This window comes from Pseudomonas sp. GW823-FHT06E10 (genome assembly GCF_058794995.1).
The window spans coordinates 168,210-225,180 of the sequence record NZ_JBXAHJ010000007.1 but is presented as its reverse complement, the minus strand read 5'-3'; the positions used below and the strand labels follow the sequence as shown (position 1 = coordinate 225,180).

52 protein-coding genes (2 of these 52 only partly in view) are annotated in these 56,971 nt (G+C 60.3%); 24 read left to right on the top strand and 28 right to left on the bottom strand.

What is annotated here, in order from left to right; all coding sequences use genetic code 11:
- Positions 1-245: the 3' end of a GreA/GreB family elongation factor gene (locus tag AC1Q6Y_RS14145; RefSeq protein ID WP_057713229.1), read on the top strand. It extends 250 nt beyond the left edge of the window; 245 of the gene's 495 nt are visible here — the last part of the coding sequence; its start codon lies off the left edge, out of view; the stop codon is at positions 243-245.
- On the opposite strand, the gene gdhA is transcribed toward AC1Q6Y_RS14145, so the two are convergent.
- The gene (gene gdhA, locus AC1Q6Y_RS14140; RefSeq protein ID WP_102672636.1) at positions 242-1,579 is read right to left on the bottom strand and encodes an NADP-specific glutamate dehydrogenase; all 1,338 of its coding nucleotides are present in this window, start codon (positions 1,577-1,579) and stop codon (positions 242-244) included. The genes AC1Q6Y_RS14145 and gdhA overlap by 4 nt on opposite strands.
- A gap of 348 nt (positions 1,580-1,927) precedes the next feature.
- The gene (ettA, locus tag AC1Q6Y_RS14135; protein ID WP_090451500.1) at positions 1,928-3,592 is read right to left on the bottom strand and encodes an energy-dependent translational throttle protein EttA; all 1,665 of its coding nucleotides are present in this window, start codon (positions 3,590-3,592) and stop codon (positions 1,928-1,930) included.
- 289 nt (positions 3,593-3,881) lie between these two features.
- Between ettA and AC1Q6Y_RS14130 the strand changes: the two genes are divergently transcribed.
- The 5 genes from AC1Q6Y_RS14130 to AC1Q6Y_RS14110 all read left to right on the top strand — a co-directional run bounded on the left by AC1Q6Y_RS14130 (position 3,882) and on the right by AC1Q6Y_RS14110 (position 12,265).
- The gene (locus AC1Q6Y_RS14130; RefSeq protein ID WP_492624710.1) at positions 3,882-7,730 is read left to right on the top strand and encodes a bifunctional diguanylate cyclase/phosphodiesterase; all 3,849 of its coding nucleotides are present in this window, start codon (positions 3,882-3,884) and stop codon (positions 7,728-7,730) included.
- A 224-nt stretch (positions 7,731-7,954) separates the two neighbouring features.
- Positions 7,955-9,208 carry a serine hydroxymethyltransferase gene (gene glyA / locus AC1Q6Y_RS14125; RefSeq protein WP_057713225.1) on the top strand — a complete coding sequence of 418 codons (1,254 nt, stop codon included), beginning with the start codon at positions 7,955-7,957 and terminating at the stop codon, positions 9,206-9,208.
- A gap of 275 nt (positions 9,209-9,483) precedes the next feature.
- A complete protein-coding gene (locus AC1Q6Y_RS14120) occupies positions 9,484-10,797 on the top strand; it encodes a C4-dicarboxylate transporter DctA (protein WP_057713223.1) in 1,314 nt (437 codons plus the stop codon).
- A 57-nt stretch (positions 10,798-10,854) separates the two neighbouring features.
- A complete protein-coding gene (locus tag AC1Q6Y_RS14115) occupies positions 10,855-11,559 on the top strand; it encodes a FadR/GntR family transcriptional regulator (RefSeq protein WP_492624709.1) in 705 nt (234 codons plus the stop codon).
- Positions 11,560-11,584: 25 nt separating this feature from the next.
- Positions 11,585-12,265 carry a GntR family transcriptional regulator gene (locus AC1Q6Y_RS14110; protein WP_492624708.1) on the top strand — a complete coding sequence of 227 codons (681 nt, stop codon included), beginning with the start codon at positions 11,585-11,587 and terminating at the stop codon, positions 12,263-12,265.
- Between the two features lie 122 nt (positions 12,266-12,387).
- Here the strand turns inward: AC1Q6Y_RS14110 and yjiA are convergent, their stop codons facing one another.
- The 3 genes from yjiA to AC1Q6Y_RS14095 all read right to left on the bottom strand — a co-directional run bounded on the left by yjiA (position 12,388) and on the right by AC1Q6Y_RS14095 (position 15,801).
- Entirely contained in the window at positions 12,388-13,359 is a 972-nt protein-coding gene (gene yjiA, locus AC1Q6Y_RS14105; protein WP_492624707.1) for a GTPase, read from the bottom strand.
- 162 nt (positions 13,360-13,521) lie between these two features.
- Complete coding sequence (locus AC1Q6Y_RS14100) at positions 13,522-13,719, bottom strand: YbdD/YjiX family protein (RefSeq protein ID WP_007895266.1); 198 nt, start codon at positions 13,717-13,719, stop codon at positions 13,522-13,524.
- A 15-nt stretch (positions 13,720-13,734) separates the two neighbouring features.
- Positions 13,735-15,801, bottom strand: coding sequence for a carbon starvation CstA family protein (locus tag AC1Q6Y_RS14095; protein WP_057713219.1), 2,067 nt, complete (start codon positions 15,799-15,801; stop codon positions 13,735-13,737).
- A gap of 160 nt (positions 15,802-15,961) precedes the next feature.
- Here AC1Q6Y_RS14095 and AC1Q6Y_RS14090 point away from each other — a divergent pair, with 160 nt between their 5' ends.
- Complete coding sequence (locus tag AC1Q6Y_RS14090; RefSeq protein ID WP_057713218.1) at positions 15,962-16,330, top strand: PilZ domain-containing protein; 369 nt, start codon at positions 15,962-15,964, stop codon at positions 16,328-16,330.
- 129 nt (positions 16,331-16,459) lie between these two features.
- Here the strand turns inward: AC1Q6Y_RS14090 and radA are convergent, their stop codons facing one another.
- On the bottom strand, positions 16,460-17,827 hold the full coding sequence (radA, locus tag AC1Q6Y_RS14085) for a DNA repair protein RadA (protein ID WP_008004292.1): 1,368 nt from the start codon (positions 17,825-17,827) through the stop codon (positions 16,460-16,462).
- Between the two features lie 644 nt (positions 17,828-18,471).
- On the opposite strand from radA, the gene mscL reads away from it, so the two are divergent.
- Positions 18,472-18,885, top strand: a complete 414-nt coding sequence (gene mscL / locus AC1Q6Y_RS14080; RefSeq protein ID WP_090451512.1) for a large-conductance mechanosensitive channel protein MscL — start codon at positions 18,472-18,474, stop codon at positions 18,883-18,885.
- Between the two features lie 41 nt (positions 18,886-18,926).
- On the opposite strand, the gene AC1Q6Y_RS14075 is transcribed toward mscL, so the two are convergent.
- Positions 18,927-19,703 (bottom strand): ferredoxin--NADP reductase, encoded by a 777-nt coding sequence (locus AC1Q6Y_RS14075; RefSeq protein ID WP_090451514.1) that lies wholly within the window; start codon positions 19,701-19,703, stop codon positions 18,927-18,929.
- A 306-nt stretch (positions 19,704-20,009) separates the two neighbouring features.
- Here AC1Q6Y_RS14075 and AC1Q6Y_RS14070 point away from each other — a divergent pair, with 306 nt between their 5' ends.
- Together AC1Q6Y_RS14070 and AC1Q6Y_RS14065 are read left to right on the top strand one after the other, a co-directional pair.
- Entirely contained in the window at positions 20,010-20,723 is a 714-nt protein-coding gene (locus AC1Q6Y_RS14070) for an autoinducer binding domain-containing protein (RefSeq protein ID WP_057713215.1), read from the top strand.
- A gap of 175 nt (positions 20,724-20,898) precedes the next feature.
- On the top strand, positions 20,899-22,023 hold the full coding sequence (locus tag AC1Q6Y_RS14065; RefSeq protein WP_057713214.1) for a methyltransferase: 1,125 nt from the start codon (positions 20,899-20,901) through the stop codon (positions 22,021-22,023).
- Between the two features lie 65 nt (positions 22,024-22,088).
- Here the strand turns inward: AC1Q6Y_RS14065 and AC1Q6Y_RS14060 are convergent, their stop codons facing one another.
- The 3 genes from AC1Q6Y_RS14060 to AC1Q6Y_RS14050 all read right to left on the bottom strand — a co-directional run bounded on the left by AC1Q6Y_RS14060 (position 22,089) and on the right by AC1Q6Y_RS14050 (position 24,790).
- Positions 22,089-22,256: a DUF2474 domain-containing protein gene (locus tag AC1Q6Y_RS14060; RefSeq protein ID WP_015096916.1), complete on the bottom strand. Its 168-nt coding sequence runs from the start codon at positions 22,254-22,256 to the stop codon at positions 22,089-22,091.
- A gap of 86 nt (positions 22,257-22,342) precedes the next feature.
- Positions 22,343-23,350, bottom strand: a complete 1,008-nt coding sequence (cydB, locus tag AC1Q6Y_RS14055) for a cytochrome d ubiquinol oxidase subunit II (RefSeq protein WP_056728750.1) — start codon at positions 23,348-23,350, stop codon at positions 22,343-22,345.
- Between the two features lie 3 nt (positions 23,351-23,353).
- Positions 23,354-24,790 carry a cytochrome ubiquinol oxidase subunit I gene (locus AC1Q6Y_RS14050; RefSeq protein ID WP_150813506.1) on the bottom strand — a complete coding sequence of 479 codons (1,437 nt, stop codon included), beginning with the start codon at positions 24,788-24,790 and terminating at the stop codon, positions 23,354-23,356.
- Between the two features lie 485 nt (positions 24,791-25,275).
- Between AC1Q6Y_RS14050 and AC1Q6Y_RS14045 the strand changes: the two genes are divergently transcribed.
- Positions 25,276-26,526 carry an MFS transporter gene (locus AC1Q6Y_RS14045; RefSeq protein ID WP_492624706.1) on the top strand — a complete coding sequence of 417 codons (1,251 nt, stop codon included), beginning with the start codon at positions 25,276-25,278 and terminating at the stop codon, positions 26,524-26,526.
- 6 nt (positions 26,527-26,532) lie between these two features.
- Here the strand turns inward: AC1Q6Y_RS14045 and AC1Q6Y_RS14040 are convergent, their stop codons facing one another.
- Positions 26,533-27,084 (bottom strand): DJ-1 family glyoxalase III, encoded by a 552-nt coding sequence (locus AC1Q6Y_RS14040; RefSeq protein WP_057713211.1) that lies wholly within the window; start codon positions 27,082-27,084, stop codon positions 26,533-26,535.
- Between the two features lie 67 nt (positions 27,085-27,151).
- Positions 27,152-27,598 (bottom strand): DUF4879 domain-containing protein, encoded by a 447-nt coding sequence (locus AC1Q6Y_RS14035; RefSeq protein WP_407516336.1) that lies wholly within the window; start codon positions 27,596-27,598, stop codon positions 27,152-27,154.
- Between the two features lie 222 nt (positions 27,599-27,820).
- Between AC1Q6Y_RS14035 and AC1Q6Y_RS14030 the strand changes: the two genes are divergently transcribed.
- Positions 27,821-29,116: an NCS2 family permease gene (locus tag AC1Q6Y_RS14030; RefSeq protein ID WP_008050771.1), complete on the top strand. Its 1,296-nt coding sequence runs from the start codon at positions 27,821-27,823 to the stop codon at positions 29,114-29,116.
- Positions 29,113-30,192, top strand: a complete 1,080-nt coding sequence (trmA, locus tag AC1Q6Y_RS14025) for a tRNA (uridine(54)-C5)-methyltransferase TrmA (protein ID WP_057713209.1) — start codon at positions 29,113-29,115, stop codon at positions 30,190-30,192. The genes AC1Q6Y_RS14030 and trmA overlap by 4 nt, the downstream gene beginning before the upstream one ends.
- Before the next feature lie 30 nt (positions 30,193-30,222).
- Here trmA and AC1Q6Y_RS14020 read toward each other — a convergent pair whose 3' ends face one another.
- Together AC1Q6Y_RS14020 and AC1Q6Y_RS14015 are read right to left on the bottom strand one after the other, a co-directional pair.
- Complete coding sequence (locus AC1Q6Y_RS14020) at positions 30,223-30,693, bottom strand: DUF2442 domain-containing protein (RefSeq protein ID WP_090451526.1); 471 nt, start codon at positions 30,691-30,693, stop codon at positions 30,223-30,225.
- Positions 30,690-31,118, bottom strand: a complete 429-nt coding sequence (locus AC1Q6Y_RS14015) for a DUF4160 domain-containing protein (protein WP_150813511.1) — start codon at positions 31,116-31,118, stop codon at positions 30,690-30,692. The genes AC1Q6Y_RS14020 and AC1Q6Y_RS14015 overlap by 4 nt, the downstream gene beginning before the upstream one ends.
- 226 nt (positions 31,119-31,344) lie before the next feature.
- On the opposite strand from AC1Q6Y_RS14015, the gene AC1Q6Y_RS14010 reads away from it, so the two are divergent.
- From AC1Q6Y_RS14010 to AC1Q6Y_RS14000, 3 genes are all read left to right on the top strand, one after another.
- Entirely contained in the window at positions 31,345-32,256 is a 912-nt protein-coding gene (locus AC1Q6Y_RS14010; RefSeq protein WP_090451530.1) for a LysR family transcriptional regulator, read from the top strand.
- A gap of 140 nt (positions 32,257-32,396) precedes the next feature.
- Positions 32,397-32,837 carry a type II 3-dehydroquinate dehydratase gene (aroQ, locus tag AC1Q6Y_RS14005; protein ID WP_492624705.1) on the top strand — a complete coding sequence of 147 codons (441 nt, stop codon included), beginning with the start codon at positions 32,397-32,399 and terminating at the stop codon, positions 32,835-32,837.
- Positions 32,838-32,842: 5 nt separating this feature from the next.
- Positions 32,843-33,697: a shikimate dehydrogenase gene (locus AC1Q6Y_RS14000; RefSeq protein ID WP_154910659.1), complete on the top strand. Its 855-nt coding sequence runs from the start codon at positions 32,843-32,845 to the stop codon at positions 33,695-33,697.
- A 36-nt stretch (positions 33,698-33,733) separates the two neighbouring features.
- Here the strand turns inward: AC1Q6Y_RS14000 and AC1Q6Y_RS13995 are convergent, their stop codons facing one another.
- A complete protein-coding gene (locus AC1Q6Y_RS13995; RefSeq protein ID WP_057713206.1) occupies positions 33,734-34,411 on the bottom strand; it encodes a TetR/AcrR family transcriptional regulator in 678 nt (225 codons plus the stop codon).
- A 102-nt stretch (positions 34,412-34,513) separates the two neighbouring features.
- Positions 34,514-36,415, bottom strand: coding sequence for a 3-dehydroshikimate dehydratase QuiC (quiC, locus tag AC1Q6Y_RS13990; RefSeq protein ID WP_057713205.1), 1,902 nt, complete (start codon positions 36,413-36,415; stop codon positions 34,514-34,516).
- A 505-nt stretch (positions 36,416-36,920) separates the two neighbouring features.
- Between quiC and AC1Q6Y_RS13985 the strand changes: the two genes are divergently transcribed.
- Positions 36,921-38,258 (top strand): MFS transporter, encoded by a 1,338-nt coding sequence (locus AC1Q6Y_RS13985; RefSeq protein ID WP_057713204.1) that lies wholly within the window; start codon positions 36,921-36,923, stop codon positions 38,256-38,258.
- A 127-nt stretch (positions 38,259-38,385) separates the two neighbouring features.
- Here AC1Q6Y_RS13985 and AC1Q6Y_RS13980 read toward each other — a convergent pair whose 3' ends face one another.
- The 4 genes from AC1Q6Y_RS13980 to AC1Q6Y_RS13965 form a co-directional block, all read right to left on the bottom strand.
- Complete coding sequence (locus tag AC1Q6Y_RS13980) at positions 38,386-39,264, bottom strand: DMT family transporter (protein ID WP_057713203.1); 879 nt, start codon at positions 39,262-39,264, stop codon at positions 38,386-38,388.
- A 149-nt stretch (positions 39,265-39,413) separates the two neighbouring features.
- On the bottom strand, positions 39,414-40,229 hold the full coding sequence (locus AC1Q6Y_RS13975; RefSeq protein ID WP_492624704.1) for a sugar phosphate isomerase/epimerase family protein: 816 nt from the start codon (positions 40,227-40,229) through the stop codon (positions 39,414-39,416).
- A gap of 2 nt (positions 40,230-40,231) precedes the next feature.
- Positions 40,232-41,287: a Gfo/Idh/MocA family protein gene (locus AC1Q6Y_RS13970; protein ID WP_154862145.1), complete on the bottom strand. Its 1,056-nt coding sequence runs from the start codon at positions 41,285-41,287 to the stop codon at positions 40,232-40,234.
- A 179-nt stretch (positions 41,288-41,466) separates the two neighbouring features.
- Positions 41,467-42,243 (bottom strand): IclR family transcriptional regulator, encoded by a 777-nt coding sequence (locus tag AC1Q6Y_RS13965; RefSeq protein ID WP_218497978.1) that lies wholly within the window; start codon positions 42,241-42,243, stop codon positions 41,467-41,469.
- Between the two features lie 175 nt (positions 42,244-42,418).
- Between AC1Q6Y_RS13965 and AC1Q6Y_RS13960 the strand changes: the two genes are divergently transcribed.
- From AC1Q6Y_RS13960 to AC1Q6Y_RS13945, 4 genes are all read left to right on the top strand, one after another.
- Positions 42,419-44,167: an FAD-dependent oxidoreductase gene (locus AC1Q6Y_RS13960; protein ID WP_492624703.1), complete on the top strand. Its 1,749-nt coding sequence runs from the start codon at positions 42,419-42,421 to the stop codon at positions 44,165-44,167.
- Entirely contained in the window at positions 44,151-44,984 is an 834-nt protein-coding gene (locus tag AC1Q6Y_RS13955; protein WP_492624702.1) for an aldo/keto reductase, read from the top strand. Before AC1Q6Y_RS13960 ends, AC1Q6Y_RS13955 begins: the two co-directional genes overlap by 17 nt.
- A 226-nt stretch (positions 44,985-45,210) precedes the next feature.
- Positions 45,211-46,104 (top strand): KPN_02809 family neutral zinc metallopeptidase, encoded by an 894-nt coding sequence (ypfJ, locus tag AC1Q6Y_RS13950; protein ID WP_057713197.1) that lies wholly within the window; start codon positions 45,211-45,213, stop codon positions 46,102-46,104.
- Entirely contained in the window at positions 46,105-47,064 is a 960-nt protein-coding gene (locus AC1Q6Y_RS13945) for an alpha/beta hydrolase (RefSeq protein ID WP_492624701.1), read from the top strand. It abuts the gene before it with no gap.
- A gap of 143 nt (positions 47,065-47,207) precedes the next feature.
- Here AC1Q6Y_RS13945 and AC1Q6Y_RS13940 read toward each other — a convergent pair whose 3' ends face one another.
- The 3 genes from AC1Q6Y_RS13940 to AC1Q6Y_RS13930 form a co-directional block, all read right to left on the bottom strand.
- Positions 47,208-47,801, bottom strand: coding sequence for an HAD family hydrolase (locus AC1Q6Y_RS13940; RefSeq protein WP_095942027.1), 594 nt, complete (start codon positions 47,799-47,801; stop codon positions 47,208-47,210).
- The gene (tesB, locus tag AC1Q6Y_RS13935) at positions 47,798-48,667 is read right to left on the bottom strand and encodes an acyl-CoA thioesterase II (protein ID WP_090451550.1); all 870 of its coding nucleotides are present in this window, start codon (positions 48,665-48,667) and stop codon (positions 47,798-47,800) included. The genes AC1Q6Y_RS13940 and tesB overlap by 4 nt, the downstream gene beginning before the upstream one ends.
- 106 nt (positions 48,668-48,773) lie before the next feature.
- Positions 48,774-49,343: a GNAT family N-acetyltransferase gene (locus AC1Q6Y_RS13930; protein ID WP_150813523.1), complete on the bottom strand. Its 570-nt coding sequence runs from the start codon at positions 49,341-49,343 to the stop codon at positions 48,774-48,776.
- A 79-nt stretch (positions 49,344-49,422) separates the two neighbouring features.
- Here AC1Q6Y_RS13930 and AC1Q6Y_RS13925 point away from each other — a divergent pair, with 79 nt between their 5' ends.
- Positions 49,423-50,343 (top strand): histone deacetylase family protein, encoded by a 921-nt coding sequence (locus AC1Q6Y_RS13925; protein ID WP_090451553.1) that lies wholly within the window; start codon positions 49,423-49,425, stop codon positions 50,341-50,343.
- Between the two features lie 292 nt (positions 50,344-50,635).
- Positions 50,636-51,877 (top strand): TIGR03862 family flavoprotein, encoded by a 1,242-nt coding sequence (locus tag AC1Q6Y_RS13920; RefSeq protein WP_489339266.1) that lies wholly within the window; start codon positions 50,636-50,638, stop codon positions 51,875-51,877.
- Positions 51,878-51,994: 117 nt separating this feature from the next.
- On the opposite strand, the gene rhlE1 is transcribed toward AC1Q6Y_RS13920, so the two are convergent.
- Both rhlE1 and yedA read right to left on the bottom strand, forming a co-directional pair.
- A complete protein-coding gene (gene rhlE1 / locus AC1Q6Y_RS13915; RefSeq protein ID WP_492624700.1) occupies positions 51,995-53,335 on the bottom strand; it encodes an RNA helicase RhlE1 in 1,341 nt (446 codons plus the stop codon).
- 65 nt (positions 53,336-53,400) lie between these two features.
- Positions 53,401-54,342 (bottom strand): drug/metabolite exporter YedA, encoded by a 942-nt coding sequence (gene yedA, locus AC1Q6Y_RS13910; RefSeq protein ID WP_057713189.1) that lies wholly within the window; start codon positions 54,340-54,342, stop codon positions 53,401-53,403.
- A 163-nt stretch (positions 54,343-54,505) separates the two neighbouring features.
- On the opposite strand from yedA, the gene AC1Q6Y_RS13905 reads away from it, so the two are divergent.
- On the top strand, positions 54,506-54,958 hold the full coding sequence (locus AC1Q6Y_RS13905) for an Lrp/AsnC family transcriptional regulator (RefSeq protein ID WP_102670812.1): 453 nt from the start codon (positions 54,506-54,508) through the stop codon (positions 54,956-54,958).
- A gap of 129 nt (positions 54,959-55,087) precedes the next feature.
- Here AC1Q6Y_RS13905 and AC1Q6Y_RS13900 read toward each other — a convergent pair whose 3' ends face one another.
- The 3 genes from AC1Q6Y_RS13900 to AC1Q6Y_RS13890 form a co-directional block, all read right to left on the bottom strand.
- Positions 55,088-55,693: a 3'-5' exonuclease gene (locus AC1Q6Y_RS13900; protein WP_046041719.1), complete on the bottom strand. Its 606-nt coding sequence runs from the start codon at positions 55,691-55,693 to the stop codon at positions 55,088-55,090.
- Between the two features lie 22 nt (positions 55,694-55,715).
- Positions 55,716-56,195, bottom strand: coding sequence for a LabA-like NYN domain-containing protein (locus tag AC1Q6Y_RS13895; protein WP_007990686.1), 480 nt, complete (start codon positions 56,193-56,195; stop codon positions 55,716-55,718).
- A 120-nt stretch (positions 56,196-56,315) separates the two neighbouring features.
- Positions 56,316-56,971: the 3' portion of a DUF2076 domain-containing protein gene (locus AC1Q6Y_RS13890; RefSeq protein ID WP_492624699.1), read on the bottom strand. 121 nt of this gene lie beyond the right edge of the window; the window shows 656 of its 777 coding nt (coding positions 122-777); its start codon lies beyond the right edge, outside the window; the stop codon is at positions 56,316-56,318.

Here is a 56,971-nt window from a genome sequence, read left to right as displayed (position 1 = left end):
TTCCCGCCGCGACTTCGACCGAGAAAGTGCAGATCGGCAGTTGGGTGACCTACGCCGATGAACACGCCACCGAACGCCGGGTACAACTGGTGGGCGAAGATCAGGCCGATGCCGCCCACGGCCTGATCAATTGGAGTTCACCGCTGGGTCGTGCGCTGCTCGGCGCACGACTCAACGACGAAGTGCTGTGGCAGCGCCCCGCCGGGGATCAACTGATTGAAGTGATCCGTATCGAACCGACTTAGACGACGCCTTGGGCCAGCATGGCATCGGCGACTTTGACGAAGCCGGCGATGTTCGCGCCCTTGACGTAGTTGACCCGGCCATTCTCTTCGCCGTAATGCACGCAAGCGTGGTGAATCGACTGCATGATCGCGTGCAGTTTGCTGTCCACTTCGCCACCGGTCCACGCCAGGCGCATGGCGTTCTGCGACATTTCCAGCCCGCTCACCGCCACGCCGCCGGCGTTGGATGCCTTGCCCGGCGCAAACAGAATGTTCGCCTCGATGAACAGGTCCACCGCCTCAAGGGTGGTCGGCATGTTCGCGCCTTCGGCCACGCAGATGCAGCCGTTGCGCAGCAAGGTCCGAGCGGCTTCGGCATCCAGTTCGTTTTGCGTCGCGCACGGCAGCGCGATGTCGCAGCTCAGGCTCCACGGAAGCTCACCTGCGCGGAACTCCAGGCCAAAACGGCCGGCCAGTTCACGGATACGCCCGCGCTGTACGTTCTTCAGTTCCAGCACCGCCAGCCATTGCTCCTCGGTCAAACCGCTTTCGCAATACAGCGTGCCTTCGGAGTCGGACAACGAAATCACTTTGCCGCCCAGGTCCATGACCTTGCGCGCCGCGTATTGCGCGACGTTGCCGGAGCCGGAGATCGCTACGCGTTTACCTTCCACGGCCAGGCCGCGACGCTTGAGCATTTCTTCGGCGAAGTACACGCAACCGAAACCGGTGGCTTCCGGGCGAATCAGGCTGCCGCCGTAACTTGGGCCTTTGCCGGTCAGCACGCTGGTGAACTGGTTGCTCAGGCGCTTGTACTGGCCGAACAGGAAACCGATTTCCCGCGCGCCGACACCGATATCACCGGCCGGTACGTCAACGTCGGCGCCGATGTGGCGGTACAGCTCGCTCATGAAGGCCTGGCAGAAGCGCATGACTTCCGCATCACTTTTACCTTTCGGATCAAAGTCCGACCCGCCCTTGCCGCCGCCCATGGGCAGCGAGGTCAGGGAGTTTTTGAAGGTTTGCTCGAACGCGAGGAATTTCAGGACGCCCATGTTCACCGACGGGTGGAAACGCAGGCCACCCTTGTACGGGCCGATCGCGCTGTTCATCTGGATGCGGAAACCACGATTGACCTGGACCTTGCCCTGATCGTCGACCCACGACACGCGAAACACCACCGCCCGCTCCGGCTCGCAGATGCGCTCCAGGATGCCGGAGGTCAGGTAATGCGGATTGGCTTCAAGAAACGGCCACAGGGTACGCAGGACTTCTTCGACAGCCTGGTGAAATTCGGGTTGGTCCGGGTCGCGTTTTTTCAGGCGCGCAAGGAAGGATTCGACGGATTCGATCATGGAAAAGTCTCGGCAAATTTATTGTCGTTGGAGGAGATTGAGCCGGACTGTAACAAACGATTCACGCACAGGAACAGAGCAGAATGTCGCATTCATGAAATTAAATGGTGCGCAGGATATAAATTATTCCGGCTTTCTGGCCTTTTTTGCACCCGAACAGGGATTCAAGATCTGGCTTTTGCACCACAAGGGAGATCGCTATCGCGAGCAAGCTCGCTCCCACAGTTTGAAATGCATTCCCCTGTGGGAGCGAGCTTGCTCGCGATGAATGCGCCGCGGTATCACTGAAAAAACGCGCAAAAAAAAACGGAGCCCGAAGGCTCCGCTCTTTATGCAACCAACCTGAAATCAGGCCAGCTTCTTGTGGCGTACACGATGCGGCTGGGCAGCTGCTTCGCCGAGACGCTTTTTGCGATCAGCTTCGTATTCGCTGTAGTTACCTTCGAAGAACACCGCTTGCGAGTCGTCTTCGTACGCCAGGATGTGCGTCGCGACGCGGTCAAGGAACCACCGATCGTGAGAGATCACAATGGCGGCGCCCGGGAAGTCCAGCAAGGCCTCTTCCAGGGAACGCAGGGTTTCGACGTCGAGGTCGTTGGACGGTTCGTCGAGCAGCAGGACGTTGCCGCCCTCTTTCAGGGTCAGGGCCAGGTGCAAGCGACCGCGCTCACCACCGGACAGATCCTTGACGAACTTCTGCTGATCGCCGCCCTTGAAGTTGAAGCGACCGACATAGGTACGCGACGGGATCTCGTAGTTGCCGATGCGGATCTGGTCGGAACCGTCGGAGATCTGCTGGAACACGGTCTTGCTGCCGTCCAGGTCCTCACGGCTCTGGTCCACGCAAGCGAGCTGCACGGTTTCACCGACTTCGATGCTGCCCGAATCCGGTGTTTCCTTGCCCATCAGCATGCGGAACAGGGTCGACTTACCGGCACCGTTACCGCCGATAACGCCGACGATGGCGCCTTTAGGCATGGAGAACGACAGGTTGTCGATCAATACGCGATCGCCATAACCCTTGGTGACGTTCTTGAATTCGATGACCTTGTCGCCCAGGCGTGGACCGGCCGGGATGTAGATCTCGTTGGTTTCGCTGCGCTTCTGGAATTCCTGCGACTGCATTTCTTCGAAGCGTTGCAGACGAGCCTTGGATTTCGACTGGCGGGCCTTGGCGCCTTTGCGCACCCACTCCAATTCTTCCTTCATGGCTTTTTCGTGAGCCGACTGCTGCTTGGATTCGGCAGCCAGACGATCGGACTTGGCTTCCAGCCAACCCGAATAGTTACCCTCGTAAGGAATGCCCGCACCGCGGTCGAGTTCCAGAATCCAGCCGGCAACGTTGTCCAGGAAGTAACGGTCGTGCGTGATCGCGACCACGGTGCCCGGGAAGTCGTGCAGGAAGTGCTCCAGCCAGGCGACGGAATCGGCGTCCAGGTGGTTGGTCGGTTCGTCGAGCAGCAGCATGTCCGGAGCGGACAGCAGCAGGCGGCACAGGGCCACACGGCGTTTTTCACCACCGGAGAGGACTTCAACCTTGGCATCCCACGCCGGCAGACGCAGTGCATCGGCGGCGACTTCCAGCTGACGCTCCAGGTTATGGCCGTCGCTGGCCTGCAGGATCGCTTCGAGCTTGGCCTGTTCGGCGGCCAGCTTGTCGAAGTCGGCATCCGGATCGGCGTAGGCGGCGTAGACCTCGTCCAGGCGTGCCTGGGCGTCCTTGATCACGCTGACCGCTTCCTCGACCACTTCACGCACGGTCTTGGTCGGATCCAGTTGTGGTTCCTGGGGCAGGTAGCCGATGTTCAGCTCCGGCATCGGACGGGCTTCGCCCTCGAACTCGGTGTCGACGCCAGCCATGATTTTCAGCAGCGTGGATTTACCCGAACCGTTGAGGCCGAGCACGCCGATCTTGGCGCCGGGGAAGAACGACAGAGAAATGTTTTTCAGGATTTCCCGCTTCGGCGGAACAACTTTGCCCAGCCGATGCATGGTGAATACGTATTGAGCCATGGAGAACCTAGGGTCAGTGACTGATGAATGATTGGAGCGCAGGCAATGCCCGGCCAGACTGTGCGCGTCGCCCGCTTGAGGAGATCAAGACGTGCGCGCTGAAAAAAGTCTGAGTCTAGGAGCTGGAACGCTCCCGCGTAACCCGCAAAGCTACCTTAATGACCGGTGGCAGTCCAGCCGACGGACAGGGGCTGGCACTTCGCCACAACTCAAGGCATGCTAGCCGCCCTTCGGGCGTCCGGCTTATAGTGCACGTCGCGCCAGTCCAGCCAAACCGCAGGATTACAGCTTGTCCATTGTCCCTCCGCCTCCGACTTCCAGTGCGCCGGCCACAGCGCCCGGCTCCCCCCTGCGCGGAACTTTGAAGGGCACCTTGGCGACACTCGTATTATTGCTGCTGGCCCTGCTGTTCTGGCAGTTGCTCGACCAGTTGCGCGAAACCCAGAAGAACCAGCGTCAGTACACCATCGACTACACCGCCGATCTGGCCGCGCAGGTCAGCCTGAACATGACGCTCAACGCGCAGATCGCCCTCAACCTGTTGCCGATCGTCGAGCAACCGCAAGGCGCCGATGAACTGCAGGCCCTGTTGCGCAAACTGCAACAGTCGCTGCCTGATCTGCGCAGCCTGGCGTTGCTCAGCCCCTCGGGAAGAGTCATCAGTGACAGCGCTCCCGACAGCGATGACAACAACTACCTGGGTGAACTGGTACGGCGCAGCCACGCCCAGGCGCACTACTTCAGCAACGCCACCGACGGTTCCGTGGTGCATTTACTGTTGCATCAGGCCAGCGGCAGTTCCCGAGGCTATTGGGTCCTGCGCCTGACGCCCACCTTCTTTTCGTCCCTGACCAAGCAACGCGAGGCCGGTGGCCGCCCGTTGTGGCTGGTGGAGAACCGCATCAATCATCAGATCATCAGTCGCGACGAAGCGCTGCCCTCGGTCAATCCGGGCACGCTGACCGAGGACGATGTCGCCAACAGCGTGCTGACGGTTCCGCTGAGCAGCAGCGATTGGCAATTGCGCGGCCTGTTCGACCGTCAGCGCGTGCTGGAAGAGCTGCTGCCGGCGTTCATCGGCAAATGTCTGCTGGGCCTGGCGTTTTCCATGCTGCCGTTCCTCGCCTTGCTGAACACGCGCCGGCGCCAGCGCCAGTTGAATGAAGGCCGCCGGCGTTACCAGGACATTTTCGAAGGCACCGGCGTGGCCTTGTGCGTCCTCGATATGTCCGGGCTCAAGGTCTTTTTCGACAAGGCACAACTGCAGGGCAGTGAGCAACTGCAAGCGTGGCTGGCGATCCCGGAGCAACGCCGGCCACTGCTCAAGGAACTGCGGATCACCGAGGTCAACCAGGTGGCGTTGCAACTGCTTAATGTCGATAGCGCCGACGAAGCCTGGAAATTGCTGATCGATGGTAATCCGCAGGACGGCACCGCCATCGGCAACCAGGTGCTCGACGCGATGCTCAACCAGCAGCAACAGCTTGAGCTGGAAATCAAGTTGCAGGACGCCAGCGGCCGCGTCCAGCACCTGTGGCTGGTGCTGTGTCTGCCGCAAACCCCGGACGACTACACTGCGGTGATCCTGAGCATCACTGACATCACCAGTCGCAAGCTCATCGAGCTGTCGCTGCAGGAGCGCGAAGGCTTCTGGTCGGACGTGGTGCGCACCGTGCCGGATCATCTGTATGTGCAGGATGTGATCAGCCAGCGCATGATCTACAGCAACCACCATCTGGGCCAGACCCTGGGTTACAACCGCACCGAACTGCACCAGATGGGCGAATACTTCTGGGAAATCCTCCTGCATCCCGAAGACGCCGACTATTACCACCGCTCTCGCCAGATCCAGCGCCAGGCCGGTTATCGCCAGTTGATGCAGTGCCAGTTGCGTTTCCGCCATCGGGACGGCCAGTGGCGACGCTTCGAGATTCGCGAGCAGGCACTGGCGCGGGACAAGGACGACCAGGTCACGCGGATCATCGGCGTGGCCAAGGACATCACCGACCAGATCGAAGCCAGCGAATCGCTGCGCGACAGCGAGCAGCGCTACCGCATGCTTGCCGAAAGCATCAGCGACGTGATCTTCTCCACCGACAGCCGCCTTAACCTCAATTACGTCAGCCCTTCGGTGCTAGCAGTGCTGGGCTACGACGCCGAGTGGATTTTCCAGAACGGCTGGCAATCGACCATTGCCAACCCGCAACAACTGACCGGCATCTACCACCTGATGGACCGGGTCAGCAAAGCGCTTGATCAACCGGACCAACTGGCGCTGTTGCGCAGCCAGGTGCAAACCCAACTGTTCCTGTTCGATTGCCTGCGGGCCGACGGGCGCAAGATCCCGATCGAACTGCGCCTGGTATTGGTCTGGGACGAATACGGTACGTTCGAAGGCGTGCTCGGCGTCGGCCGCGACATCAGCCAGCAACGCCGGGCCGAAAAAGACCTGCGCATGGCCGCCACGGTATTCGAACACTCGACCTCGGCGATCCTGATCACCGACCCGGCCGGCTACATCGTCCAGGCCAACGAAGCCTTCAGTCGTGTCAGCGGCTACGCCGTGGAGCAGGTCCTCGACCAACTGCCGAACATGCTGACCGTCGACGACCAGCAAGAAGCCCATCTGCGTTACGTGCTCAAGCAATTGGGCCAGCACAGCACCTGGGAAGGCGAAGTCTGGCTCAAGCGTCGCAACGGCGAGCACTACCCGGCCTGGGTCGGGATCACCGCCGTACTCGACGACGAAGGCGACCTGGCCAGTTATGTGTGTTTCTTCAGCGACATCAGCGAGCGCAAGGCCAGCGAGCAACGGATTCACCGCCTCGCCTACTACGACGCCCTGACCCACCTGCCCAACCGCTCACTGTTCCAGGATCGCCTGCACACGGCACTGCAATCGGCCGAACGGCAGAAGTCGTGGGTGGTGCTGATGTTCCTCGACCTCGACCGTTTCAAACCGATCAACGACTCCCTGGGCCACGCCGCCGGCGACCGCATGCTCAAGGAAATGGCCACGCGCCTGCTCGGTTGCGTCGACGATGACGACACCGTGGCGCGCATGGGCGGTGACGAATTCACCTTGCTCCTGCAACCGCGAGCCAACCGTGAAATCGCCCTGAACCGGGCGATCCATGTGGCCGAACAGATTCTCGCCAGCCTGGTGAAACCATTCGTGCTCGAAGGCCGCGAGTTCTTCGTCACGGCCAGTATCGGCATCGCCCTGAGTCCGCAGGACGGCAACGAACTCAGCCAGTTGATGAAAAATGCCGACACTGCGATGTACCACGCCAAGGAGCGTGGCAAGAACAACTTCCAGTTCTATCAGGCGGACATGAACGCCAGTGCGCTGGAACGTCTGGAGCTGGAAAGCGACTTGCGCCATGCCCTGGAACAGAACGAATTCGTGCTGTATTACCAGCCGCAGTTCAGCGGTGACGGCAAGCGCCTGACCGGTGCCGAGGCACTGTTGCGCTGGCGTCATCCACGCCGCGGGCTGGTGCCGCCGGGGGATTTCATTCCGGTGCTCGAAGAGCTCGGGCTGGTGGTGGATGTCGGCGACTGGGTGATCAGCGAAGCCTGCCGTCAACTCAAGGCCTGGCATCAGGCCAGGGTACGGGTGCCGAAGGTGTCGGTGAACATCTCGGCGCGGCAGTTCTCCGACGGCCAGCTCGGTACGCGCATCGCCACCATCCTCAAGGAAACCGGCCTGCCACCGGCGTGCCTGGAACTGGAACTGACCGAAAGTATCCTGATGCGCGAAGTCAGCGAGGCGATGCAGATCCTCGACGGCCTGAAAAACCTCGGCCTGAGCATTGCGGTCGACGATTTCGGTACCGGTTACTCATCGCTCAACTACCTCAAGCAGTTCCCGATCGACGTTCTGAAGATCGACCGCACCTTTGTCGATGGCCTGCCCAGCGGCGAGCAGGATGCACAAATCGCCCGGGCAATCATTGCCATGGCCCACAGCCTCAACCTGGCGGTGATCGCCGAAGGCGTGGAAACCCACGAGCAGCTGGATTTCCTGAGGGAGCACGGTTGCGACGAGGTACAGGGTTATCTGTTCGGTCGGCCGATGCCGGCGGGCCGGTTCGAAGGGCAGTTCAGCAATGACGCGCTGTTCATGTTTGACTGAGGTCTTGCAGCGCCGCAGATGACGCCTTCGCGAGCAAGCCCGCTCCCACATTTTGGAATGCATTCCCCTTTGGGAGCGGGCTTGCTCGCGAAGAGGCCGGTACGATCCCCGCTAATCCCCGCATGAACACCACTTGTCTGCGACATGATGCCGTTTCATATGCCATCTAAAACCCATTAGGTTAGAATGCCCCCCTTTTCCGCCCCCGATCCTTGAGGACCGCCATGTTCAGCCGTGATTTGACTATTGCCAAGTACGACGCCGATCTCTTTGCCGCCATGGAGCAAGAAGCTCAGCGCCAGGAAGAGCACATTGAGCTGATCGCTTCGGAAAACTACACCAGCCCTGCGGTGATGGAAGCTCAAGGCTCGGTACTGACCAACAAGTACGCCGAAGGTTACCCGGGCAAGCGCTACTACGGTGGTTGCGAGTACGTAGACATCGTCGAGCAGCTGGCTATCGACCGCGCCAAAGAGCTGTTCGGCGCCGACTACGCCAACGTTCAGCCGCACGCAGGCTCGCAAGCCAACAGCGCCGTTTACCTGGCCCTGCTGTCGGCCGGCGACACCATCCTGGGCATGAGCCTGGCCCACGGTGGTCACCTGACTCACGGTGCCAGCGTTTCGTCCTCCGGCAAGCTGTACAACGCCATCCAGTACGGCATCGACGCCAACGGTCTGATCGACTACGACGAAGTCGAACGCCTGGCCGTTGAGCACAAGCCAAAAATGATCGTGGCCGGTTTCTCTGCCTACTCGCAGATCCTCGACTTCCCGCGCTTCCGTGCAATCGCCGACAAGGTAGGTGCCTACCTGTTCGTCGACATGGCCCACGTGGCCGGCCTGGTTGCCGCTGGTGTCTACCCGAACCCGGTTCCATTCGCTGACGTGGTGACCACCACCACCCACAAGACCCTGCGTGGTCCACGTGGCGGCCTGATCCTGGCTCGCGCCAACGCCGACATCGAAAAGAAGCTGAACTCCGCGGTATTCCCGGGCGCCCAGGGCGGCCCGCTGGAGCACGTGATCGCGGCCAAGGCGATCTGCTTCAAGGAAGCGCTGCAGCCTGAGTTCAAGGCTTACCAGCAACAAGTGGTGAAGAACGCCCAGGCCATGGCTGGCGTGTTCATCGAGCGCGGCTTCGACGTAGTGTCGGGCGGTACTCAGAACCACCTGTTCCTGCTGTCGCTGATCAAGCAGGAAATCTCCGGTAAAGACGCCGATGCCGCTCTGGGCAAAGCGTTCATCACCGTGAACAAGAACTCCGTGCCAAACGACCCACGCTCCCCGTTCGTCACCTCCGGCCTGCGCTTCGGCACCCCGGCTGTGACCACTCGTGGCTTCAAGGAAGCAGAGTGCAAGGAACTGGCTGGCTGGATCTGCGACATCCTGGCTGACCTGAACAACGAAGCGGTGATCGATGCGGTTCGTGAGAAGGTCAAGGCTATCTGCAAGAAGCTGCCGGTATACGGCGCTTAATCAGCCCCGCTAAACCGCAGTCATAAGAAACCGGCCAGAGATGGCCGGTTTTTTTTGCCCGGTTTTTTATTCAGCCGTGTGAAAGGCTCTAAACCGGACTCGCCTAGCAACTGGTAAGACCGGTCATGCCAATTTTCTAATTTTTACTTGCGAACACCTAAAAATAGCGCCTAGACTGAGCCTGCACTGGACATACCGGTAAGACCACAATAATTAAGTCCTGAATCTGATGTGCTCCGCACACGGCAGCCAGGACGCCGACCAGGATTCCTCCCATGCTCAGATGGTGCTCGCGTTCAATCTTCCTCCAAGTGGTTCTCGGACTGGTGCTCGGCATCGTCTGTGGGCTGACCCTTCCCGAATACTCCGCTCAGCTCAAACCGCTCGGTGACGGTTTTATCAAGCTGATCAAAATGCTCATTGGCTTGATTGTGTTTTGCGTAGTGGTCAGCGGCATCAGCGGTGCCGGCGACCTGAAGAAGGTCGGCCGTATCGGCCTCAAATCGGTGATCTACTTTGAAGTGCTGACCACCATCGCCCTGGTGATCGGCCTGGTGTTCGCCTTCAGCACCGGCATCGGCAGCGGTGCGAACATTCACCTGGAGCAGCTTTCCGCAGCCGACATGGGCGACATTGCCCAGCGCGGACAGCACATGCACACCACCACACAGTTCCTGATGGACCTGATTCCGACGTCGGTGATCGGTGCCTTTGCCGATAACAACATCCTGCAGGTCCTGCTGTTCTCCGTGCTGTTCGGCAGTGCACTGAATCTGGTGGGCGAGGCGGCATCGGGTATTTCGCGGCTGATCAATGAACTCAGCCACGTGATTTTCCGCATCATGGGCATGATCGTGCGACTGGCACCGATCGGTGTATTCGGCGCGATCGCCTTCACCACCAGTAAATATGGCCTGGACTCGCTGCAACACCTGGGCAGCCTGGTCGGCCTCTTCTACCTGACCTGTGTGGCCTTCGTGGCCCTGATTCTCGGCCTGGTGATGCGCCTCTCCGGCTTGAAGATGTGGCCATTGCTCAAGTACCTGCGCGAAGAGTTGCTGATCGTCATGGGCACCGCTTCGTCCGACGCTGTGCTGCCACAAATCATGCGCAAGCTTGAACATCTGGGCATTGGCAGTTCGACGGTAGGGCTGGTGATTCCAACGGGTTACTCGTTCAACCTCGACGGTTTCTCGATCTACCTGACCCTGGCCATCGTGTTCATCGCCAACGCCACCGGCACGCCGTTGGCCATGACTGACCTGCTGACCATTTTGCTGGTGTCGCTGATCACCTCCAAAGGTGCCCACGGGATTCCCGGCTCGGCACTGGTGATTCTGGCGGCAACCTTGACGGCGATCCCGGCGATTCCGGTGGTCGGCCTGGTGTTGGTGCTCGCGGTGGACTGGTTCATGGGCATCGGCCGCGCGCTGACCAACCTGATCGGCAATTGTGTCGCCACCGTGGCCATCGCCCGCTGGGAGAAGGACATCGATATCCAGCGTGCGAACAAGGTGCTTTCCGGCCAGATGGGTTATACCTTCCAGCCGAAAAAACCGGTCGCGCCGGCGCATCAGCAGGAGTTTTGAATCATGTGGGAGCCCGCCAGATGGCGGGTTCCCCTGCCTTTATCCATGGAGCACACAGTGATTACCACCTCAACGGTCGTCAATTCAGTCGTAGAAAAACTTCGGGCCGCACTGGCCCGTGGTCAGTGGCGCTCCGGCGAAATGCTGCCGGGGCAACGCGAGCTGGCCGAACAACTGGGTATCAGTCGCCCAAGCCTGCGTGAAGCGGTCATCGTCCTGGAAACCCTTGGCCTGGTTCGTTCGATGCCGGGCAAAGGCGTCGTCGTACTCGAGGCCAGTCTCAGCGATGACCAGCCCTACGACAGCGCGGTGGCCGCCGCGAGCCTGGAAGACGTGCTGCAACTGCGCTACACCCTGGAGCCATTCATCGTCGGCCTCGTGGCGCAGTCGATCAGCAGCAAGGAAGTCGGGCAACTGCGCCTGACCCTGATGGACATGCGTGAAGCCCTGGAGGCCAATGACAGTGAAGCCGGCGTAAGCGCCTACATCGCGTTCCACGAAGAGCTGTTCACGCTGACGTCAAACCCGATCTTCCAGAGCGTGGTCCAGCAAACCAGCAATGCCCTCAAGCAAAGCGCCGAAGTGTTGCGCAACTCGCCGGAGCACCTGGCTGAACGCCTTGAAGAAAACGAAGCCGTGGTGCGGGCGATCCGCAGCAAGAACAGCGCCCAGGCCAGCGCCGAGATGCGTCGGCACATTTTGCGCGAAGGCCAGCGCATGGGCATCGAACTTTACATCCCGGAAGACAACCTCGGCAGTTGAAACCTCTTCGATCTGGAGATTGGCCATGAACAGCTTCGCTTCGCCACAAACGCTCGCTACCCTGCCCGTCCGCCCTTCGGTGGATGATCTGTATTCGCGGGTCCTCGATGCCATTTTCGAGCAGCGCATCCATTCAGCCAGTCGCTTTACCGAAGAAAGCCTGGCGCAGATGTTCGGTGCAAGGCGCAGCGACATGCGTGATGTGCTGACGCGACTGTCCCACCAGCAAATCATCATCCTTCGAGTCAACCATCGCCCCCGCGTCGCCGAACTTGATGCTGAGCAGACCCGGCAGACCCTGCATGCCCGGCGTTTGGCCGAGATCATGCTGGTACGGCTGGCGTGTCAGCGGCCATGCGCGCAAGACTTGAAGCGCCTGCGGACACTGGTCGATAACGAGCGTCAATGCGCCGAGCGTGGCCAGGCGATTCGTTTGTCGGGAGAGTTTCATTTGCAGTTGGCCGAAATGGCTGGAAATGCACCGCTGGCGCATTTTCTTGGCAGTCTGGTGCCGCTGACGTTATTGGCGATTGCGCAGCGTGAGGAGCAGACGCACAGTTTTTGCGCGTGGCAGGAGCATTTGGCGATTGTTGATGCTGTTGAACGTGGAAATGCTGCGACAGCGGCCATGCTGATAAACCGGCATCTGGATCATCTGGAGCAGACACTGCTCAATACACCCCGTGAACATTGTGTTGCCGGCTAGATCGCATCGCGGGCAAGCCCGCTCCCACAGTGTTCGAGGCCAAGCACAGACTTTGTGTTCAACCAGAAACCTGTGGGAGCCGGGCTTGCCCGCGATGGCGTCCTCACAGACGCCATAAAACTTCAGACCGCCGCCACCCGCGCAAATCCCTCGCGAATCTTTTCCTCCGGCAAGTCATCGGCAATGAACACGATCACGCTCTCGCGCACTTCGTCTTCAGCCCACTCGGTATCCCAGTCGAAACCATAAAGTTTCAGCACCCCCTGAAACACCATGCGACGCGATTCGCCGAGGATGTTCAACACGCCTTTGTAGCGCAGCAACTGCTTGCCATGCTCCTCCAGCAACTCGTTCATGAACTCGCTGAGCTTGTCGATATCCAGCGCTTTTTCAGTGCGCAGCACCAGGCTGGAAATGCGGTCGATGGACGGGGCCTGGCTGACCGGGCGCAAACTCACGCCGCCACCGAGGTCGGCATTGAGGTTGAAGCCGCGCACGTCGAGCAATTCGGCCAGGTCGATCTTTCCGCGGTCAACCACCCGGATCGGGGCGCGTCGGTTGATACGGGTCAGGCGCTCGCTCAACGCGGTGAATTTTGCTTCGTCCACCAGGTCACGCTTGCTCACCAGCAAGCGGTCGGCGAAACCGATCTGCGCCTGGGCGATGGTCTGGGTCAGGTGCAAGTCGGCATGTGCCGCGTCGACCAGGGTGATGATGCCGTCGAGGATATAGCGCTCGCGCAACTCTTCGTCGATGAAAAAGGTTTGTGCCACGGGCGCCGGGTCGGCCAGGCCGGTGCATTCGATCACCAGGCGGTCGAAGGCGATGTCGCCTTGGTCCAGACGCTCGAGCAATAGATAAAGCGCTTTGGTCAGGTCCGTGTGGATGGTGCAGCAAACGCAGCCGTTGGACAGTGTCATCACTTGTACCGGCTCATCGCCCAACAACTGGGTATCGATACCGGCATCGCTGAATTCATTCTCGATCACGGCGATTTTCAGGCCGTGCTCGGCCTTGAGCAGGTGACGCAACAAAGTGGTCTTGCCGGCGCCGAGGAAGCCGCTGAGGATCGTGACCGGGATGGGAGAGGACAAACTGGATCTCCTTTTTCACACAGTGAAAAAACAACACAAAACAAATGTGGGAGCGAGCTTACTCGCGATAGAGGCTTAACATTCAACATCACTGTTGATTGACAGTCCGCCATCGCGAGCAAGCTCGCTCCCACAGGTATGGCTGTTAATCCGACAATCGGATCAACAGCATTTCGGCCCACCCTTGCCACCGTAACGGGCTTCCTGACGCTCCCGAAAGAACATCTCATAGCTCATCACCGGTTTGTCCGGGTGCTTGGTCTGCATATGCTCGACGTAGTTGTCGTAGTCGGGCATGCCGACCATCAGGCGCGCGGCCTGACCGAGGTATTTACCGAGGCGACTCAAGTCATTGAACATACTGCAATCCTCTGGTTACGCATCCGGCAGCGCCTGGAATGGCGATTCTTTGTCCGTACGTTCCTTTTTACCCCAGGCGGCAATGCCGACCTTGAGTGCATAGAACAGGATGCTGAATACCACGAACAGGAACAGCGCAGTCAGCGTTGCGTTGGTGTAGGCGTTGAAGATCACGTGCTGCATCTGGGTGATGTCCTTGGCCGGGGCGAGGATCTGGCCGTTGGCCAAGGCATCGCTGTATTTCTTGGCCAGCGACAGAAAGCCGATCGCCGGGTTGGCGTCGAACAGCTTGATGAAGCCCGCCGTCGTGGTGCAGATCAACAGCCATACCGCCGGCAACATGGTGACCCAGACATAACGCTGGCGTTTCATCTTGATCAGTACCACGGTGCCGAGCATCAGCGCGATACCGGCCAGCATCTGGTTGGAGATACCGAACAGTGGCCACAGGGTATTGATGCCACCCAACGGATCGATCACACCCTGGTACAGCAACCAGCCCCACATCGCCACGCAGCCTGCGGTGGCGATCAGGTTGGCGGTCCAGGATTCGGTGCGTTTGAGCGCCGGGACGAAGGAGCCGAGCAAGTCCTGGAGCATGAAGCGCCCGGCACGGGTGCCTGCGTCGACTGCGGTCAGGATGAACAGCGCTTCGAACAGGATCGCGAAGTGGTACCAGAACGCCATGGTGTTCTCGCCCGGCAGAACACTGTGCAGGATCTGCGCGATCCCGACCGCCAGGGTCGGCGCACCACCGGCACGGGCCAGGATGGTGGTTTCACCGATGTCGTGGGCCACCGCTTGCAGGGCTTCCGGGGTGATTGCAAAGCCCCAGTTGCTGACGGCTGTCGCAACGGCCACCACATCACCGCCGACCACGGCCGCCGGGCTGTTCATGGCGAAGTACACGCCAGGCTCGATCACGGACGCGGCAACCATGGCCATGATCGCCACGAACGATTCCATCAGCATGCCGCCGTAACCGATGTAGCGAGCGTTGGTTTCGTTATCCAGCAGCTTCGGCGTGGTGCCGGAGGAAATCAGCGCGTGGAAACCCGACACTGCACCACAGGCAATGGTGATGAACAGGAACGGGAACAGACCGCCCTTCCATACCGGGCCGGTGCCGTCGACGAACTGGGTCAGGGCCGGCATTTTCAGCTCGGGCATGGTCACCAGGATGCCGATGGCCAGGGCAACGATGGTGCCGATTTTCAGGAAGGTGGACAGATAGTCACGGGGCGCCAGGATCAGCCACACCGGCAATACCGCCGCGACAAAACCGTAACCGATCAGCATCCAGGTGATCTGGATACCGGTAAAGCTGAAGGCCTTGGCCCACACCGGATCGGCGGCGATCTGCCCGCCCAGCCAGATCGAGCCCAGCAGCAGCAATACACCGATCACCGAGATTTCACCAATGCGACCCGGGCGGATGTAGCGCATGTAGATGCCCATGAACATCGCGATCGGAATGGTCGCCATCACCGTGAAAATGCCCCAAGGGCTTTCGGCCAGGGCCTTCACCACGATCAGCGCCAGCACCGCGAGGATGATGATCATGATCAGGAAACAGCCGAACAGTGCGATGGTGCCGGGGATGCGGCCCATTTCCTCACGGACCATGTCGCCCAGGGAACGACCGTTGCGGCGGGTGGACATGAACAGGACCATGAAGTCCTGCACGGCACCTGCCAGCACCACGCCGGCGATCAGCCACAGCGTGCCGGGCAGGTAGCCCATCTGCGCCGCCAACACCGGACCGACCAAAGGCCCCGCGCCGGCAATGGCCGCGAAGTGGTGACCAAAAAGAATGTGCTTGTTGGTCGGCACGTAGTCCAGACCGTCATTGTTGAGCACAGCGGGAGTGGCCCGTCGCGCATCGAGTTGCATGACATTGTTAGCGATGAACAGACTGTAGTAGCGGTAGGCGACCAGATAGATGGCGACGGCTGCGACCACAATCCACAAGGCGTTGATTGCCTCGCCTCGGCGTAATGCCACGACACCCAGCGCACACGCACCTACGATTGCCAGCACCAGCCAAGGCAAATGGCGTAGCGGGCTATTATTATTTTTCATTTTATTATTCCAGCCAGAGTGGACAAGAAAGACAGCAATCCCGAGTTTAGCTCTCCTGACGGCAATGGCCATAGCCCGACATTGGTCTGGACACCTGCACGCGCTGGCAGCCTTTGATCATGCGGGTCTATAGTCAGCGTACATTTCCGAGGATCGCGCCATGAGCGAGTACCCTGCCGAACGTCGCCGCTTCAAACGTATTGCGTTCGATGCCCGAACCGAGCTGAGTCAGGGGGAGTCCACTTGGCCGGTCAAGTTGATTGACCTGTCGCTCAAGGGCTTGCTGATTGAACGACCCGAACACTGGCAGGGCAATCCGCAGCAGGATTTTCTGGTCGACATTCATCTGAGCGAAGAAGCCGACATCACCATGGATGTGCAACTGGCCCACGACGACCATGGTCAGCTCGGCTTTGTCTGCCTGCACATCAGTCTGGAGTCCATCGAGCGCCTTCGGCGATTGATCGAGCTCAACCTCGCTGATCCGCAGGAACTGGAGCGCGAATTGGGTGCGCTGATCGAGATCTAGCCGCCACCGGATGCCCTTGTGGGAGCGAGCTTGCTCGCGATTACGATCAGACAGCCGACATTGCTGCTGGCTGACACACCGCTATCGCGAGCAGGCTCGCTCCGACAGGTTTTGAGTTTCGTCTGTGAGTTACTCGAACAACGCGTCCAACGCTTGCTCCAGCCGAGTGACGGCAATGATCTGCAACCCGGCCGGCGCCTCTTTCGGCGCATTGCCCTTGGGCACGATGGCCCGCTTGAACCCGTGCTTGGCGGCTTCCTTCAATCGCTCCTGACCGCTCGGCACCGGACGCACCTCACCGGAAAGCCCGACCTCACCGAACACCAGCAGATCGTGGGGCAACGGTCGGTTACGCAAACTGGACATCACCGCCGCCATCAACGCCAGGTCGGACGCCGTTTCCAGCACCTTGACCCCGCCGACCACGTTGAGAAACACGTCCTGATCGTGGGTCGGAATGCCACCGTGACGGTGCAGCACCGCCAGCAACATCGCCAGCCGGTTCTGGTCCAGCCCCAGCGTGACCCGACGCGGATTGGCCAAGTGACTGTCGTCCACCAGCGCTTGAACCTCCACCAGCATCGGCCGCGTGCCTTCCCAGGTTGCCATCACCACGCTACCCGGAACTTCCTCCTGGGCACGGGTCAGAAAAATCGCCGAGGGGTTGGAGACTTCTTTCAGGCCCTTGTCGGTCATGCCGAACACACCCAGCTCATTGACTGCACCGAAACGGTTCTTCACCGCCCGCAGCAGACGCAGGCGCCCGTCGGACTCGCCTTCGAAATACAGCACGGTGTCGACCATGTGTTCCAGCACCCGAGGGCCAGCCAGCGCGCCTTCCTTGGTGACGTGGCCCACCAGGAAAATCGCCGTACCGCTCTGTTTGGCATAACGCACCAGCAAGGCTGCGCTCTCACGCACCTGGGACACACCGCCCGGTGCCGATTGCAGTTGCTCGGTAAAGATCGTCTGGATCGAGTCGATCACCATCACCTTGGGCTTTTCCTGACGGGCCGTGGCAATGATGGCTTCGATGCAGGTTTCGGTCATGACCCGCAGTTGATCCTGGGGCAGCCCCAGGCGCCGCGCACGCATGGCCACTTGCTGCTGGGATTCCTCACCGGTGACGTACAGTGCCGGCATGCTCTTGGCGAGGTTGCACAAGGTTTGCAACAGAATGGTCGACTTGCCGATGCCGGGGTCGCCACCGATCAGCACCACCGAGCCATCCACCAGACCACCACCCAGAACCCGGTCGAGCTCGCTGGAAGCGGTGGAGAAGCGCGGAATTTCTTCGACACTGACTTCGGCCAGGGTCTTGATTTGCGCCTGCTGGCCGGCCCAGCCGGTACGACCGCTGGGGGCGGCTGCCCCGCCGCTTTCCACCATGGTTTCGGTGAGCGTGTTCCAGGCTCCGCACTCACCGCACTGGCCGGCCCATTTGGGGAAGGTTGAGCCGCACTCGGTGCAGCCGTACATGCGCTTGGCCTTGGCCATCGGAACTCCCGGAAAAAAACGCGATGATAGCTCAGCTCAAGCGCGCGAGTGCGACCGGATACTTCGCAACCCTTTTGATGATTACAAATACCCCCATAAAAAATCAGGTATATTGATAAACACCCGCCAAACAAAACCTTGTATAGGTTTTTCGTTCAACATACTCAACAAACTCTAAGGGCATGCCTGTCTGAACAACCTGAAAACTTATACAAACTTTATTCACTTACACACTTGATGTACAACTCTGAATCACTTACACAGAGCACAGTGATTAATTCAGGGAAGCACGCTACTTGTTAGCCTCCCAAAACTAACGAAACAGTTAATATCGCTACAACTGCAATCAATTTCAATACCGCCCCTGACCACTAACTACCCGATCAACTTTAACGTCCCGTTTCAGGGGTGGCCTCCCTCAACCTTGGTTTACTCACACAAACGAAGCCATATCGTTGAAAAAACATCGCATGCAAAACACCGCGCAAGGCCTGGTCGCTCCACAGACGAGATCAATCGGTGAATTTTTTAACACCACCCGGTGTCGATTGCTGGCAAGCACGGCAGGCAGTTGATTCAAGCAGAATGCGATTTGCTGATTTACACTGCGTTCATCAACCTCATCTGTAACAAGGAAATAACCTATGGGCGTGCTAAATGAGTTCAAGGCCTTCGCGGTCAAAGGCAACGTGGTCGACATGGCCGTCGGCATCATCATCGGTGCGGCCTTCGGCAAGATCGTTACCTCGTTTGTCGGTGACCTGGTCATGCCGCCAATCGGGATGCTGATCGGTGGCGTGGACTTCAGTGATCTGGTCATAACGCTCAAGGCAGCGGACGGCGAGATTCCGGCGGTGGTGCTCGCCTATGGCAAATTCATCCAGACCATCATCGACTTCGTCATCGTCGCTCTCGCGATCTTCATGGGCGTCAAGGTCATCAACCGCCTGAAGCGCGAAGAGGCCGTGGCCCCTAGCCTGCCGCCGGTTCCAAGCAAGGAAGAAGAGTTGCTGGGCGAGATCCGCGACTTGCTCAAGGCCCAGAACAACCGGCCTTGACGGCATTAGCAAAAAAACGGCGCCTTCGAGGCGCCTTTTTTTTACCAGAAATTTTCCACCGCCACCTGACCAGGTCGCCGGCTGAGGCTCAAGTGCATGTCCCGCTGTTTAAGCAGCTTGCGCGTATCATCGATCATCTGCGGATTGCCGCACAGCATGACCCGTGAATGCTCAGGCGTCAGCGCAACACCCGCGACCCGCTCCAGTTCGCCGTTTTCAATCAGCGCGGTGATCCGCCCGTTCAATGAGCCGGGATGCTGTTCACGAGTGACCGTGGTGATCAATTGCAGTTTATGGGCGTACTCCGCCAGATAATCACGCTTCGCCAGCCCTGCGATCAGCTCCTGATACGCCAGTTCCCGGGCTTCGCGAACGCTGTAGACCAGAATGATCCGCTCGAATCGCTCCCAGACTTCGAAATCCTGGAGTATCGACAGGAACGGCGCGATGCCCGTGCCTGTGGATAACAACCACAGATCACGCCCATCGACAAACCGGTCCAGCGTCAGATAACCGAAGGCCTGGCGGTCGACCAGCAATGCATCGCCAACACCCAGTCGGCTCAGCTCGCTGGTGAACTCACCGCCCGGTACGACAATGGAAAAGTACTCGAGGAACTCGTCAAAAGGCGAGGACACCATGGAATAAGCGCGCCATACCGTGCTGCCGTCAGCCTTGGTGACGCCCAACCGGGCAAACTGCCCCGCCCGAAAACGAAACCCTGCATCCCGGGTGGCACGCAAGGTAAACAGGCTCTGGGTCAGCGGATGAACCTCAAGCAAGGTCTGACGGGTAAATTTTTCTTCACTGACGGACATGGAAGGCTCCAATCGAAAGACACCCCAGTGTCCCGCAAAGAAAGCAGCGTAACCACCGACAGTTTGTAGTGACATTAATCTGCACTAGTGACTGTTTACCAAATGTGGCGCACACCCATCATTATAAAATGACATATGGCATTTTATATCCCATCGATTGCCTAAGAACCTGAAATACACTTTTCCAACAGTCAAAAGAGCAAAATTGTCGCAGCATCACCGTAGGAATTATCCTACACTTCGTGACGTGCCGAATCTTGGATCCAAGATCGCGCCCAGAAGAAACGGTGATGGAGAGACCCTTGTATGGAAATCTGGAAGGAGTCACAGCTCAAGCAATTGTCACACACGCAAGAGATCAAAACCGCCTATCGAATCGCGCTCAACTTCGCTAGAAACCTTGGATATAAATTTTGTGGCTTTTCAATTACTTCGAACTCAGTCGGAGTCGATAGCAGTGCGGTGAACCTGAATAATTTCCCCCATGAGTGGAACACTCAATATGAAAAAAACAACGCCACGCAAATAGATCCGATAGTGGCGCATTGCAATCGTTCAACGCTGCCTGTTCTCTGGAGCGAAGAGCTTTTTTCCAAGACGCCATGGCTATGGCACTTGCTGCAGCAACAAGGTTTGCAGCATGGCTGGTCCCAGGCGATCTTTGATGAGGAAACCGGTCAGCGCAGTATTCTCAGCCTAGCCAGAAGCCACTGCCCGATTTCAGCCTATGAGCTGTACGAGCATCTTGGATTCTCGGTGTTCATCACTCGCCATTTGCACGCGCTGGCGATCGCAAGGCAACCGAGAAAACCGGCTCGCCCCCAGGCTCCCCCCTTGTCACGGCGGGAACTCGAAGTATTGAAACTGTCGGCCGATGGCAAGACGGCCTATGAAATTGCCAGGATCCTCAGTTTGAGTGAGCGCACAATCAACTTTCATGTGCACAGGGCTATCGAGAAGCTCGGCGTCAACAACAAGATGGCGGCCGTCATCGCCGCGGCCCGGTCCGGAGCCATCTGAAAGCGCCCGGCTGCGGGAAAACCTGCGAGTAATCCAGGCAAAAAAAACGTACCATTTGCGGTCCCTCCTGAGTGATGGCGTGTAGACCTTCACGTCGTATTACACTCGGACGGCTCCGCCCGCTCCACCGCCTTCGGGCAGCGGGACATCCGTTGATTACCCAGAGCCCCGCCCCATGCCTTTGCTCGAAACACCCTTCGCCAGCCTCGACCTGATCCGCCAGCCCGAACAGCAGAATGAACCGCTGCAAGCTTTCGATGCGGCCGATGAATACCTGCTCAATCATCTGGCCGAACAGCAACCGGCTTCGGACACCCGGGTACTGGTGCTCAATGACAGTTTCGGCGCGTTGGCGGCCAGCCTGGTGGGCAAGGTGCGGGTGGTCAGCAGCGGTGATTCGTTCCTGGCTTTCCAGGGTCTGGAAAAGAACCTGGTGCGCAACGGCCTGGCCTTTGATGCCGTGCCGAGCGTACCCGCCAGCGAAACCCCTGCCGGGCCGTTCGACTGCGTGCTGATCCGTGTACCGAAAACCCTGGCCCTGCTGGAAGAACAACTGATCCGCCTGCAAGGTCAACTGGCACCTGGCGCCCAAGTGGTTGCCGCAGCCATGATCAAGCATCTGCCCCGGGCGGCGGGCGACTTGCTGGAGCGTTACATCGGCCCCGTGCAAGCCTCGTTGGCGGTGAAGAAGGCGCGGCTATTGATTGCCACCGCTGAAGACAAAACCCCGGCGGTGTCGCCCTACCCAACGCGATACAGACTCGACGAACCGGCCATCGAACTGCTCAACCACGCCAATGTGTTTTGCCGCGAAGGCCTGGACATCGGTACCCGGGCGTTTTTGCCACACCTGCCGAAAAACCTCGGTTCGGCGCGGGTCGCCGATCTCGGTTGCGGCAACGGCGTCCTGGCCATCGCCAGTGCCCTGCAAAACCCCGAGGCCCACTACACACTGGTGGACGAGTCGTACATGGCCGTGCAATCGGCCTCCGAAAACTGGCGCGCAGCGCTGGGTGAACGGGAAGTGATCGTGCGCGCCGGTGATGGCCTGGCCGGCCAGGAACCGCAATCGCTTGACGTCGTGCTGTGCAATCCACCGTTTCACCAGCAACAGGTGGTGGGCGACTTCCTGGCCTGGCGGATGTTCCAGCAGGCGCGCGAAGCGCTGGTGGTGGGCGGCGCGCTGTACATCGTCGGCAATCGTCACCTGGGTTACCACAGCAAGCTGGCGCGATTGTTTCGGGGTGTGGAGCAAGTGGCGGCCAATCCGAAATTCGTGATCCTCAAGGCGCGCAAGTAACAGGCAAAAAAAACCCTCCGGTAGGAGGGTCGTAAATCCGCGCCTCGAGGCCACGGGAGAGATATTCAGTGCGTGGTCAGGCCGGCCGCGTTCATGAACAGACGCATCAGGCTGGCGACGATGAACAAGGCGCCCACGCTGCCGACCCAGATCAGGGCCAACCAGCCGAGCCGCTGCCACAGCGGCTTTTTTTCGGCTTCTTCAATGTCGTGCAGGGAATGTTTGCCGTTCATTGATAAATCCTCCGATGTAGATCAATGGCGTCTGTCAGGACGCCATCGCGAGCAAGCTCGCTCCCACAGATTCGTTGTGCAGCAGACTAGTGGTAACCATCCTCATGGGTGACCTTGCCGCGGAACACGTAGTAGCTCCAGAAGGTGTAGCCCAGGATGAACGGGATGATGAACAGCGTGCCCACCAGCATGAAGCCCTGGCTTTGCGGCGGCGCGGCGGCGTCCCAGATCGAGATCGACGGCGGGATGATGTTCGGCCACAGACTGATGCCCAACCCGCTGTAACCGAGGAAGATCAACACCAGAGTCAGCAGGAACGGCGTGTAATGCGCGTTGCGGGCCACGGCGCGGATCAGTCCGTACATCGTCACCAGCACCAGGATCGGCACCGGCATGAACCAGAACAGATTCGGCATGGTGAACCAGCGTGCGGCGATATCCGTGTGGGCCAACGGGGTCCAGATGCTAACAATGCCGATCACCGCCAGCAGCACGAAGGCCAATGGCCGTGCCAGGTCATGCATCTGCTCCTGCAACTTGCCTTCGGTCTTCATGATCAGCCAGGTGCAACCGAGCAAGGCATAGGCCACCACCAGCGCCGCACCACAGAACATCGTGAACGGTGTCAGCCAGTCCAGTGAACCACCGGCGAACTGCCGATTGACCACAGGCAGCCCGTCGATGAACGCGCCAAGCGCAACGCCCTGGAAGAACGTCGCGGTGACCGAGCCACCGATGAACGCCTTGTCCCACAGATGGCGCTTGTCGTCCCTGGCCTTGAAGCGGAACTCGAAGGCCACACCGCGGAAGATCAACCCGATCAACATCAGGATCAGCGGCAGGTACAACGCCGAGAGCACCACCGAATAGGCCAGCGGAAACGCGCCGAACAACGCCGCGCCACCCAACACCAGCCAGGTCTCGTTGCCGTCCCAGACCGGGGCGACGGTGTTCATCATCACATCGCGATCGGTCTTGCCCGGAATGAACGGGAAGAGAATCCCGATGCCCAGGTCGAAACCGTCCATGACCACGTACATCATGATGCCGAAGATGATGATCACGGCCCAGATCAGCGGAAGATCAATACCCATGATTCAAATCTCCTTGGTCAGGCTTTGGCCGGCATCGGCGTGATCGTCGTCGGCGGCGGACAGCGGACGGGCCGGTGTGCGTTTCTGGCCGGGGCCACCGTCGTTGGTTTCCTTGCCTTCGTCGATCTTCGGCCCCTTGCGCACCAGGCGCATCATGTAGCCAAGACCGGCGCCAAACAGCGCGAAATAAACCACGACAAACAGAATCAGGGTGATGCTCATCTGCATGAAGCTATGGTTGGACGACGCATCCGCCGTACGCATCAGACCATAGACCACCCAAGGCTGACGGCCGATTTCCGTGGTGAACCAGCCAGCGAGGATCGCGATCAGGCCGGAAGGCCCCATCCACAGCGCCAGGTACAGGAACGGCCGCGAGGTGTAGAGGGTGTCGCGCTTGCGCAGCCACAGGCTCCACAATCCGGTGAAGATCATCAGCAAGCCCAGCCCCACCATGATCCGGAACGACCAGAACACGATGGTCGAATTCGGCCGGTCTTCAGGCGGGAACTCCTTGAGCGCCGGCACCTGTTTATCCAGGGAGTGCGTGAGAATCAGGCTACCCAAGTACGGGATTTCGACAGCGAATTTGGTCTTCTCCTCTTTCATGTCCGGCCAGCCGAACAGGATCAGCGGCGTCGCCTCGTCGCCCTTGTTTTCCCAGTGGCCTTCGATGGCGGCGATTTTCGCCGGCTGATGCTTGAGCGTATTGAGACCGTGGAAGTCGCCGATGACCGCCTGTATCGGCGCGACGATCAATGCCATCCACATGGCCATCGAGAGCATTTTGCGGATCGCCGGGTTGTCCTTGCCGCGCAGCAAATGCCAGGCCGCGGAGGAGCCGACGAAGAAGGCCGTGGCGACGAAGGCTGCCGTGGCCATGTGCATCAGGCGATACGGGAACGAAGGGTTGAAGATAATCGCCAGCCAGTCGGTGGGGATGACCTGACCGTTGACGATCTCGAAGCCCTGCGGGGTTTGCATCCAGCTATTGGAGGCAAGAATCCAGAAAGTCGAGATCAACGTACCGATGGCCACCATCACGGTGGCGAAGAAGTGCAGGCCACGCCCGACCTTGTTCCAGCCAAACAGCATGACACCGAGGAACCCGGCCTCGAGGAAGAATGCAGTGAGCACTTCATAGGTCAGCAACGGCCCGGTCACGGAACCGGCGAAGTCCGAGAAGCGGCTCCAGTTGGTGCCGAACTGATAGGCCATTACCAGCCCGGAAACCACCCCCATGCCGAAGTTAACGGCAAAGATCTTCGACCAGAAATGGTAGAGGTCGCGGTAGGTGTCGTTATGGGTTTTCAGCCACAGGCCTTCGAGTACCGCCAGGTAACTCGCCAGGCCGATGGTGATGGCCGGAAACAGGATGTGGAACGAGATGGTGAACGCGAACTGAATTCGGGCGAGATCAAGTGCCTCTAAACCGAACATAAGTCTTCCTCTGTCAGGTAGTACGGCTGCGGGCTGGAAGCCTGCACCCACGGCCCCCACGGGTATGGAGTGTGGCGAATCCCCTTTTGTTCTTTTTTTGCACGCATCACAACGCAGGGAGTCTGGCCTTGCGGCCGCCGGATCAATTCCTTTTGTGGGTTTTGATCTGGATCAATCAACGTTGAAAGAGTAGTCCCAATTTCGGGGATGAACCGCGTGGTCTTTTGCCGCGTGACAAGTTGCCTCACGGCCTTGGTCACGAGCTGAAATACATTTCCTGTGGGAGCGGGCTTGCTCGCGAAGGCGGAGTATCAGACGACTTCAATGCCGGATGTGCCGCCCTCTTCGCGAGCAAGCCCGCTCCCACAGGGATTGGTAGTGCTACTGAAATCGATGTCTGGCTAACTAAATCTTTTGTCACAGCAACTTTTTGTTACAGGCTGGTGATAATCTCGCCACTCCCCTCTCCCCAGATCTTCCCGCAGATGCCCAGCCAAGAGCCCTTGCTGTTACGTCACCATCGCCCTTTTCTTGCGTTCTGGCTGGCCCGGGTATTTACCGCCAGCGGCTTCCAGATGCTCACCGTGGCCATCGGCTGGAACCTGTACCAACTGACCGGCAATGTGCTCGACCTGGGTCTGGTCGGCCTGGTCGAGTTCGCCCCGCGCGTACTGTTCATGCTGCACACAGGGCACGTCGCCGACCGTTATGACCGGCGCAAGGTCGCGGCGATCTGCCAGTCCCTCCAGGCATTAATCGCCCTGTCGCTGGCCATCGGCAGCGCCACCGACCATGTCACCCGGGAAATGATCTTTATCCTGGCCTTCCTGCTCGGTGCCGCTCGCTCCTTTGAAATGCCGACCACCCAGGCCCTGTTGCCCAGCATCGTGCCCAGCGCGTTGTTTCCCCGTGCAGTGGCCGCCGCACAATCGGCCCAGCAATCGGCAACCATCGTCGCTCCAGCCCTCGGCGGCTTGCTCTACGCCTTCGGCAGCGTCTGGGTGTATGGCCCGACGGTGCTTTTGTATGTCATCGCCTGTTCGCTGATGCTCAACCTGCCGGCCCGACAAACCCCGCTGAACAAGGGCAAGGCCACGCTGGACTCACTGCTGGCGGGCATTCGCTTCATCCGCAGTCGTCCGGACATTCTCGGGGCGATCTCCCTCGATCTGTTTGCGGTGCTATTGGGTGGCGCCACAGCGCTGCTGCCGGTGTTCGCCAAGGACATTCTGCTGACCGGCCCGTGGGGGCTTGGCCTGCTGCGCTCGGCCCCGGCGGTAGGCGCGCTGCTGATGTCGCTGTTCCTGGCGCGGTTTGCCGTGGAACGCAACGTCGGACGGGTGATGTTCACGGCCGTGGGCATCTTCGGCGTGGCAACCATCGCCTTCGGCCTGTCGACCTCATTCTGGTTTTCCCTGGCGGTGTTGGTGGTGTTGGGCGCGGCAGACATGATCAGCATGGTGATCCGCGCCTCGTTCGTTCAACTGGAAACCCCGGACGAAATGCGCGGCCGGGTCAGCGCCGTCAATGGACTGTTCATCGGTGCCTCGAACCAGTTGGGCGAATTCGAATCGGGACTGACTGCCCACTGGTTCGGCACCGTGCCAGCGGTGGTCATGGGCGGGATCGGCACGCTGGTGGTGACCGGGGTGTGGGTCAAACTGTTCCCGACACTGGCCAGCCGCGATCGCATGCACATGGCTAAAGATGAAGAGAAGGAAGAGGCGAAGGTCTGACACTCTCTAAACGAGCAACTCCCCCGCCACGGCCATACGAGTGGCTTTACCGCAGAGTTGCTCCACCAGCGCCAGGGAAAATGCCAATGCGCCGGCCGAGCCTTGGGCGGTGATGCAATTGCCGTCGACCACCACCGGTTGATCGACGAAGGTACAGCCCAGCAGTTGATGGCTGGCCGAGGGCAGGCAGGTCATGCGCCGCTGACGCAATACGCCAAAGGCCTGCAGTGCCACGGCGGGCGCTTCGGCGATGCCGGCGAACAGGCGACCGGCCGCCGCCTGATCCTTGACCAATTGTTGCAGGGGTTGGTGGGCTGCCAGGTGCTGCGAACCCACCGCTCCACCGGGCAAGGCAATCAGGTCGAAGGGTTGCGCCAGCAAGTCCACCAACATCGCATCGGACGTCAGGCGAGTGCCGCGGGCGCAAGTGAGCATGCGCCGCCCTTCGATACTGGCCACCACCACTTCTATTTTGGCGCGGCGCAGTACGTCGATCAGGGTCACGGTTTGCAGGTCGTCGGTACCCTCGGCGAGGGCAATCAAGGCTCTAAAGGTCATCGGGTACTGTCCACGGAATGATCTTTTAAGCGTAGTCAGCTTTCTGACCCTTGTTCGATACGTGCGGTTACTGGATATAAAGCTGCGTCGACATCGTATTGCCGGGCGCGTTGATCGAGGTATTGCTGAAGGTCAGCGTGCCTTCCTGCTTGCCCGCCAGATCGAGGGCATACAAATAGCCGACGGTTTTTTCCCCGGGAGTGCAACTGGTCAGGTTGCCGTTCTTGAACGCACAAACTGGTGTGCGGGTGCCATTCACCTCGAAACCGTCCAGGGCGACATGGGCCTCACGCCCATAACCCACTTCCAGCACGTACACCATGATGTTCGGGCCAATGTGATCGCAGCGAGTCCGGGTTTGCCCTTCGTCGATGCTCTCGACACCACAGGACGGCGACGCGACCTTGAGCACTTTCAATTGCGTCAGCGGTGGAGCCGAGGCCGCCACGGCCGTTTGCGCCCCGAGAAACAACGCCCCCCCTATTCCGAGGGCGGCAACCAGACGCTTTTTCATGCAGGACCCATCCACCCCAAAAAACCAGCGCGCAGTATGGCGCACTTGGCTTTGTCGCAAAACATCGACGACGATCACCGCCAAAGCAGCCATATTCCCAAGCTACTGGTATGATGCGCGGCTTTTTCCGGCCCACAGTAATTTTCAGGCGCGTTCTGCTGCCTGTGCTTTGCTGTTGAGGTCGATACATTCACGGCGCCCGGCGCGCCACGGGGAGCAGACATGCTGGAAAGGCTGTTTCAACTCAAGGCACACAACACCAACGTGCGGACCGAGATTCTGGCGGGCGTCACGACCTTTTTGGCCATGGCCTACATTCTGTTCGTCAACCCGAGCATCCTCGGCGAGACCGGCATGGACAAGGGCGCAGTGTTTGTCGCCACCTGTCTGGCAGCTGCCATCGGCTCGACGACCATGGGCCTGATCGCCAACTACCCGATCGCCCTCGCACCGGGCATGGGCCTTAACGCCTTCTTCACCTACACCGTGGTCCTGCACATGGGCCACACCTGGCAAGTGGCGCTGGGTGCGGTGTTCATCTCGGCGGTGTGCTTCTTCCTGCTGTCGATCTTCCGCATCCGTGAATGGATCATCAACAGCATCCCGCTGCCGCTGCGCTCGGCGATTGCTGCCGGTATCGGTCTGTTCCTGGCACTGATCGCCCTGCACAACGCCGGCATCGTGGTCAGCAACCCGGCGACCATGGTCGGCCTCGGTGACCTGAAACAACCGGCCCCGATCCTCGCCACCCTCGGTTTTGCCCTGATCGTCGCCCTCGAAGCCCTTGCCGTGCGCGGCGCAGTGCTGATCGGCATTCTGGTGGTGACCATCATTTCCATCGTGATGGGGTTCACCCCATTCGGCGGCGTGATGTCGATGCCGCCATCGCTGGCCCCGACCTTCCTGCAACTGGACATCAAGGGTGCACTGGACATCGGTCTGGTCAGCGTGATCTTCGCCTTCCTGTTCGTCGATCTGTTCGACAACTCCGGCACCCTGATCGGTGTGGCCAAGCGCGCCGGTCTGATGCGCAAGGACGGTCACATGCCGAAAATGGGCCGTGCCCTGATCGCCGACAGCACCGCCGCCATGGCCGGTTCCCTGCTGGGCACCTCGACCACCACCAGTTACATCGAATCCGCAGCTGGCGTGAGTGCCGGCGGCCGCACCGGCTTGACCGCCATCGTGGTGGCGTTCCTGTTCCTGCTGGCGCTGTTCTTCTCGCCACTGGCCGCCAGCGTTCCGGCCTTCGCCACCGCGCCGGCACTGCTGTTCGTCGCCGTGTTGATGACATCCGGCCTGGCCGAAATAGACTGGGACGACATTACCGTCGCCGCGCCGGTGGTGATCACCGCGCTGGCAATGCCGTTCACTTACTCCATCGCCAATGGCATCGCCTTCGGTTTCATTTCCTGGACCGCCATCAAGCTGATGTCCGGTCGTGGCCGTGAGCTGAACCCGGCGCTGGTGATCCTGTCGATTCTGTTCGTGATCAAGCTGGGTTGGTTCAACGCATGACTTTTGATTCCCAGGCCTACGCCGTTCAGCTCGAAGAAAAGGTCACGCGTCTGCGTGACCTGCTGGCCCCGTTCGATGCACCGGAGCCAGCCGTTTTCGATTCGCCGCTGAAAAACTTCCGCCTGCGCGCCGAGTTCCGCCTGTGGCGCGAGGCCGGCGAGCGTCATTACGCGATGTTTTCCCAGGAAGACAAACGCACGCCAATCCTGATCGAAGAGTTCCCGATTGCCAGCCTGCGCATCAACCAGTTGATGCCGCAGCTGAAGGCAGCGTGGCAAGCCAGCGCGCCCCTGAGCCACAAGCTGTTCCAGGTGGAGTTCCTGACCACTCTGGCCGGCGACGCGATGATCACCCTGTGCTATCACCGCCCGCTGGACGAGCACTGGCATGCAGCGGCGTCGAAACTGGCGACGGACTTGAACGTCAGCATCATCGGCCGCTCCAAGGGCAAGCGCGAAGTCATCGGTCACGATTACGTGGTCGAGAAGCTGGAAGTCGGCGGCCGCACCTTCAGCTATCGCCAGCCTGAAGGCGCGTTCACCCAGCCCAACGGCACGGTGAACCAGAAGATGCTCAACTGGGCATACGATGCGCTCGGCGATCGCTCCGATGATTTGCTGGAGCTGTACTGCGGCAACGGCAACTTCACCCTGCCCCTCGCCACCCGCGTGCGCAAGGTGCTGGCCACCGAAATCAGCAAGACCTCGGTCAACGCGGCCTTGAGCAATCTCAGCGAAAACGCGGTAGATAACGTCACCCTGGTGCGTTTGTCCGCCGAAGAGCTGACCGAAGCCCTGAACGAAGTGCGTCCGTTCCGCCGCCTGCACGGCATCGACCTCAAGAGCTACGAGTTCGGTAGCGTCTTTGTCGACCCGCCCCGCGCCGGCATGGACCCGGACACCTGCGAGCTGACCCGGCGCTTCGACAACATCCTGTACATCTCCTGCAACCCGGAGACTCTGGCAGCCAACATCGCCCAACTGCACGACACCCACCGCATCAGCCAATGCGCGATGTTCGACCAGTTCCCGTGGACCCATCACATGGAATCCGGGGTGATGCTGACCCGGCGTTGATGACACCTGCCAGGCACAAAAAAGCCGTCTTCACGACGGCTTTTTTGTGGGTACCGGCAAGACAACATCGACCTTGCGCGGGCGCCCGCCCTTCTTGCCATTGGCCCGCGCAGCTTCAGACTTTGCGGCGCTGCTCTGGCGACCATTGCGCGAAGCAACGACCGACGCCGCCATGGCCATCAGGGGCTTGCTCGCAGAAATCAACCCAGCAATAGATACATGCAGGTCCTTGCCTTCATGGCACAGGGCAGTACCCGCGTAGCCGACAGTCAGACTGGCAAGTTCCTCGCCCTCAAAATCATCGAACTCCGGATAGTTGGCTACGGGCAACAATACGCCGCTGCCGTCTTCGAAGCTGACGGCCAGACAGGGGGGCAGGTAGGTAACCGCCGTCGCTTGCAGGCTATTTTTTCTACGTAACTCGCCACGTTCAATGGCTTTGTCCAGGCTGCTTTCCGTTACGGGATTATCGGCCTGAACCTTGGCTTTTATCGTTTTCATAACTCGATCTCTACACTTTCCTGTGTGCCTATCAGGGACAGCAACGTCTTGTTCGATTCAGGTTCGTAGCAAGCCGACCCAATCATGTTGGTCGTACTGACAACCCTTTTCACCACAACGACTTCGTTGCTTTGCCAGTCCCACAATTGATTATCAAGACAAGCCGTTTGCAATTTTCGCCACCAGATGCCCCGGGCGCGCCGCAAATGGGCAGGCTGCTGGAGCGATTGGCGCAATCCCTCAAGCACTGCCAACGGTGGCCGACGCGAAAGCGGAACTACATCCCAGAGCTCGACACCGTTGTGCCAAAAGCTGAACCTGAACCTCGCACTCCATGTACCCGCCTCCACATGCGCATGAGGCGGACAATGCTCGTCTCGCAACATGATCACCACCGACAGTCCCTTGTGATTACATACCTTCATGCTAACCCATCCGTTAGGTTTATGAGTCCGAGGATTCGACATTCCCTGGAGAATCCGACCGCTGGCATTGGCCGTCGAATCAATTCTTGCGTCCTCAGACTAGCGTCCTGGCGTTACCCGGCCCTGAGGAACACCGCGCGCAATGGTAAGAAATCCTTTCATTACGACGCTGGCACCTGATAAATACTGGTCAAGTTTCTTCATCTGATCCCCGGTGTAATCAATCATGCAGCGACAATTCGACGATCTTCAGTTGGGCAGCATCGAGCTGTTTTGCCTGGCCGCCGAGGCCGGCAGTTTTACTGCCGCGGCGCTGGTGGCGGGTGTCACCCCCGCTGCCGTGAGCCGTTCGGTGTCGCGCATGGAAGAACGCCTTGGTGTGCGCCTGTTCGCGCGCACCACGCGTAGTGTGAAGCTGACCGACAGTGGTCGCCGTTATTACGAAGAATGTCGCCAGGCCCTTGCGCAACTGGTCGAGGCCCAGCGCGAGGTGATGGGCCAGCAGCAAGTGCCGTCCGGTACGTTGCGCATCAGTATTCCGACCACCTACGCGCATCATCGAATTCTGCCGCTGTTGCCCGAATTTCGGGCGCGCTATCCGGCGGTGAAGGTCGAGTCGCACATCAGTAATCGCAACATCGATTTCGTCGGCGAAGGCTACGACATGGCGATTCGCGTGCGAGCCATCCCGGATTCCGGCCTGATCGCCCGACCGTTGGAAGATGCCGCCCTGGTGATGATCGCCAGCCCTGATTACCTGAAGCGAGCCGGCACTCCGCAAACCCTCGACGACCTCGAAAACCACGAATGCATCCAGTACGAATTGCCCAGCAGCGGCCGACGCATTGCCTGGCTGTTCAACGATGAAGGCGTGCCCCGGGAGATTCTGGCCGAGGGCAACCTCAGTTGCTCCGACGATGTGCTGGGCGGTGTGACCCTGGCCAAACACGGGGCGGGGTTGTTTCAGACCTACCGTTTTATCGTTGAAAAGGAACTGGCCGACGGCTCGCTGGTGGAAGTGCTCAAGCCCTATGGCGGGCGATCGCGGCCGTTTACCTTGCTGTACCCGCAAAGTCGCCATGTACCGCTGCGCTTGAGGGCGTTTATCGATTTCCTCGTGGAGCACCTGCCGCGCTGATCTGCGAAAGTGTCCGATCACCGCCCACAAACAGCCTGCATACCTTCACTTCAATTGACCAAATTAACCAGTTAGTACAATTTATCTCCACAGGCTGAAACACTCGGCCGATTCCAAAAATAATAAGTGGAGAGATTCCAATGTCCCCTATCGTTCTGGTGCTCAACGGCCCGAACCTGAACCTGCTCGGCACCCGTGAACCGGCGACTTACGGCCACGAAACCCTGGCAGACATTTCGGCCCAGTGCGCACGCGCCGCCGAAGAGTTCGGCCTGGCGGTGGAGTTTCGCCAGACCAACCATGAAGGCGAATTGCTCGACTGGATTCACGCCGCCCGCGGTCGCTGCGCCGGGATCGTCATCAATCCTGCCGCGTGGACCCACACCTCGGTCGCCATCCGCGACGCCCTGGTCGCCAGCGAACTGCCGGTGATCGAAGTCCACTTGTCCAACGTGCACGCCCGCGAGCCCTTCCGCCACCATTCGTTCGTATCCGCCATTGCAACGGCGGTGATGGCCGGTTTTGGCAGTCATGGCTATCGCCTGGCGCTGGAACACTTCAGTCATCGTTTGAAGGGGTGATCGCCGTGACTCAGAACCACGTGATACTGGCCGGGCTGATTGGCGCCGGCATCCAGGCGTCCCGCACACCGGCCATGCACGAGCATGAAGGCGATGCCCAGGGGCTGCGCTACCTGTATCGCCTGATTGATCTTGATCAGTTGAAGCTCGACAGCAACGCCCTGCCCGACCTGTTGATGGCTGCCGAGCGCATGAACTACACCGGGCTGAACATAACCTTTCCATGCAAGCAGGCGATCATCCCGCTGCTCGACGAACTCTCGCCGGAGGCCCGCGGTATCGGTGCGGTCAACACGGTGGTGCTCAAGGATGGCAAACGCATCGGCCACAACACCGATTGCCTGGGCTTTGCCGAGGGGTTTCGCCGGGGTTTGAAAGGCGTTGCCGTTGAACGTGTCGTACAGATGGGTGCTGGTGGCGCAGGTGCGGCGGTGGCTCACGCGTTGTTGAGCGAAGGCGTACAACAGCTGAGCATTTTTGACGTGGACATCCGCCGCGCCCAGGATCTGGCTGACAACCTCAATCAGCATTTCGGCGTCAGTCGGGCGGTGGCCGGGTATGACCTGCCCGACGCCTTGGCCCAGGCTGACGGCCTGGTGAACACCACGCCGATGGGCATGAAAAAACTGCCGGGCATGCCCGTGCCGGTCGAGCTGCTGCGGGCCGAATTGTGGGTGGCGGAGATCGTTTACTTCCCACTGGAAACCGAACTGCTGCGCAACGCCCGCGCCCTCGGTTGCCGGACACTGGACGGCGGCAACATGGCGGTGTTTCAGGCGGTCAAAGCATTCGAGTTGTTCAGCGGCGTAGTCCCGGATGCCCAGCGGATGCTTGAGCACTTCCAGAGCATGAATGACTGAATGAGTGAAGTGAGGGGGCAACCCCCTCACCTCGCCTCAGGCTTGCAGGTACCGCAGAACCGACTCGCAAATCATCTCCCGATGACGCTGCTTGATACGTTCGTCCGGCAGGTCGATCTGAAAAATCTCACCAAAGGTGTGGCGGTTCGAGACGCGATAGAAGCAGAACGAACTGATCAGCAAATGCACGTCCAGCGGATCAAGCCCGGTACGGAACAGCCCCTGCTCGGCGCCGCGACGCAGAATCTCGCCCAGTGAATCAAGGATAGTGTTGTTCATCGCCTTGATCGCATCGGAGCGCTTCACGTACTCGGCGTTGTGAATGTTCTCGATACTAACGATGCGCACGAAATCGACGTTGCGATCATGGTGATCGAAGGTGAACTCCACCAGCCGCCGAATGGCTTCGACCGGCGCCAGCTCTGCCAGGTGCAGGCGATTTTCGGTGTTGCGGATATCGCCGTAGAGTTTCTCCAGCACCTCGACGTAGAGCTGCTCCTTACTGCCGAAGTAGTAATAGATCATGCGCTTGGAGGTGTGGATGCGCTCGGCGATGGCATCGACGCGGGCACCGGAAAGCCCCTGCTGGACGAATTCGACAATCGCCTCCTGCAGGATGTTTTCGCGGGTCTTTTCCGGGTTGTTCTTGCGACTCTTGCGCGGCTCGGCACCAGGTTCTACGGAGGCTGCGGGGAGTTCTGAAGTCATTGTCATTGCGGGCTCACGGCCATCACTGCACAGGCTGGCGATTATGGGCTGCGCGGCACAGTGAAGGAAGCCGCGCGGCCCACGTTTAATCCCGCGTTTACGAATTACCTACAACTTCGCCTGGCGCAATGCACCGCTACGGGATTTGGCCATGGCCGCCAGGCGCACCGCGACGTTGGCCGCGCCGTAGCCGGCATAACCGTTTTTACGCTGGATGATCTCGAAGAAGAACCGCCCCTCGAACGGCTCGGTGTACACATGAAACAGTTCACCGCCCTGGGCGTCGCGGTCGTACAACACATTGTAGTAGGCCAGCTCACTGAGGAACTCGTCGTCGAAATCGAACCGCGCCGCCAGGTCATCGTAGTAGTTGAGCGGAATATCCAACAGCGGCACGCCCGCCTCTTTTGCACGGCTGACCTGGGCAAAGATGTCATCACAATCAAACGCGATGTGGTGCACGCCGGAGCCGCGATAACTCGACAGCGCGTGTGAGATCGCGGTGTTGCGGTTCTCGGAAATGTTCAGTGGCAGGCGGATCGAACTGTCCCGGCTACGCAAGGCACGGCTCTTCACCAGACCATAAGGATCCGGCAGCACGACTTCATCGTCTGCCTCGAAATCCAGCAGGCTCTTATAGAACAGCACCCAGCTGTCGAGGCTGTCGGCCGGCAGCGCCATGGCCATGTGGTCGATGCGCTTGAGGCCACCGCTGACCGGTGCATCCGCCAGCAGATTGAAGTCGGTACCGTAGACGTCGGCATCCTGGTCCACCAGATAAATCAGGCTGCCATCCGGCGCACGCACCGCCGCCAGTTCCAGTTCATTGGGGCCCACCAGCCCGCGATAGGGTTGACCCTTGTAGGCCACGGCTCGTGCCAGCGCACTGGCGCTGTCCTTGACTCGCACGGCGGTAGCGCACAACGAAGGGCCGTGGGCTTCGAAAAAGCTGTGGCCGAAGGAGTAAGGTTCAGAGTTGAGGATCAAATTGATATCGCCCTGGCGCATCAGGCTGACGCTCTTGGAACGATGCTGCCCGGCCTTGACGAAACCCAGTCGCTCAAGCCAATGCGAGAGCTTGGCGCCGAGGCTTTCGTCCACGGCGAACTCGAGAAACTCGATGCCGTTGTACTCACTGGCCTTGGGCGTTTCGAACAGAATCTCAGAGTTGGTCGCAGGCTTGGCTTCCTGGGCCAGACGCTCGCGGGTTTTCTCTTCCAGATACAGCAACGAACGCAAGCCGTCGGCGGCATTGGCTCGTGGCGGCGCGGCGCGGAAGCCATCGTTGAAGATTTCCAGCGACAGAGGCCCGGTGTAGCCACTCTTGATGATCGGCGCGAGGAATCCCGGCAAGTCGAATTCACCCTGGCCCGGGAAGCAGCGAAAATGCCGGCTCCACTCCAGCACGTCCATGGCCAGGATCGGCGCGTCAGCCATTTGCACGAAGAAAATCTTGTCGCCGGGAATCTCGGCGATAGCACTTGGATCGCCCTTGAGCGACAGGGTGTGAAAGCTGTCCAGCAACACGCCGAGGCTTGGGTGATCGGCCTGACGCACGATGTTCCACACCTGTTGCCAGGTGTTCACATGCCGGCCCCAGGCCAGCGCTTCGTAACCGATGCGCAGGCCACGTGCCCCGGCGTGCTCAGCCAGCAGTCGCAAGTCGTCGACCAGAACCTGTTCATCACCGATGGACTCGGCCGAGGCATTGCTGCACACCAGCACCAGGTCAGTGCCCAGCTCCTGCATCAGGTCGAATTTACGCTCGGCGCGTTCCAGGTTGCGCGACAGGCGATCGCGGCGGCAGCCTTCGAAATCACGGAACGGTTGAAACAGGGTGATGGCGATCCCGAGATCGGCGCACATCTGTTTAATTTCCCGTGGACTACCGTCGTAGTAGAGAAGGTCGTTCTCGAAAATCTCGACGCCGTCGAACCCGGCGGCGGCAATGGCTTCGAGTTTTTCCGGCAGGGTACCGCTCAAGGATACGGTGGCAATGGAACGCTGCATGTTTCGGCTCCCGGTGGAGGCTTCGGCTACAGGGAATTTGCGCCGCTTTTAAAAGAGTGAACGGATTATTGAGCTGGTCGATGCATTGAGCAATTTAAAGTGTACTACCCAGTTAGTTTTGCGTGCGATTATCGAACACAATGGCCGATAGCGAATTGACGATTTTTTGTTCACTGCGCAACATCAACACCACATTGGGTCCGGTCTTGAAATCGTCGGCCCCGGTCAACAAGACCCAGAACACCACATAAAAATTTCAAAAAACGGGTATACGCTCATGCGCTCATTCAACGCCTTGCTCACTCGCTCTACCGTCATTACGCCTTGCCTGGCGTCCATCCGAACCCCGCGCTCCGCCGGCACAACCGTGCCGCTCGCTGAATAACCCGTCAGCCGACGAACACAGCCGATCAGCCCTTTCGCGCACGCCGCGACAGACCGATTGATCACGCGCCCTTGAAGTCACGACGAGCCTCGCTTGTCAGTCATTGAACGGATGGCACACATGATTCCTTCTCAAAGTTCTCGCATGGCACCTGCCATGAGCACCGCCACAGGTGGCATCGGCGACAAGATTCGCGGCGCCATGGCAGTCGGCAAAACCCGTTGGGGCATGCTGGCACTGGTGTTTTTCGCCACCACCCTGAACTACATCGACCGCGCCGCCCTGGGCGTGATGCAGCCTATCCTGGCCAAGGAAATGAGCTGGACGGCGATGGACTACGCCAACATCAACTTCTGGTTCCAGGTCGGTTACGCCATCGGTTTCGTGCTGCAAGGCCGTTTGATCGACCGGGTCGGCGTCAAGCGCGTGTTCTTCTGCGCCGTGCTGCTCTGGAGCCTGGCGACCGGTGCCCACGGCCTGGCCACTTCGGCGGTCGGCTTCATGGTCTGCCGCTTCATCCTCGGCCTGACCGAAGCGGCCAACTACCCGGCCTGCGTGAAAACCACGCGCCTGTGGTTCCCGGCCGGTGAACGTGCGGTAGCCACCGGTATTTTCAATGCCGGGACCAACGTCGGCGCGATGTTCACGCCGATGCTGCTGCCACTGATCCTGCACGTCTGGGGCTGGCAAGCCGCGTTCCTGTGCATGGCATCACTGGGCGGGATCTGGCTGTTGTTCTGGGGTTTGAAGTACTTCAACCCGGAAGACCACCCGAGCGTGAAACAGTCGGAGCTGGACTACATCCAGAAAGAAGTCGAGCCGGAACAAACCCGCGTACCGTTCTCGAAAATCCTGCGCATGCGCGGCACCTGGGCCTTCGCCCTCGCCTACTCGATCACCGCACCGGTGTTCTGGTTCTACCTGTACTGGCTGCCGCCGTTCCTCAACCAGCAATACAACCTGGGCATCAACGTCACCCAGATGGGTATCCCGCTGATCATCATCTACCTCACTGCCGACTTCGGTAGCGTTGGCGGCGGCATCCTCTCCTCGTTCCTGATCGGTCGCGGCGTCAACCCGATCAAGGCGCGACTGATGTCCATGTTCCTGTTCGCCTGCTGCATCATCGGCGTGATCATGGCGGCCGGTTCCAGCAACCTGTGGGTCGCGGTGGCCGCCATCTCCCTGGCCATCGGCGCGCACCAGGCCTGGACCGCGAACATCTGGAGCCTGGTGATGGACTACACGCCCAAGCACATGATGAGTACGGTGTTCGGCTTCGGTGGCATGTGTGCGGCGATTGGCGGGATGTTCATGACCCAACTGGTCGGCCACATCCTGACCATCACCAACAACAACTACACCGTGCTGTTCACCATGATTCCGGCGATGTACTTCATCGCGCTGATCTGGATGTACTTCATGGCACCGCGCAAGATTCCGACCGTCACCGAATAACGTTCAGCGCAATCCCCCCTGTAGGAGCGAGCCCTGCTCGCGATGCGATGGGTCAGTGACATCTATGCTGACTGACCCACCGTCATCGCGAGCAGGCTCGCTCCTACAGTTGGTTTCCGGGAACTTTCTACTTGCGGCTTTGCTGCCAGGCCGCCGCCAACCCGCTGCAGCAGATCACGGCAATGCCGAGCACGGTGGTCAGTGTCGGCGTATGGGAAAACAGCAGCCAGCCCAGCAGGCCGGCGAAGATGATCTGGCAATAGCTGAACGGTGCCAGCAGTGCCGGTGCCGCGAGGCGGAAAGCCTGGGTCAGGAACAGGTGAGCCGTCATCCCGCAGGCCCCCAGCGCCAGCATCATCGCGCCATGCACCAGGTTCGGCGTCTGCCAGAAGAACGGCACCAGCGCACTCATCACCAGCGTGTTGCACAAGCCTGCGAAGAAGTTACTGGTGGTCGGGCTGTCGATCTCGCTGAGCTTGCGGGTCAGCAGTTGGTAGAAGCAGAAAAACAGCGCCGAGCAGAACGGCAGCAACACCGCCGGGGTAAACAGATCGCCCCCGGGGTGAACGATGATCAGCACTCCGCTAAAACCGAAAATCACTGCCAGCCATTGCCCCCGGGTCACACGTTCGCCAAGCAGCGGTACCGACAGCGCGGTGACCAGTACCGGAGCGAGGAAGTTGACCGACGTGGCCTCGGCCAGCGGGATGTACATCAGCCCCGTGGTGAAAAACAGACTGGTGCCCAGCAGGCACAGTGCCCGGATCACCTGCAGCAATGGCCGTTTGGTACGCAGCACCCGCAGCCCGGACTGCGGCAGGAAAATCCCGGCCATCAACAAGGTGTGAACCACGTAGCGCGCCCAGACCACCATGACAATGGGATAGAAACCGGAGAGGTATTTGGAAAAGGCGTCGTGGGTGGAAAACAGGAAGGTCGCGACAATGATCAGCAGGATCCCTTTGAAGGGCTGATTGACGCCGGAAAGCGGGGTGCTGACGGTCATTGGGTTTCCTTTATTACATCCTTATTTTGTAGGAGCGAGCTTGCTCGCGATGAACCTGAGGGCGCCATGTTTTTCCAGGCAGCCTTCATTATCGTTGACGACCATCGCGAGCAAGCTCGCTCCTACCAGCGAAAGGTGCGCAGCACCGATTAGAGCCGCGCCAACAATTCCCGGGTTTTATCCAGCGCCATCTGCGCCCGCTCCAACCCACTCACGCCCTGCTCCAGCAACTGCACGGTGGGAATCTCCAGGCTCAATGGAATGTCAGCCGGCAAACCGCGCAACAACCCCTGCAGATCACAATCGCCATCGCCGGGAAAACGCCGTTCGTTACGCGCCTGACGCAAGATCTCCGCCATATCCGCCGGCCGTGGTCCTGCGACGTCACACAACTGTGCATACCGTAACCGTGAGGGGGCAACTTTGACCAGTTCTTCCAACAGCGATCCAGAGCGGTCGAAGTGAAAGGCGTCCACCAATACGCCGCCGTTTTCACGCCCGGCGTTTTCCACGATTCGCGCGGCTTGTTGAAGATTGCGCGCATCGGTCCAGGGCATGAACTCCAGATGCGGGTGCAGCCCATAGGCTGCCGCCAGATCACAGAGCTCGGCAAAATGCTGCGTCAGCCGCTGTTCGTCAGGATCGTTACCGGCCACCAGCAACTCACTGGCGCCGAACTCGGCACCCACAGCGAGGATTCTTTCGAAATCGGCGACGACGGTTTCCGGTTTGAGCCGCAGGATTTCGACGTCCAGCACCCGAATACCGGTATCGCGCAGACGCGCCAAGGTCTGGCGCCGCAGTTCGTGGTCGGCCACCAGGGCAAAATGGTGCTCCTCCGGGGTTGCCGGTACCAGACGCAAGCCGACATGGCTGTAACCGGCCCGCGCGGCGACCTCGACCATATCGGGCGGTGACAACTCCAGCACGGTCAGGCTGGCCAGGGAGAAGATACGCTCGCTCATGCTCACCCCTCGATCAAGGATGGCGCGCAGGCACGCCCGGTTTCGGCGGCTTCGCGGATGGCTTCGATCAGCGCCAACGTACGCGCGGCATCGGCGGCACTCACCAGCGGCTCGACCTCCCGGCGCGCAACTCGCACGAAGTGCTGCAACTGCAAGCGCAGGGCTTCATCGGCACTGAAGCTTTCCTGGGTTGCCAGCAACGGTTGATGCCAGCCGCCATCGACTTCGTTGTAGTGCCAGCGTTTAAGCTGCGGAATACTCAGCGCCCCACCTGTCCCGGCCAGCAAGTAGCACGGTTGATCAGGATGACGCGGATACACCGGGTTCTCCCCCGAATCCAGCTCCCAGCTCCAGGGTGCAGCCACCGCATCGGAGCCGGTCAGGCTGCCCAGTGCACCGTTGTCGAATTGCAGCAGTATTGCCGCGCAATCTTCGTTGGCAAACCCGCGAATGGCGTTGCTGGTGATGGCCTGAACCTGGCGCACTTCACCGCACAAATGCCGCAGCAGATCGAGGTCGTGGATCAGGTTGGTCAACAGCATCCCCGCGCCGGCCTCGCGCCGCCAGGGTGTTTCAAAATAGCTGTCGGGCTTGCGCAACTGCCAGAGTGCCGTAACCGTGGTCAACCGACCCAATGCGCCGCTGTGGACAAGCTCGTGGGCGCGGACGATCAGCGGATTGTGGCGACGATGATGTCCGACCAGTACCGGAACGCCACTCGCCTTCGAGGCAGTCACCAGCTCCCTGGCTTCATCCAGGTGCACGCCCACCGGTTTTTCCAGCAATACCGGCACGCCGGCCGCGAGGCAATCGAGGGCCGTGCTGACGTGCAGCGTGTTCGGGTTGGCGACTATCACGGCGTCCGGTTTCGCCTGCTCCAGCATCTGACGATGATCGGCGAAACAGGCTACGCCCCATTGCGCCGCAAGACTGGCCGCCTGCGGTCCCGGATCGGCCACGGCGCACAACGTCGCTTCAGTCAGGGATTGCAGATGCTGGTAGTGCTGCTGGCCCATGTTGCCAGCACCGATCAGGGCGATGCGAAGTGGCGAATTCAAGATACGGTCCTCTTGTGAGTGTTATTGGAGCGATGAACTCCAATAATTTAGAACCTGGTTCCAGATTCTTACACAGACCTATCCTGAAAGTGTTCGAACAGCGCACAGCTTCTCAAGCTGAACACTGTTCAAAATGTGGGAGCGGGCTTGCTCGCTCCCACAGTCGATTTGCACAGGCCTTAGTTGAACAACTCCGACGCCAGGCTCGCTGCACTCAACTCCTCGGTGTACGCCAGCAACAACGGCGCCAGCTCATGCAACCGCGCCCCCGGCATCCGTGCACTCGGCCCGGCGACGCTGAGCACGCCGATCACCCGCCCATCGGCGGGATGGCGCACCACTGCCGCAATCGCCGAAGTGCCGACCGCCGAGCTCTCCTCGACCCAGGCGTAGCCCTGGTCCCGCGCCAGACGCAGGCGTTCGAGCAATTCGATGTTCGAGCGCGGCGCGTTCGGCCCCACATGTTCCGGCACTTGTGCGCCCTGCCGCTCCACCAGCGACAAGGCTTCGGCATCGCTCATGCAGGCCAGCCACGCATGCCCAGAGGCTGTGTAAAACAACGGCGCATCGCGGCCCATGTCCGGGTCGTAACGCAGACCGGAGCGCGCGCCCTGGGACTTGGCGATCCAGGTCTGACGCTCACCGTCGATCACCCCGAGACGCACCAGTTCGCCGGTTTCCTGCGCCAAGCGGTCAAGCACTGGCTGCACGATGTCGGCACCGCTGCTCGACAGGTAACGGAAGCCCATCGCCACCAGTTTGGTCGAGAGGTGATAACGCAGATTATCCGGATTCTGCCGCACGTAACCGAGGCGGATCAGCTCGGCCAGCAGGCGATGGGTCGCGCTCTTGGGGATATCCAGTTGCTCTGCCAGGGTCTGCATCGGCAGGCCACGGGGATCGCTGGTGAGGCTTTCGAGCACACTGAAAACACGTTCGATCTGACTGCCGGCCATGGTCGCCTCCACGCAAAATTTGCTCGATTCTAGAAGACATCTGAACGAATGCGAAATCTGGAACTGAACGTTCGATAACCGCCCGTTTTACACCATCAAGACTTGTTCGGCCTCACCTGATTCTTATATTTTCTGGAACAAGATTCCAAAACAATAAAACGCCGGAGTTCAAACAATGCCTGCCCAAGCGCACTTTCTTCCCGACATCGACTGCGATGTGCTGATCGTTGGTTCCGGTGCGGCGGGACTGTCGGCGGCCGTGACCGCCGCGTGGCATGGACTGAAAGTCATAGTGGTAGAAAAGGACCCTGTGTTCGGCGGTGCCACGGCCTGGTCCGGTGGCTGGGCCTGGGTGCCTTGCAACCCGCTGGCCCGGCGCGCAGGCATCGTCGAAGACGTTGAACTGCCGCGCACTTACCTGAAACACGAACTGGGCGAGCGCTTTGATCCGGCAATTATCGACGCTTTCCTGGAAGCCGGCCCGCGGATGGTGTCGTTCTTCGAGCAGTACACCTCGCTGCAATTCGCCGACGGCAACGCCATTGCCGACATTCATGGCGACACGCCGGGGGCAGGCACCGGTGGACGCTCGGTGATCGCCGCCCCGTACGACGCACGAAAAGTCGGCACACTGCTCAAGCGTCTGCGCAAAACCATGCGGGAAACTTCGTTCATGGGCATGCCGATCATGGCGGGGGCGGACCTCACGGCATTCCTCAACCTGACCCGTTCACTGTCGGCGGCCTGGCACGTTACGCGGCGTTTCAGTCGTCACCTGTTCGATCTCGTCGTACATGGCCGGGCGATGCAACTGGTCAACGGCGTGGCCTTGGTGGCGCGCCTGGCGAAATCCGCCGATGACCTCGGTGTGTTGCTCTGGGAATCAGCGCCCGTGAGTCGATTGCTGCGCGAGAATGACCAGGTACGAGGTGCGGCGGTCAACACCGGCAAAGGCTCGGTGCGCATCCATGCACGCAAGGCCGTGGTGCTCGCTGCGGGTGGTTTCGCCAATGACATCGACCGCCGCAAGGCACTGTTCCCCCGCACACCGACCGGGCATGAGCATCTGGCCTTGCCACCCCTCGGCGTTTGCGGCGATGGCCTGCGCCTGGGCGAAAGTGCCGGTGCCCGGGTGAATACCGACATGGCATCCGCCGTCGCCTGGGCACCGGTTTCGCAGGTGCCGCACAGCGACGGCAGCACGGGACACTTCCCGCACATCATCGAGCGCGGCAAGCCGGGCATCATCGGGGTGCTGAGCAACGGCCAGCGCTTCGTCAATGAAGCCAACGGCTACTACGACTACGTCACGGCCATGGTCGCCGCCGCCCCGCCGGGTGAGGAAGTGGCGTCGTGGTTGATCTGCACCCATGGTTTTCAGCGTCGATATGGCCTGGGCATCTCTCGGCCATTTCCGGTGCCGCTGTCATCCTTCATCCGCAGCGGCTATCTGAAAACCGGCAACACCCTTGAGGAATTGGCTGCAGCCTGCGGCATCGACCCGGTTGGCTTGCGCACCACCGTGTCGGACTACAACCGCCACGCGCGCAACGGCGAGGACCCGCAATTCGGCCGTGGTTCCACACCCTACAACCGCAAGCAGGGTGACGCACTGCAACAGCCCAACCCATGCGTCGCACCGATCGAACAAGGCCCCTTCTATGCCGTGAAAGTCCAGCCGGGCTGCTTCGGTACCTTCGCCGGGCTCAAGGTCAACCAACATGCCCAAGTCCTGGATGGCGCGGCGCAACCCATCGCCGGGCTGTACGCGGCGGGCGGCGACATGGCCAGCATCATGGGCGGTCACTACCCCGCTGGCGGCATCAATCTCGGCCCGGCGCTGACCTTCGGCTACATCGCCGCGCGCCATATCGCAGGTGTCACTGCTTATGAAAAGGAGATCGACCATGCAGCACATCATTAACGCTCAGGGTTTGAACATGCCGAAACTCGGCCTCGGCACCTGGCCAATGCTCGGCGAGGAATGCACCCGAGCAGTGGAGCAGGCTCTGGCCCTGGGTTACCGGCACATCGACACGGCAGCGGCCTACAACAACGAAGACGCGGTCGGTCAGGCGCTGGCGAACAGTCCGACACCCCGCGAGCAGATCCACGTCACGACCAAAGTCTGGTGGGACCAACTGCAACCCGACGCCATGCGTCACTCCATGGACCGTAGCCTCAAAGCCCTGCGCAGCGAATACGTCGACCTGTTCATGCTCCATTGGCCAACCACCGATTGGGATTTGCCGCGCACCATAGAAACCCTGGTGTCGTTCAGGGAGCAAGGCCTGGCGCGCAACATTGGCGTGGCGAATTTTCCACTGCACCTGCTACGCAAAGTCGTCGAAGAACTGGGGGCGCCGCTGTCGGCGATCCAGGTCGAGTACCACGTGCTGCTCGGACAAAACGCCCTGCTCGACTACGCCCGTCAACAGGATCTTGCGCTGACAGCCTACACGCCACTGGCGCGCAACAAGGTATCCGACATTCCGGCCATCCGGCTGATCGCCGCGAAACACGGCGTACTGCCGACGCAGGTCGCGCTCAAATGGCTGCTTGATCAACCCAACGTGGCCGCGATCCCCAAGGCCAGCAGCGAGCCCAATCAACTGGCCAATCTCGCGGCGCTGGATGTGCGACTGGATGATGAAGACCGTGCCTTGATCGCCAGCCTGTCCAAACGCGAGCGCCAGGTCAGCCCTGACTTTGCGCCGGTGTGGGATGCATTCGACGAATAATCCGCAGGACCGGCGATCGCTCTCACGATAAAAACCCATCGCCCGAGGGAATTCGATGGGTTATCCGTGTTCAATACAAGCCTGAGACCTTCTCGGCAACCCTTCACGGGTAGCCGGGAATCAACCTGTGCGCGGAAAAAAGACGGACGGCCGGACTGGCGCCGCTCCCACTTGGCAGCAACACTCATCGGACGACGCTTTCCCCGGAACAGAAGAGGATTCCCACATGCTATGGAAAAAAGGCCGACGCAGCGACAACGTGGTCGACGCCCGTGGCGATGATGTCGGCGGTGGTGGCGGCGGCATGCGTTTTGGCGGTGGCAAGGGTTTGAGCCTGACGGCGATCCTCCTGATTGTCGGCATCGGCTGGATCACCGGCCAGGATCCACTGCAGATCCTCGGACAACTGACCGGGCAAATGGAGCAGCAATCGGCGCCCGCCACCAACCAGAGTCGCCAGGCACCGCCGGCCAATGATGAGAGCGCGGAATTCGTGCGCTCGATCCTCGGCGATACCGAAGACACCTGGGGCGCGATATTCCAGCAGGCCGGCCGCCAATATAAGGACCCGACCCTGGTGTTGTTCAGCAACCGCGTGAATTCGGCCTGCGGTCTGGCCACCTCGGCGACCGGCCCCTTCTATTGCCCGGGCGACCAGAAGGTCTACCTGGACATGGCATTCTTCCAGGAGATGTCCCAACGCTTTTCCGCCGCGGGAGACTTCGCCCAGGCCTACGTGATCGCTCACGAAGTCGGACACCACGTGCAGACCCTGCTTGGGGTGTCCACGAAAATTCAGGCAGCGCGCCAACAAGGCCGGCAGATGGAAGGCGACGGTGGTTTGCTGGTTCGCCAGGAACTTCAGGCCGATTGCCTGGCCGGCGTCTGGGCCAACAATGCGCAGAAGCGCCTGAACTGGCTGGAACCGGGCGACATCGAAGAAGCACTGAACGCCGCGAACGCCATCGGCGACGATCGTTTGCAGCAACAGGGTCAGGGCCGTGTAGTCCCGGACTCCTTCACCCATGGTACGTCGGCGCAACGGGTGCGCTGGTTCAAAACCGGTTTCGCCCAAGGCCAGGTTGGCCAGTGCGATACCTTTGCGGCGAAAAATCTGTAAATGAAGAAGTGGTTGTTGGTTGTTCTGTTTACTTGCGCAACGTCCCAAGCCGCCGAGCATGGGGTCAAGGAACTCAGCTCAGGGCGCCTGCTGTTGAAGTCAGGTGAAATCGCGGTGGGCATCAGCCCCGCCCCGGCAAAAATCGAACGGGTGCTGATCATCCTCCACGGTCGCTTGCGCAATGCGCAAACCTATCTGCAGAGTGGTGAGCACGCGGCCGAACTGGCGGGGCAAAGCGCAACGACCCTGGTGATCGCCCCGCAATTCCTCAATGAAACCGACGTTGCGGTCCATCCGGTGGCCGACACCGTTTTGCGCTGGCAAGGCAATGAATGGATGGCTGGCGGCGAATCCACGGCACCCTTTCGGCTGAGTTCCTACGCGGCGCTCGACGAAATCATCGCCCGCTTGGGTGACCGTCAGCAGTTTCCGGATGTGAAGCAAATCGTCATCGCCGGGCACTCCGGCGGCGCGCAGGTGGTTCAGCGCTATGCGTTGCTCGGCCACGCGCAATCCGACCTCGATGCAGCCGGCGTGCAGGTGCGCTACGTGATCGCCAATCCGTCCTCCTACGCTTATTTCGATGAGCGCAGGCCCGTGGCGTTCAGCCACGCCGGCTGCCCGAATTTCCATCGCTGGAAGTACGGGCTGGCGGATTTACCGGCTTACGCCGAAGGACAAACCGCAGCACAGTTGCAGGAAAGTTACCTCAAGCGTGAGGTCGTTTATCTGCTGGGGCAGCAGGACACCGACCCGAATCATCCGGCGCTGGATAAAAGCTGTGAAGCCAGGGCGCAAGGGCCGTCTCGGTTGGCCCGCGGGCGTTTTTACTTTGACTACCTGAAGCGGCTGGCACCCAAGGGGTTGAACCAGCAACTGATCGAAGTGCCCGGGGTCGGGCATAACGGGGATGGAATGTTTACCTCGCCAGAGGGGCAGAAGGCGTTGTTCGGGCAGTAGTATTTGTGGTGTCTGGAAGGGCCTCTTCGCGAGCAAGCCCGCTCCCACATTGGACCTGCGGTGTACACATCATTTGTGAGCACCAGAGATCAAATGTGGGAGCGGGCTTGCTCGCGAAAGCGGTTCACCCGACAACAACGCCCTCAAGCCAAAAGCATCTGCCGCAACTCAACACAATCCGCCGCATGCCAATCGGTCAATTCCGGCCATGGATTATCCGGCAGATTCACCAACACAGTCCGCGCTCCCGCCGCCCGCCCACAATCGAGATCGAAGCGGTAATCACCGACCATCACCATCTCGCTCGCCGGCACCTTCCATGCTTCGGCCAGTTTCAGCAACCCGCCCGGATGCGGCTTGGGCGGAGCATCATCGCGGCCCAACACATCCTCCAGCGCAAAGCAGTCGGCCAGGCCAATGGCCTCCAGCGTGACATGCGCCAGCTCCCGGGCGTTGCGCGTGAGAATGCCCAGGCGATAACCACGCCCGGCCAGTTCGCGCACCAGTTCCACCGCGCCCGGCGCCGGTTGCGAACCAAGGGCCAGGTCCCGCTCGTGCTCCAGCAGCCACGCATGTTTGGCTGCGGCTTCATCGGCCGGCAGTGCGGCGAGGTGGGTCAGGATGTCGTGTTCGGCAGGAATCGCCAACGCCACGCGAATCGCCGCGAAGTCGTGCACGGCCACCGTCAGGGTGCCGTCCATGTCGAACACCCAGTGACGCACGTCGGCCAGGCTCATGCCCAATCCTTGCGGTGACGGATCAAGCCTTCCTGGGTGACCGAGGCCACCAGTTGCCCGGCGCGGTTGAACACGCTGCCACGGGAGAAGCCACGGGAATTGCCCGCCCACGGACTGTCCATCGCATAGAGCAACCAGTCATCGGCACGCAGATCCTGGTGGAACCACAGCGCGTGATCGAGGCTGGCGACCTGCATGTCCTTGTGCCACACCGACTTGCCGTGGGGCTGCATCGAGGTAACCAGCAGACCGAAGTCCGATGCATAGGCCAGCAGATATTTATGCAGCGCCGGCGAATCGGCCAGCGCCCCGTCGGCGCGGAACCAGACGTACTTGACCGGATCGGAGGGCAGCGGGTTGTAGGGATCTTTCTCGGTGACCGGGCGAAATTCGATCGGCTTCGGGCACAGCAGTTTTTCGCGCATTTTCTCGGGGATCAGGTGCGCGCGCTGCTGGGTGATTTCCAGCTCCGATGGCAGGTTTTCCGGACCGACCACTTGCGGCATTTCGGTCTGGTGCTGAAAGCCTTCTTCGTCGTACTGGAACGACGCACTGCACGTGAATATCGGGTGGCCCTTCTGGATCGCCGTCACCCGACGCGTGCTGAAGCTGCCACCGTCACGCACCCGGTCAACCTGATACACCACCGGCAACCCGGCATCGCCTGGGCGCAGGAAATAGCCGTGCATCGAATGCACATGGCGCGCCTCTTCAACCGTCTGACTGGCCGCCGACAGCGACTGACCGAGCACCTGACCACCGAACAGCTGACGAAAACCCAGGTCCTGGCTACGGCCACGGAACAGGTTTTCTTCGATCGGTTCCAGCGTCAGCAGGTCGACCAGATCTTCCAACACTTGGCTCATTCAGACTCTCCTCACACAACGCAATACCGCGCAGTCTTGGCTGCGGCGGTCGATTCAGTTTCTGGCCCGGGCCAACATGTGGTCCATTGTAAACGTCCGTGTCAGGTTATCCATGCAAGGTTTGCAGCCATTGTTCACGGCTGATGCGGTACAACACGTGGTGATGCAGGGGATGATCGACGGAGAGCTTGGGATGATCGAAGTCATCGGCCGGATCGTGATGCATGCCAATCGCCTGCATGACTTTCTGCGACGGCAGATTACTGTCAGCGGTAAAGGACACGACTTCGCTCAGCAGCAAGCGGTCAAACCCGCAGCGCAGAGCGGTCCACGCCGCTTCACTGGCGTAACCCAACCCCCAGTGCTCGCGGGCCAGGCGCCAGCCGATTTCCGTGGCCGGGGTGAAAGGCGCGTCGAAACCGACCACACCGAGCCCGGTAAAACCGATGAATTGGCCGGTGTCCTTGCGTTCCAGAGCCCATAGGCCGAAACCATGCTCGGCGAAATGACCACGGATTCGCCCGATCAATGAGGCGCTCTCCAGCCGACTCAAGGCTGCCGGGAAATAGCGCATCACCTGCGGATCGGCACACATCGCCGCAAAGTCAGGTAAATCTTCATCGCGCCACTGGCGCAACAGCAGCCGAGCGCTTTCAAGCTCCAGTATTGGCTCCATCGTGCCCCGCCCCTCCATTTCAATGTCGCCAGTCTACAACGCTGGTAGGATCCGTCTCTCATTCCTACATGAAATGACCATGCCACTGCCGCTGATTTATCACGAAGACTACAGTCCAGAGTTTCCGGCGGATCACCGCTTCCCCATGGACAAGTTCCGCCTGTTGCGCGATCACCTGGTGGGCAGCGGCCTGACCCGCGACGCCGATCTGCTGCGCCCGGACCTGTGTCCCGCAGAGATTCTCGCCCTCGCCCATGACCCTTCGTATATCGAGCGTTACATGAGTGGCGAATTATCCCGCGAAGACCAGCGCCGCCTCGGCCTGCCCTGGAACGAAGCCCTGGCCCGACGCACGGTACGGGCGGTGGGCGGCTCGTTGCTGGCGGCCGAGCAGGCGCTGGAGCATGGTCTGGCCTGCCACCTCGCGGGCGGCACCCACCATGCGCACTACGATTACCCGGCCGGGTTCTGCATCTTCAATGACCTGGCGGTGATCAGCCATTACCTGCTGGAAAGTGGTCGGGTGAACCGCGTGCTGATCTTCGATTGCGACGTGCATCAGGGCGACGGGACTGCACGAATACTTCATAACACCCCGGAAGCGGTGACCGTTTCCCTGCACTGCGAAAAGAACTTTCCCGCACGCAAGGCCGAAAGTGATTGGGACATTCCACTGCCCAAAGGCATGGGCGATGCCGACTACCTGAAGGTGGTGGACGATGCACTCAACTACTTGCTGCCGCTCTACCAACCGGATCTGGTGCTGTATGACGCCGGGGTCGATGTGCATAAGGACGACGCCTTGGGTTATCTGAAGCTGACAGACGAAGGCGTCGCCGCCCGCGATGAAAGCGTGATGCGCCATTGCCTGGGCCGTGACATTCCGGTGGTCGGGGTAATCGGCGGCGGCTACAGCAAGGACCGCCAGGCCCTGGCACGCCGTCACGGCATCCTCCATCACAGCGCGCAGCGCGTATGGCAGTCATCAGGTTGTCACTGAGCTGTGGATGCTTTACCCACAATGCCTGTGGAGCTGCCTGTGGATAACCTGAGTGAAAGGGCCTGCAGCCCATGCGGAGCTTGAGCTACAGAGCGCTGGTTGTTTTTTAACCAACCCTCGAATTCACCAAAGATCCCTGTAGGAGCGAGCCTGCTCGCGAAAAACGCAACGTCGCCGCCGGGCATCCGGTTTCCCGCGTAATCGTTCAAGACCATCGCGAGCAGGCTCGCTCCTACGGAGGTCTGGGCTGGTAGAATGCCCGGCTTCATTCGCCAAAACCGCAGCGCACTCCATGACCCGATCTTCGACCTCCTCCCCTTCCCGCGTCGCCATCATCGGTGGCGGCCCCGCCGGTCTGATGGCGGCCGAAGTGTTGAGCCAGGCCGGGATCAAGGTCGACCTGTACGACGGTATGCCTTCAGTGGGGCGAAAGTTCCTCCTGGCCGGCGTCGGCGGCATGAACATCACGCACTCCGAAGCCTACCCGGCATTTCTCTCACGCTACGCCGAACGCGCCCCGCAGATCGCCCCGCTGCTGCGCGGCTTCGGCGCCGAAGCGTTGTGTCAGTGGATTCATGAACTGGGCATCGAAACCTTCGTCGGCAGCTCCGGCCGGGTATTCCCCACCGACATGAAGGCCGCGCCGCTGCTGCGCGCCTGGCTCAAACGCCTGCGCGACAGTGGCGTAGTTATCCACACCCGCCACCGCTGGCTCGGCTGGGACGAGCGTGGCGGATTGCGTATCGACAGCCCGGAAGGCGAAACAACCGTGCAAGCCGATGCCACCCTGCTCGCCCTCGGTGGCGGCAGTTGGTCGCGCCTGGGTTCGGACGGCGCGTGGATGCTGCCACTGGAGCAACGCGGTGTAGGACTGGCGCCGTTGCAACCCAGTAATTGCGGCTTCGAGGTGCAAGCCTGGAGCGAATTGATGGTCAGCAAATTCGCCGGCGCGCCGCTGAAAAACATCGCCATCGGCCTTAACGATGACGTGCCGCGACTCGGCGAATGCGTGATTACCGCCACCGGAATTGAAGGCAGTCTGATCTACGCCCTGTCGGCCCCCATCCGCGAGGCAATCAACCGGCACGGTTCGGCAACCATTCATCTGGACCTGTTGCCGGGCCGGCCTGTGGATAAAGTTGCAGCGGCGTTGGGCAAACCCCGGGGATCGCGCTCCATGGCCAAGCACCTGCACAGTCAGTTGGGCATCGATGGGGTCAAAGCGGCGCTATTGCGTGAACTGACCAGCGCCGACTGCTTTGCCGACATGGCCTTGCTGGCCAACGCGATCAAGGCTTTGCCACTGACACTGGTGAAAACCCGACCACTGGACGAGGCCATCAGCAGCGCTGGCGGGGTGTTGTTCGAGGCGATGGATGAGCGTTTGATGCTCAAGCAACTGCCTGGCGTGTTCTGCGCCGGGGAAATGCTCGATTGGGAGGCGCCGACCGGCGGCTATCTGCTGACCGCGTGTTTCGCCAGTGGGCGAGCGGCGGGGTTGGGGATGGTTGAATGGTTACAGCGCAAAGATTGAAGGCCGCAGCGCGCCCATCGCGAGCAAGCTCGCTCCCACATTGGAATTGTGTCGATCACAAATCCCCTGTGGGAGCGAGCTTGCTCGCGATGGCGGCTTAACAGACGCCGAAGTTAATCAAGGCTTACGCTTACGCGGCCCGGTATTGAACACCGGCACCTTGCGCACAGGCTTGATCGAAGGCTCCGCCGGCGCAACCTCACCGCTATCAACCCACCGACCCAGATTGCGTTTACCACCGCCACCACCGGAAGCCTTGGGCTTCTTCGGTTTTTTCGGCTTTTTGACGACCTGGCCAGTGGCATCGGTGTCCGGCACGCGGTGCTCGGGTTCGAAGTCCGGTTCGTTCTGCCGCTTCAAAGTCTGGCGGGTCAGCATCTCGATGGCCGACAGCAGATTCACTTCATCGGCGCAGACCAGGGAAATCGCCTCGCCGGTCGAACCCGCGCGACCGGTACGACCGATGCGGTGGATGTAATCCTCAGCGACGATCGGCAAGTCGAAGTTGACCACCAACGGCAGGTCTTCGATGTCCAGGCCACGGGCTGCCACGTCGGTAGCGACCAGGATCTGCACTTCACTCGCCTTGAAGCGGTCGAGCGCACGCTGGCGGGTCGCCTGGGGTTTGTCGCCGTGGATGCCGTCGGCGTTGATGCCCAGGCCCTGAAGTTTCTCCACCAGCGCGTCCACGCCGTTGCGGGTCTTGGCGAACACCAGCACCTGCTTCCACTTGCCCTTGCGCATCAGGTGCACGAACAGTTCCGGCTTGCGCTTCTTGTCCACCGTCACGATCCATTGCTTGACCGTATTGGCTGCGACGTTGCGCGGGCTGACTTCGATGCTCAGCGGGTCATTGAGCATCTGCCCGGCCAGCAGGCGGATGTCATCGGAGAAGGTTGCGGAGAACAGCAACGTCTGACGTCTCTTCGGCAGCGCACGGTAAATGTTCGCCAGCTCCTCGGAAAAGCCCAGGTCGAGCATGCGGTCGGCTTCGTCCAGCACCAGGGTTTGCAGCTGGTTGAACTTCAGCGCGTTCTGGCGGAACAGGTCGAGCAAGCGGCCCGGAGTCGCTACCAGCAAGTCGACGCCACTGCGCAGCTTCATCATTTGCGGGTTGATGCTGACGCCGCCGTACACCGCGTAAGTGCGCAATGGCAGGTTTTCGGCGTACTGGCGCACGGCTTCGTGAACCTGCTCGGCCAGTTCGCGGGTCGGTACCAGGATCAGCGCGCGGACCGAGTTGGCGGTGACTTTCGGCCCTTCCATGGCCAGCAGTTGCAACAGCGGCAGGGCGAAACCGGCGGTCTTGCCGGTGCCAGTCTGGGCGGCGGCCATCAGGTCGCGACCGGCCAGCACCGCCGGAATGGCTTGCGCCTGAACCGGCGTCGGAGTCTGGTAGCCGAGCGTCTCGAGGGAGCGCAGCAAGGGTTCGATCAGGCCAAGGGTGGCGAAAGTCATGGGAATACCGTAGGAAAATTCAGCGCGGTTGTGCGAAACAAGAGTGCAATGGCGCGCAGTTTACCCTAATTCACACGGGATTCTGTCGGCACTACCGTCGGCACGACCTTCTCCACCGGCTGCTGCGGCTTACGACGCCACTGCGGCAAGCCAATCAGCACCACGGCACTGATAATCACCAGCATGGCCAGTGCTTCCTCGACTCCAATGGTCTCACCGACAAACACGATCCCCAGCAACACCGCCACCGCCGGGTTGACGTAGGCATAACTGGTGGCAGCGGCCGGACGCACGTGCTTCAACAGGTACATGTAGGCGTTGAAGGCGATGATCGAACCGAACACAGTCAGGTACGCCAGCGCAGCCCAGCCTTCAATCGGCGGAACCTTGTCCAGATGCTCACCGCTGACCGCACTGCCGATCAGCAACACCACGCCACCCACCAGCATTTCCACGGCACTGGCCATCGCCCCTTGAGGCAACGGTAAATGCTTGCTCCACACCGAGCCGAAGGCCCAGGTGGCCGCCGCAAAAATCAGCAGGGCTGCACCCAACGGGCTCGATTGCAGGTTGGAGCCGAGGTTGAGCATGACGATGCCGATCATTCCGAGCGCAACGCCAGCCCATTCGAGACGGGTATTACGCGCGCCCCAGAAATAGCCACAGAGCAAGGTAAACAGCGGCACCGTTGCCACCGCCAAAGCGGCCACTCCAGAAGCCACGCCGGTGTGTTCGGCCACGCTGACCGCTCCGTTACCGCACGCCAGCAGCAATACGCCAATGATCCCGGCGGCTTTCCACTGCGCCCAGGTCGGCGCCGGCGCCCCGCGCCAACGCAGGAAGGCGTACATCAAGGTCCCGGCAATGACGAAGCGGATGCCGGCGAGTAGCAGCGGCGGCCAATACTCCACGCCGATGCGGATCACCAGGTAGGTCGAGCCCCAAATCACGTACAAGGCGAAAAAGGCTGCGATCAACGGTAAGGGAAAGCGACGTAGGCCGGACATGGGGCAACTCACAGGCAGAACAGGTGAACGGCTATTCTAGAAAGGCTGGAGCCGGAAAATAAGTTACAAAACCTTTTTAAACCGCCAGTACACTTTTCAAAACACGGTGTTCATGGCAATAAACCGTGTTTTCGAAAGTCCGTCATTTTTCAGGAGTGCCACGATGGATAAGTACGACCGCATGCTGCTCAGCGCCCTGCTGGAAAATGGTCGCGCGTCCTACGCGGACCTGGCGCGCAAGGTCAACCTGTCCGCCCCGGCCGTGGCCGAGCGCGTGGCCAAGCTCGAAGCCAGCGGCGTGATCACCGGCTATCAGGCAAAAGTCGACATGGCCAAGCTCGGCCTGCCGATCCAGTGCGTGATCGAACTGCGCCTGAACCAGCACGGCAACCAGAAAGCCTACGACGACCTGATCAAAATCCCGCAATTGACCGAATGCCATCGGGTGACCGGCGATCCCTGCGTGATCATGCAAGCGGCGGTGGGCTCGATGCCGGAGCTGGAAGAGCTGATCAACCGGATCGCCACGTTCGGGTTCAGCAAGACGTCGATTGTGTTGTCGAGTGCGATAGAGAAGCGGGTGCCGCTGGGGCAGTTGGAGGCGAACGGCAAATAACTTTTCTGTAGGAGCGAGCTTGCTCGCGATGGTCGCCAACGATAACGCGGGGAACCTGACACCCCGTGTTGTTCTCGGGTTCATCGCGAGCAGGCTCGCTCCTACAGGGGATTTGCGGTGTTTTCGGGATCAGCGATAACGCTTGAGGTGTTCGCCCACTTTCGCCGCCGGCACTTTCTGCAACTTGCACAGCAAGTCATGGGACAGCTCGCGCAAGCCGTGTTTCTGGCGCAACTCTTCGGCCAGGTGCGCGGTCAGGTTGGCCGCCATCTCGGCGTCGGCCATGGCCCGGTGGGCCTTGCCGGTGTGGGGCAGGTTGGCGAACGTGGTGAGGGTGCCGAGTTTGTGGTTCGGCGCAGCGGGCATCAGGCGGCGAGCCAGCAGCAGCGAGCAGGCAAAGTTCTGCAGGCGGGTGCGTTTGATTCGCCCCAGTTCGAAGTCCCAGAACTTCTGGTCGAACGCGGCGTTGTGCGCGAGCAACGGCGTGCAGCCGACGAATTCATTCACTTCGTTCATCACCTGCTCGGCCGACGGCGCAGTGCGCAGCATGGCGTTGCTGATGCCGGTGAGTTGTTCGATGAAGGCCGGGACGCGCACGCCGGCATTCATCAGGCTTTGGTAACGCTCGACGATGCGCCCCTGCTCAAGGATCACCACGGCGATTTCCGTGGCCCGGCAACTGCTGCTCGGTGAGATCCCGGTGGTTTCAAAGTCGATGACTGCGATGCGTTCCAAACCTGGTTCTACTCCGTAAAAATCAATTCTTGAGCAGCAACGCGCCTTCGATCGGCACGTAGCGGCTGGCGGCGCGTATCAGCGAGTTGGCGGTCAGGCCCGGCACGCCGTAAGCCACTGCTTGTACGCCGTGTTTGCTGATAATGCGTTCGAGCAGCATGTCGAAATCACCGTCGCCGGAGGCCAGGACGATTTCATCGACATGGTCGGCGGCATCCATGATATCGAGGGTGATGCCCACGTCCCAATCGCCCTTGGCTGAGCCATCGCTGCGCTGGATATAGGGTTTGAGCTTCACGGTGAAACCGAGGTTGCGCAGGATCTGCTGGAACTGCTGCTGCTTGCTGTCACCACGGTCGATGGCATAGGCGTAGGCTTCGACGATCTCGCCCTGCTTGCTGATGTCAGCCCACAGTGCGGCGTAGTTGAAGTGGCAACCATAAGCCTGACGCACGGTGTAGTAGAGGTTCTGGACATCGGCGAACACTGCGATTTTTTTCACCGGCTTTCCTCAGGGCTGAATCAGGCACCAGGCCCGAAAAGTCGCCCAGTATGCCAGCCCTGAGGATTGTTCCGCGAATAATCGGCCCGGAGCGCGGTTGCGCTCCGGACGAATGGCGTATCAGACGAAGGAATCGTCGTCGCCGCCGAATAACGAGTCATCGCTGTAGTCAGCGTCGCTGAACCCGCCCTGATCGTTGCTGTAGGAGTCGTTACCGGCCATGCGCTGGTCATCGCCCCAGCCATTGTTGCCCTGGTCGTTGACCTGGGCCGGCTCTTCCTTGATGACTTCGACGACTTCCGGTTGTTGATTGTGATGGAACAGGCTGCTGATGCCTTGTGCCAGCATCACGCCACCCGCCACGCCTGCGGCGGTTTTCAGCGCACCACCGAGGAAACTGCTGCCGGCCGCTGCCGGAGCCTGTTGCTGTGGTGCATAGCCCTGCTGGGGAAAGTTCTGCGGCGGCGCGCCGAAGTTCTGCTGTGGCGGTTGCGAACCGAACGACGAGCGTCCCGGCTCGCGCCAGCCACCGCTCGAGGGTAGTGAGCTCTGGGTGGGTGCAGGCTGTGGCTCACGAGAGTTGCCGCCAAAGATGCTCGACAAAAAGCCACCGCTGCTCGGCGCTGGGGCCGGGGTCGCCTGGGCCTTGGCCTGTTGCAGTTCGGCCTGCAACTGCTGGACTTGCTGGGTCAGTTGCCTGTTCTGTTCATCGAGGCTCTTGATCGCCGCCTCTTGCACCAGAATCGCCTGGGTCATGAAATAACCTGCCGCGGGCT

Coding starts and splice junctions, on each gene's coding strand:
- aroQ (WP_492624705.1), top strand. CDS start 32,397: ATGTCCCCTATCGTTCTGGTGCTCAACGGCCCGAACCTGAACCTGCTC.
- AC1Q6Y_RS13980 (WP_057713203.1), bottom strand. CDS start 39,264: ATGACCGTCAGCACCCCGCTTTCCGGCGTCAATCAGCCCTTCAAAGGG.
- AC1Q6Y_RS14090 (WP_057713218.1), top strand. CDS start 15,962: ATGAGCGAGTACCCTGCCGAACGTCGCCGCTTCAAACGTATTGCGTTC.
- glyA (WP_057713225.1), top strand. CDS start 7,955: ATGTTCAGCCGTGATTTGACTATTGCCAAGTACGACGCCGATCTCTTT.
- AC1Q6Y_RS13985 (WP_057713204.1), top strand. CDS start 36,921: ATGATTCCTTCTCAAAGTTCTCGCATGGCACCTGCCATGAGCACCGCC.
- AC1Q6Y_RS14020 (WP_090451526.1), bottom strand. CDS start 30,693: ATGAAAACGATAAAAGCCAAGGTTCAGGCCGATAATCCCGTAACGGAA.
- AC1Q6Y_RS14040 (WP_057713211.1), bottom strand. CDS start 27,084: ATGACCTTTAGAGCCTTGATTGCCCTCGCCGAGGGTACCGACGACCTG.
- AC1Q6Y_RS14010 (WP_090451530.1), top strand. CDS start 31,345: ATGCAGCGACAATTCGACGATCTTCAGTTGGGCAGCATCGAGCTGTTT.
- AC1Q6Y_RS13945 (WP_492624701.1), top strand. CDS start 46,105: ATGAAGAAGTGGTTGTTGGTTGTTCTGTTTACTTGCGCAACGTCCCAA.
- AC1Q6Y_RS14060 (WP_015096916.1), bottom strand. CDS start 22,256: ATGAACGGCAAACATTCCCTGCACGACATTGAAGAAGCCGAAAAAAAG.
- AC1Q6Y_RS14110 (WP_492624708.1), top strand. CDS start 11,585: ATGAACAGCTTCGCTTCGCCACAAACGCTCGCTACCCTGCCCGTCCGC.
- AC1Q6Y_RS13930 (WP_150813523.1), bottom strand. CDS start 49,343: ATGGAGCCAATACTGGAGCTTGAAAGCGCTCGGCTGCTGTTGCGCCAG.
- AC1Q6Y_RS13925 (WP_090451553.1), top strand. CDS start 49,423: ATGCCACTGCCGCTGATTTATCACGAAGACTACAGTCCAGAGTTTCCG.
- AC1Q6Y_RS13995 (WP_057713206.1), bottom strand. CDS start 34,411: ATGACAATGACTTCAGAACTCCCCGCAGCCTCCGTAGAACCTGGTGCC.
- AC1Q6Y_RS14050 (WP_150813506.1), bottom strand. CDS start 24,790: ATGTTCGGTTTAGAGGCACTTGATCTCGCCCGAATTCAGTTCGCGTTC.
- AC1Q6Y_RS14035 (WP_407516336.1), bottom strand. CDS start 27,598: ATGAAAAAGCGTCTGGTTGCCGCCCTCGGAATAGGGGGGGCGTTGTTT.
- AC1Q6Y_RS13955 (WP_492624702.1), top strand. CDS start 44,151: ATGCAGCACATCATTAACGCTCAGGGTTTGAACATGCCGAAACTCGGC.
- ettA (WP_090451500.1), bottom strand. CDS start 3,592: ATGGCTCAATACGTATTCACCATGCATCGGCTGGGCAAAGTTGTTCCG.
- AC1Q6Y_RS14075 (WP_090451514.1), bottom strand. CDS start 19,703: ATGTCCGTCAGTGAAGAAAAATTTACCCGTCAGACCTTGCTTGAGGTT.
- AC1Q6Y_RS13940 (WP_095942027.1), bottom strand. CDS start 47,801: ATGAGCCTGGCCGACGTGCGTCACTGGGTGTTCGACATGGACGGCACC.
- AC1Q6Y_RS14095 (WP_057713219.1), bottom strand. CDS start 15,801: ATGAAAAATAATAATAGCCCGCTACGCCATTTGCCTTGGCTGGTGCTG.
- AC1Q6Y_RS14100 (WP_007895266.1), bottom strand. CDS start 13,719: ATGTTCAATGACTTGAGTCGCCTCGGTAAATACCTCGGTCAGGCCGCG.
- AC1Q6Y_RS14070 (WP_057713215.1), top strand. CDS start 20,010: ATGGAAATCTGGAAGGAGTCACAGCTCAAGCAATTGTCACACACGCAA.
- ypfJ (WP_057713197.1), top strand. CDS start 45,211: ATGCTATGGAAAAAAGGCCGACGCAGCGACAACGTGGTCGACGCCCGT.
- AC1Q6Y_RS13965 (WP_218497978.1), bottom strand. CDS start 42,243: ATGGCCGGCAGTCAGATCGAACGTGTTTTCAGTGTGCTCGAAAGCCTC.
- AC1Q6Y_RS13920 (WP_489339266.1), top strand. CDS start 50,636: ATGACCCGATCTTCGACCTCCTCCCCTTCCCGCGTCGCCATCATCGGT.
- quiC (WP_057713205.1), bottom strand. CDS start 36,415: ATGCAGCGTTCCATTGCCACCGTATCCTTGAGCGGTACCCTGCCGGAA.
- AC1Q6Y_RS13975 (WP_492624704.1), bottom strand. CDS start 40,229: ATGAGCGAGCGTATCTTCTCCCTGGCCAGCCTGACCGTGCTGGAGTTG.
- AC1Q6Y_RS14045 (WP_492624706.1), top strand. CDS start 25,276: ATGCCCAGCCAAGAGCCCTTGCTGTTACGTCACCATCGCCCTTTTCTT.
- AC1Q6Y_RS14065 (WP_057713214.1), top strand. CDS start 20,899: ATGCCTTTGCTCGAAACACCCTTCGCCAGCCTCGACCTGATCCGCCAG.
- AC1Q6Y_RS14030 (WP_008050771.1), top strand. CDS start 27,821: ATGCTGGAAAGGCTGTTTCAACTCAAGGCACACAACACCAACGTGCGG.
- radA (WP_008004292.1), bottom strand. CDS start 17,827: ATGGCCAAGGCCAAGCGCATGTACGGCTGCACCGAGTGCGGCTCAACC.
- trmA (WP_057713209.1), top strand. CDS start 29,113: ATGACTTTTGATTCCCAGGCCTACGCCGTTCAGCTCGAAGAAAAGGTC.
- AC1Q6Y_RS13960 (WP_492624703.1), top strand. CDS start 42,419: ATGCCTGCCCAAGCGCACTTTCTTCCCGACATCGACTGCGATGTGCTG.
- mscL (WP_090451512.1), top strand. CDS start 18,472: ATGGGCGTGCTAAATGAGTTCAAGGCCTTCGCGGTCAAAGGCAACGTG.
- rhlE1 (WP_492624700.1), bottom strand. CDS start 53,335: ATGACTTTCGCCACCCTTGGCCTGATCGAACCCTTGCTGCGCTCCCTC.
- cydB (WP_056728750.1), bottom strand. CDS start 23,350: ATGGGTATTGATCTTCCGCTGATCTGGGCCGTGATCATCATCTTCGGC.
- tesB (WP_090451550.1), bottom strand. CDS start 48,667: ATGAGCCAAGTGTTGGAAGATCTGGTCGACCTGCTGACGCTGGAACCG.
- gdhA (WP_102672636.1), bottom strand. CDS start 1,579: ATGATCGAATCCGTCGAATCCTTCCTTGCGCGCCTGAAAAAACGCGAC.
- AC1Q6Y_RS14015 (WP_150813511.1), bottom strand. CDS start 31,118: ATGAAGGTATGTAATCACAAGGGACTGTCGGTGGTGATCATGTTGCGA.
- yedA (WP_057713189.1), bottom strand. CDS start 54,342: ATGTCCGGCCTACGTCGCTTTCCCTTACCGTTGATCGCAGCCTTTTTC.
- AC1Q6Y_RS14120 (WP_057713223.1), top strand. CDS start 9,484: ATGCTCAGATGGTGCTCGCGTTCAATCTTCCTCCAAGTGGTTCTCGGA.
- AC1Q6Y_RS13905 (WP_102670812.1), top strand. CDS start 54,506: ATGGATAAGTACGACCGCATGCTGCTCAGCGCCCTGCTGGAAAATGGT.